The following is a 57,420-nucleotide window of genomic DNA, read 5'->3' as shown; positions in this document are numbered from 1 at the left end:
TCGCGCTGCGCAGCGAGGGCATTCATCAGCGCGAGCAGTTGCTGCTTACCGCCAGCGGCGAACGCATCCTGCATACCCGCGCCACCACCATCGCCGGGCAGGATGCGCGCCAGAACTACATTATGCTGATCGTCGAGGATGTCACCGATCAGCGCGCTGCCGATGCGCGCATCCATCATATGGCGCATCACGATAACCTCACCAGCCTGCCGAACCGCATTCTGTTCCGGCAGCGGCTAAGCGAGGCGCTGCGGCACGATGCGCAGGGCAGCCGACAGACCGCCACGCTCTGTCTGGATCTCGACAATTTCAAGAACGTAAACGATGCGCTTGGCCACCAGATCGGCGACGAGCTGCTGCGCGCGGTTGCCAAACGGCTGCGCGCCGCGCTGCGCGATCGCGATACGCTGGCGCGTATCGGCGGCGACGAGTTCGCTATCGTTCTGCCTTCCGTGAGTAACGCGGAAGAGGCGGCGCTGGTTGCCCAACGCCTGATCGAAGCGATACGTCCGCCGGTTAACGTCGAAGGCCATAACCTGAGCGTCGGCCTTAGCGTCGGCATCGCCATGAGCGCGGCTATTACCAATACGCCGGAGCAGATGCTGCGCTGCGCCGATATGGCGCTCTATGAAGCCAAGCGCAACGGCCGCAACCGCTATGAGCATTTTACGCTGGCGATGGATGACGTGGCGCGTAGCCGTCGGGTGATAGAGAACGATCTGCGCGAGGCGATTGGCGGACGTCAGCTTAAGCTCTACTACCAGCCAATTACCGACGGCGAGGCGGTGCAGTCGATTATCGGCTACGAGGCGTTGATGCGCTGGCACCATCCGGTGAAGGGGCTGATTATGCCGAACGACTTTATTCCCATCGCAGAGGAGAGCGGCCTGATCCATATGCTCGGTGCTTATGCGCTCTACGAAGCCTGCCGCGAGGCGACAAGCTGGGAAGGCAAACAGACGGTATCGGTCAACCTCTCACCGCTGCAGTTTAAAAACAGCTCGCTGGTATCGGTCGTGGAGGCTGCGCTGCGCGATTCCGGCCTGGAGCCAGGCCGGCTGGAAGTGGAAATCACCGAGTCGGTGCTGCTTGACGACTCGCTCGGCAATATCCGCACGCTGGAGAGCCTGAAAAAGCTTGGCGTGCAGATTGCGCTGGATGACTTTGGCACCGGCTATTCGTCTCTCAGCTATCTGCGCTCCTTCCCGTTCGATAAAATCAAAATCGACAAATCCTTTATCAGCGATATGGGCGACAGTCGCGAAGCGCTGGCGATTATCCGCGCCATTACCGGCATGAGTCGCAGCCTCGATATTCAAATCACCGCCGAAGGGGTGGAGAGCAGCGAACAGTTCGCGAAGCTGCGCGAAGAGGGCTGTACGCTGTTCCAGGGCTACTATTTTGGTCGCCCGCAGCCGTCGGAGCTGCGGCTCAAAGCGCTCAACAACCCGGCCTAGTCATAGAGGCCGTGTTGCTGTACCGGCGCGTGGCTGGGGTTGTCGCGAATACGGCGTACCGACTCGCGCACCACCAGTTTGCCGTGTAGCAGCAGCGTGCCGGGCAGCGCCTGTGCGTTCAGGCGCATGCTCTGCACGATGCGCACCGCCTCCGCGCCCAGCTCGTCGCGCGGCACCTGCACAGACGTCAGCGGAATATCGTGGATGGCGGCGAGGTTAAAGCCATCCATGCTCATCACCGAGACATCCTGCGGCACGCGCAGTCCCGCCTGCTGCAACGCCTCCACCGCGCCGGCGGCGATATAGTCGCCGCTCGCCAGAATCGCTGTCGGCCGCTGGGCGAGCGGGCAGTGCTTCAGGTATTCACCCAGCCTTTCCGCCGCCTCAAGACGGCTGAAGCTGGTCAGCGTCAGCAGATGCTGGCGGCTGTCGAAGCGCAGATTCATGGCGTGCCAGGCGTCGCGCACCCCCTGTAAACGCTGCTCCATGGTGTAGCGGCGCAGGCAGTGCAGCGACAAAATCTGGCGGTGTCCCTGTTCAAACAGATAGCGCGCGGCGCTTTCGCCGATCAGCTGATGATGCGGAGAGACCGAAGAGAGCCGCATACGGCGGTCCATCGCATTGATCAACACACACGGCTTGTTTATCTCCGCTGCAAGCTGGTGGATATGATCGTCGTCAATACCCACCAGCAGCGCGGCGTCGGTCTGCTGCATTTTCTCCAGAAACAGCGACGTGTCGCTCTCATTCTCTTCCAGCGCGCAGTAGCGTAAACGCACCTCGTGCGGGGCGATCGCCTGCGCAATCCCCTGAATAACCTTGTAATAAAAGATATCGCTGCGCACGTCGAAGGCGCGCGGCGGCGCAAACACCATCAGATTATTCAGCAGCAGGCGGCCGCTGTGCAGGTTATCCAGCACACCCTGCTGCTGCGCCACCGCCAGCACCTTGTCGCGCGTGCTGGCGCGGGTATTGGCTTTGCCCGCCAGCACGCGCGAAACGGTGCTGATCGACACGCCGCTGAGCGCCGCAATTTCGCTGATTTTCAGCCTTTGTTTCATTTTGTGATCGTCCTCAAATCTGCCAATGAAAAATTTTTCATTGCATGCTGAATCGCGTCAGATAAGGCAAGTAAGGTGGTTTAAACGCGCCGAAAAGTTTGCCATGAAAAAAGTTGCAAAAAAGAGGCTATACCGACGTTTCGCGCTTTTTTAAGGTGCCAGACAGGTTCACGCGGTACGCCAGAGGGCGGTGTGAAGGATCAATCTGGCCGTTAAAAGCCTGCACAGGAGCTGACAAATGAGCCTTGAATCTACAACTAAGCCTATCGGCGCGACGCGTACGATGCGCACCATCAAAAATCTGCGCTGGTGGATGCTGGGACTGTTTTTACTGGGCGTGACCGTTAATTACGTAACGCGCAATTCGCTCGGCATTCTGGCGCCGGAGCTGAAAACCAGCCTGAATATGAGCACCGAGCACTATTCATGGGTCGTCGCGGCGTTTCAGCTCGCCTATACCCTGTTTCAGCCGCTCTGCGGCTGGCTGATTGACCTGATCGGCCTGAAGATGGGCTTCCTGGTCTGCGCGCTTGTCTGGTCGGTAACCTGTCTGCTGCACGCTGGCGCAGGCAGCTGGCTGCATCTGGCGCTGCTGCGCTTTGTGATGGGCGCGTCGGAGGCGGCGGCGACGCCTGCTAACGCCAAGGCGATTGGTGACTGGTTCCCGAAAAAAGAGCGTCCGGTCGCCGCAGGCTGGGCGGGCGTCGGCTTTTCGGTCGGGGCGATGCTGGCACCGCCGATTATCTATGTGGCGCATATCTCTTTTGGCTGGCAGGGCGCCTTTCTGCTGACCGGCGGGCTGGGGCTGCTGTGGGTCGGTCTCTGGTGGTGGGGCTATCAGTCGCCGGAGAAACATGGCCGCCTCTCTGATGAAGAGCGCGCCTGGATCACCCAGGACAACGAAGCCGTGGGCGAGAAGCTGCCGTTCTTTCAGGCGCTGAAAACCATCGGCAAAGAGAAAAAGTTCTACGGCATCGCTATACCGGCGTTTCTCGCCGAACCAGCCTGGGCGGTGCTCAGCTTCTGGGTGCCGCTCTATCTGGCTAACGAGCGCGGCATGGATCTCAAGCAGATTGTGATGTTCGCCTGGCTGCCGTTTCTGGCCGCCGATCTCGGCAGCGTCGCCAGTGGCTATCTGACCAAAATTTACGTGAAGTGGTTCGGCCTGACGCGCGTCAACTCTATCGTCGCCAGTTCGATCACCGGCGCGGTGCTGATGATCTCGCTGGCGCTGATGACGCTCGTTAAAGATCCCTATCTGGCGATCGCCCTGATCTCTATCGGCGGCTTCGGCCATCAGGTGATCTCCTGCATGCTCAGCGCGCTGGTGGTGGAGCGTTTCGATCGCCGCCAGATGGCGACGGTTAACGGCATGCGCGGCTCCTGCGCCTGGATCGCCAGCTTTATCTTCTCTCTGATTATCGGCGTGACTGCCGACACCATTGGTTTTAACCCGCTGTTTATCGCCATGGGCTTTTTCGACCTGGTGGGCGCGATTTTCCTGGTGATGTTTATCGCCGAACGTCGTCAGCGCAGCGCTGAACAATAAGGACACTTTGATGAAAACCCTGAAGAACTGGACGCTGAGTCAGCAAGCGGATCATTTTGTCGAGCTGAAAGTGGATAACCGGCATCTGCTGCGCCTGTACGTGCTGGAACCGGGTCTGATACGCGTGCTGCTGAAGCGCGAAGGCAAGCTGGCGCTAAACCGCACCTGGAGCATCGCGCCGGGTGACGATGTGCCCTGGGAAGGGCGCGATCGAGAATCCCTCGACGGCTTTACGCTGCCCGCGTTTCAGCTGGAGCATGAGGAGAACCAGCTGCGTATCAGCACTGACCGTTTACGCGTGACGGTGCACCATCCGCTTTGTCTGAGCTGGGATCATTTTCATCAGGGGCAGTGGCAGCCGCTGGCGGCCGATCGCCATACCGGCGCCTATCTGCTGAACGCACACGGCGACGGCGTAGAGCACTATCAGCGCCGCCAGCCGCAGGATCGCGTCTACGGCCTCGGCGAAAAAACGGGCGATCTGAACCGCAGCGGTCGTCGCTTTGAGATGCGCAACCTTGACGCCATGGGCTATAACGCCGCCAGCACCGATCCGCTCTATAAGCACATTCCTTTTACCCTGACGCAGCGCGACGGCGTGAGCTTCGGCCTGTTTTACGACAACCTGAGCAGCAGCTGGCTCGATCTCGGCAACGAGCTGGACAATTATCACCTGCCGTATCGACGCTACCGCGCCGAAGCAGGCGATCTCGACTACTACATGATGCTGGGACCGAAGCTGCTGGATGTGACGCAGGCTTTTGTGCGCCTGACCGGCCGCACTATTTTCCAGCCGAAGTGGAGCCTGGGCTACAGCGGTTCGACCATGCACTACACCGACGCGCCCGACGCGCAGCAGCAGCTACAGGGCTTTATCCGTCTCTGTCGCGAACACGAAATTCCCTGCGACTCGTTCCAGCTTTCGTCGGGCTACACCTCCATCAACAACAAGCGCTATGTCTTTAACTGGAACTACGACAAGGTGCCGAATCCCAACGGCATGAGCGAGGCGTTCCACGCCGCGGGCATGAAGCTGGCAGCCAATATCAAACCCTGTCTGCTGCAGGATCATCCGCGCTATCAGGAAGTGGCGTCGCAGGGACTCTTTATTCGTGACTCGGAGCAGGATCGCCCGGAGCGCTCGGTGTTCTGGGATGATGAGGGATCGCACCTCGACTTTACTCATCCGCAGGCGGTGCGCTGGTGGCAGGAGAACGTGACCACGCAGCTGCTGGAGAAGGGCATCGACGCCACCTGGAATGACAATAACGAATATGAAGTCTGGGACGGCGAAGCGCGCTGTCACGGCTTCGGCCAGAGTATCGCCATTAAGCATATTCGTCCGGTGATGCCGCTGCTGATGATGCGCGCCTCGCTGGAGGCGCAGCAGCGCTTCGCGCCGGAGAAGCGTCCCTATCTGATCTCCCGTTCCGGCTGCGCCGGTATGCAGCGCTACGTGCAGACATGGAGCGGTGATAACCGCACCAGCTGGCAGACGCTGCGCTACAACATCCGCATGGGGCTGGGCATGAGCCTGTCCGGGCTGTTCAACGTCGGCCACGATGTGGGCGGCTTCTCTGGCGACAAGCCGGACGCCGAGCTGTTTGTGCGCTGGGTGCAGAACGGCGTGATGCATCCGCGCTTTACCATCCATTCGTGGAACGACGATCACACCGTGAACGAGCCCTGGATGTATCCGGAGGTGACGCCGCTGATCCGCGAGGCGATCCGTCTGCGCTATCGTCTGATGCCCTACCTCTACACGCTGCTGTGGCAGGCGAGTACGCAGGATGAGCCTATGCTGCGTCCAACCTTCCTCGATCACGAAGAGGACAGCGAGACTTACCGGGAAAATGACGACTTTCTGCTGGGTCGCGATCTGCTGGTCGCCAGCGTGGTGGAAGAGGGCAGCCGCGAGCGCGAGGTCTATCTGCCGCGCAACGCCCACGGCTGGTATGACTGGCACAGCGGCCAGTGGCTGGCGGGCGGACAAACCGTCACGCTGGATGCGCCGCTTGACCGCTTGCCGCTGCTGGCGCGCGCCGGTTCCGCCATTCCGCTGGGACGTTGCGAAACCACGACCGATGCGCGGCTCGACAGGGTGCGCGAGCTTCAGCTGTGGCCTGCGCCAGGCGAGGCGCACACGGAGGGCGAATTTTTCGATGACGACGGCGAAAGCCACGGCTGGCAGCAGGGCAATGCGCTCTGGATGCGCTGGACACTGCAGAGCAGTCGCGAACGCCTTGAGCTGACGCTGGAGAAGCGCGGCGATTATCAGCCCGCGTGGCGTGAAATTGAGGTGTTACTGCCCGCTGGCGAGACGCGTGAGCTGTGGATCAACGGCGAGAAAACGGCGCGGTTCAGCCTGTAAGGCGCAGCGCCCCGCAAAGCAAAACGGCCCGCACCAGGGATGGCGCGGGCCGGGTGAGCACAGATGCCTTAAGCGACTTCACGGTCGGGCCGTTCGGCCCGCACAGGCACCTTAGCTGTTAGCGCCGTGGCTTTCCGTATTCATACGTCCCAGATCTTTGTCGACCAGGAACAGGCCTTCACCTTTGTTGCCCACCAGCGCCAGCTTATCCAGTACGGTTTTGAACAGCTTCTCTTCTTCATGCTGCTCAGCAACATACCACTGCAGGAAGTTAAAGGTGGAGTAGTCGAGCGACGTAATAGCCGCATGCGCCAGCTCGTTGATTTTGCGGGTAATCAGCTTTTCATGATCCAGCGCCTGCTCCAGCAGTTCCGGCAGCGAGTTATAGGCGACCGGCGGCGCGGCGATGGTGCCCAGCACCGGCATAGCGCCCGTATCGCTCAGGTATTCAAACAGGCGCTGCATGTGCTCCATCTCTTCACGGGAGTGCTCTTTCAGAAATGCCGCTGCGCCTTCCAGACCTTTATCGCTGCACCACGCGCTCATCTGTAAATAGAGATTAGCGGAGAAAAATTCGAGGTTAAGTTGATCGTTAAGACGCGAAGTCATTTCAGCAGTCAGCATGGTCGATTCCTTTAAAGAGGCAAAATAATTAGCAGGGGAGAAGTGGTGAATTATGCACCATGAGACCGGGAAAAAGATAGCTTTTTACTAAAAAATTACATTTTATCCGATTGATTTAAATAGAATTATTTAGTTATTTGAATACGAGCGATTATCATTCTGCGGTACGTTTCCCGTCGCGCTCGCCTGGCGCGGCGCATCTGCACACTCTCGGTGCAACGCCGCCTGCATTGCCGGTCGGTTACAGAAAAGGAAAGATATTCGCTACCTCATCAGCTCGCTGAGAAATATAAACCGGCGCAGATTTAATCAATTATTTATTCAAAACGCAGGGAGAGAAAAACTTTATTTTCAAAAGAGAGCTTTTACGGCGGTTGGCATAAAACCTGCAACTACCAGAGTTCCATATATTGCAACCAATAAACGACTTCGCGGGAATAATCATGTCTGACGAAAAAATAGCGCTGAGAAGCGAGCGTGTCTCAGCCAGTAAAGGAAGTTATCTGGCGCTGTTTGTCGCGGTGCTCTTTTTTTCAGGATTGCTCTACAAGATCGACGGCTTTCGCTGGCTGGGCGCCTTTGACTTTACCACGCTGGGCGGCAGCTTCGGCACCATGAAAGATCCCGCCAGCAATACCTTCCTCGGCGCGGGCGGGCTGAGCGCCAAAGCGGGCTTTCTGTTCGCGCTCTCGCTGACGCCGACCGTGATGCTGGCACTGGGTGTGCTGGAGATTTTCACCCACTACGGCGCGATGCGCGCGGCGCATAAGCTGCTGACGCCGCTACTGCGGCCGTTGATGGGGCTGCCGGGACGCTGCGGGCTGGCGCTGATCACCGACCTGCAGAGCACTGACGCGGGCGCGGCGCTGACGAAAGAGATGTATGACCGCGGCCAGGTCACTAAAAAAGATATTGTGGTGATGAGCGCCTGGCAATATTCCGGCGCGGGATTAATCAATAACTATTTCGCCATCGGATCGGCATTATTCGCCTCAATGACGCTGCCAATTATTATTCCGCTCACGTTAATGTTCGTTCTTAAATTTGTCGGTGCGGCGTTGACGCGTTGTGTGTTAAACAGTGTTTATAAAAAGGATTTCGACCATGGAAAATAACGGCGCGGTTAAAGTCAGCCAGAATCCCTTTGATATTTTCGTTACCGGCGCGCGCAAGGGTTTCCACATCGCTATCCATAACCTGATGCCTAATGTGGTGATGGCCTATGTGCTGGCGGAAGTGCTCAACCTGCTCGGCATCATGCCGTTTCTCGGCAACGTTTTCGCGCCGGTAATGGGCCTGTTCGGCCTGCCGGGCGAAGCCATTACCGTGTTGCTGACCGCCTGGCTCTCCTCCTCGGCCGGTACGGGAGTAGCGGTGAGCCTGCTGGCTAAAGGGGTGTTGACCGGCGCGGACATTACTATCCTCGCGCCTGCGATTTTCCTGATGGGATCGCAGCTGCAGTACATGGGACGTCTGCTGGGCGTGGCCGATGTACCGAAAAAATACTGGCCGCTGCTGATGCTGGTGAGCGTTATCAATGCGGCGATCGCGATGTTCGTTATGCGTCTTTTTATCTAGGAGAGAAGCGGTGTCAAAGGTCTTAGAGCATTATCACTACCTGCATGAAATTCCGGAGCTGGGCTTTCAGGAATTTAAAACCTCTGCTTATATCGCCGAACAGCTGGAAAAGGCGGGGCTGAAGGTAACGCGTAATATCAACCAGACCACCGGCATCGTGGCGGAGATCGACAGCGGCGTACCTGGGCCGGTGCTGGCGCTGCGCGCCGATATGGATGCGCTCGGCCATATTATCGACGGCGTGGCCTGCGCGCGCCATACCTGCGGTCACGATGGCCACTCCTCCGTGGTGCTGACCGCCGCGCAGGAGCTGCTGGCGGAAGGCGCGGTAAAAAAAGGACGCCTGAAAATTCTGTTTCAGCCAGCCGAAGAGCTGGGTGCCGGCGCGCTGGCGATGGTAGAAGGCGGCGCGCTGGATGACGTGGAGATGATCTTCGGTTTCCATCTGCGTCCGCTGGAGGAGTGCGTGGTCGGCCAGGCGACGCCAGCAGTGCTCTATTCCGCCTGCTCGACGCTGGAGGCCACTATCAAAGGCGCGCCCGCGCACGCCGCGCGCCCGCATCTCGGCATTAACGCGCTGGACGCGGCGGTGCAGGCGGTCAATGCGGTAAACGCGATTCACCTCTCGCCGGGGCTTAACTGGAGCGTGAAGGCGACCCGTTTTCTCTGCGACGCGGGCGTCACCAACTCGGTGCCTGACGAGGCGCGGGTGGTATGGGATCTGCGTTCGCAGGAGAACGCGCCGATGGAGGCGCTGAAAGAGAAGGTAACCCAGGCGATCCAGCACAGCGTCGCGGCGCTGGGCGCCACGGCGAACGTCGTGGTGCTGAAAGAGATGCCTGCGGCGGAAATCGATAATGAGGCGACGGAGGTGATCCGCGCGGCGATTACCGAGGTGTTGGGCGCAGAGGGGCTGCTGGAGGCGAAAACCACGCCGGGCAGCGAGGACTTCTTCTTTTATCCGGTGAAGCGCCCGAATGTGAAGGCGGGCTTCTGGGGACTGGGCACCAACCTGGTGCCGGGCCTGCATCATCCCGATATGCACTTCGATCTTAACGCGCTGGAAAACGGCGTGAATATTTTCAAATCCTGCGTAAAAAGGGTGCTGGGGTAACCAGGCGAATGCCCGCCTGAGGGCGGGCTGTGCTGAAATTTTCCCTGCCTCTGTTCGCCGCCGCGCGCAAAATATTGTATGCTATGCCGCCTTAACGAAGACTGGGTAACCGGAATCGCCGCCAATGTAGAACGCGCATCAACCACCGCCTTCTGACGCTGTTGCGTCACGCCTGGCTCCGTTTACCTGCCGGATTTCCGGCCATCATGATTACTCTGCAGCGTCCTCTCGTGTGACGTTGCCTCGATGAGAAGAACTCACTCATGTCTAATTTCATGCAAGAGGTGGCGCGCCGCCGCACCTTTGCGATCATTTCGCACCCCGATGCCGGTAAAACCACCATCACTGAAAAAGTGCTGCTGTTCGGACAGGCTATTCAGACTGCCGGTACGGTAAAAGGCCGCGGCTCCAGCCAGCACGCTAAATCGGACTGGATGGAGATGGAGAAGCAGCGCGGCATCTCTATCACCACCTCGGTAATGCAGTTCCCCTACCGTGAGAGCCTGGTCAACCTGCTCGACACCCCAGGGCACGAAGACTTCTCGGAAGATACCTACCGCACCCTGACGGCGGTGGACTGCTGCCTGATGGTGATCGACGCGGCGAAAGGCGTCGAGGATCGTACCCGCAAGCTGATGGAAGTTACCCGCCTGCGCGACACGCCGATCCTGACCTTTATGAACAAGCTCGACCGCGATATCCGCGACCCGATGGAGCTGCTGGATGAGGTGGAGAGCGAGCTGAAAATCGCCTGTGCGCCGATCACCTGGCCTATCGGCTGCGGCAAGCTGTTCAAAGGGGTTTACCACCTCTATAACGACGAAACCTATCTCTACCAGACGGGGCAGGGCCACACCATTCAGGAAGTGCGCATTGTCAAAGGGCTGGATAACCCGGAGCTGGATAACGCGGTCGGCGAAGAGCTGGCGGCGCAGCTGCGCGAGGAGCTGGAGCTGGTAAAAGGCGCTTCGCATGAATTCGATCGCGAGCTGTTCCTGAGCGGCGAAATCACGCCGGTCTTCTTCGGCACCGCGCTGGGCAACTTCGGCGTCGATCATATGCTTGACGGCCTGGTCTCCTGGGCGCCTGCGCCGATGCCGCGCGCGACCGACGTGCGTACCGTTACCGCGCAGGAAGAGAAGTTCACCGGCTTCGTGTTTAAAATTCAGGCCAATATGGACCCGAAACACCGCGACCGCGTCGCCTTTATGCGCGTCGTTTCTGGTAAATATGAGAAGGGCATGAAGCTGCGCCAGGTGCGTACCGGCAAAGATGTGGTGATCTCCGACGCGCTGACGTTTATGGCGGGTGACCGCTCGCACGTAGAAGAGGCCTGGCCGGGCGATATCATCGGCCTGCACAACCACGGCACCATCCAGATCGGCGACACCTTTACTCAGGGCGAGAACATGAAGTTCACCGGCATTCCGAACTTTGCCCCTGAGCTGTTCCGTCGTATCCGCCTGCGCGATCCGCTCAAGCAGAAACAGCTGCTGAAAGGGCTGGTACAGCTGTCGGAAGAGGGCGCGGTACAGGTGTTCCGTCCGGTGCACAACAACGACCTGATCGTTGGCGCGGTGGGTGTGCTGCAGTTCGACGTCGTTGTGGCGCGTCTGAAAAGCGAATACAACGTCGAAGCGATCTACGAAGCGATTAACGTTTCCACGGCGCGCTGGGTTGAGTGCAGCGATGCGAAGAAATTCGACGAGTTCCAGCGTAAAAACGAGGTCAACCTCGCGCTGGACGGCGGCGACAACCTGACCTACATCGCGCCGACCATGGTGAACCTGAACATCACGCAGGAACGCTATCCTGACGTAATCTTCCGCAAAACTCGCGAGCATTAATCCGCGCTACAACAGGGCCGCCCAGCTTTGGCTGGCCCTGTTCTTCCCTTCCAGACTCCTCCTAAAAATGCTGTTTTTTCTCTTAACTGGCGTGTGATCAACCAGTTATTCAAGCAGAACGCGAAACACCGACTATGATTATTCTGTCGGACGGCAAAAGAGAAGTTACTTCTTAATGACGTCCAACGATGCAGCAGCGCCGTTTGCTGCTGTTGCGCCCACGGGTGTGGGTGAGCTCACTGACAGAAGGAAGATATCGATGAATAAGACTAAGATTGCCCAAACGCTGATGGCGGTAATGGTTGGTTCCGCCCTGTTAAGCGGCAGCGCCCTGGCTGATGACTCGCTGACGCAAAAAGCGCAGCAAAGCGCGGATAACGCCGGTGCGAAAATCAATAGTTCTATGAAAAAAGTCGATGGATTTATGGATGACAGCGCCGTCACCGCAAAAGCCAAAGCGGCTCTGGTGGATGACGAAGCAATAAAAAGTACGGATATCTCCGTGAAAACGCACGATGGCGTAGTGACCCTGAGCGGTTTTGTCACTTCGCAGGATCAGGCTGAAAAAGCCGTCGCCGCCGTGAAAAAAGTGGAAGGTGTGAAATCCGTCAGCGACAAACTGCACGTTAAAGACAGCAAATCACAAAGTATGAAGGGATATGCCGGCGATGCGGCAACGACTAGCGAAATTAAAGCTAAACTGTTAGCCGATGACATTGTTCCTTCGCGTAACGTCAAGGTAGAAACCACTGACGGCGTCGTCCAGCTCTCAGGAACCGTCGCGACTAAAGCGCAGTCGGATCGCGCTGAAAGCATCGCGAAAGCCATTGAAGGCGTGAAAAGCGTTAAGAATGACCTGACCGTGAAGTCTTAACGTCGTGAGCGCGGCGTCTGCGTGACGCCGTACTGACAAAACAAGACCCAAACTGGGAAGAAACAAGCAGTTCGATTTCACTATGGTAAGGAGAGGCTTATGTTTCGTTGGGGTATTATTTTTCTGGTAATTGCACTGATCGCGGCGGCGTTAGGATTTGGCGGCCTCGCCGGTACGGCAGCATGGGCGGCTAAAGTTGTCTTCGTTGTCGGTATTATCCTGTTCCTCGTGAGCCTGTTTACCGGCCGCAAACGACCCTGACCGGTTGTGTCATTCTGATTTTTGCAACGAGCATGCATAAAGCGGAGGCCAGCCAGCTGCCGCGCGGCGTTAAGGATAACGCACTACGCGCGGCAGCCGTCGCCAGAGAGAGTGGCGGCGGGTCGGGAGAAGAACATGGCTGGTTCTCCGGGATGCCGTTGCGTGAGTGGACTGATGCAACAGTAAACCTCAGAACCCTTCTGAGGAACAGAAGTGGGTATCCGGATCCCTGTAACGCTGGGCGCAACAGAGCCTTTAGCACTATCCCCCTTTAAAGCACAAAAAATCGCCCTGGTCTGCGAAGGCGGCGGTCAACGCGGCATTTTTACCGCAGGCGTGCTGGATGAGTTCCAGCGAGCGAAATTCAATCCCTTCGATCTTTTTATCGGCACCTCGGCGGGCGCGCAGAATCTCTCAGCCTTTGTCTGCGGGCAGCAAGGCTACGCGCGACGCGTTATTACGCGCTATACCACCAGCAAACTCTTTTTCGATCCGCTGCGTTTCGTGCGCGGCGGTAATCTGATCGATCTCGACTGGCTCATTGACGTTACGCAGCGCGAATTTCCGCTGGCGCTGGAGAGCGGCAGACTGTTGTTCGACGGCGGACGCGAGTTTTACATGTGCGCCTGCCGCAGCGACGACTATACGCCCGGCTACTTTGCGCCCACCAGCGCCAACTGGCACGATCTGATTAAAGCCTCAAGCGCTATCCCCGGCTTCTACCGGCTCGGCGTCGATCTGGAAGGCATCAGCTATCTCGACGGCGGCATCAGCGACGCCATTCCGGTGCGGGAAGCCGCCCGACGCGGCGCAGACACCATTGTAGTGATCCGCACCGTACCGTCGCAGATGTTCTACACGCCAAAATGGGTGAAGCGTATGGAGCGCTGGCTTAGCGCCAGCGCGCTGCAGCCGATGATCAATATCCTGCACCATCACGAAGCGAGCTACCGTGAAATTCAGCAGTTTATTGAGCAGCCGCCCGACGACCTGCGTATTATCGAAATCTATCCGCCGCATGTGCTGGCGAGCATGGCGCTGGGCAGCCGCATCTCCTCTTTAAATCAGGACTATCATCTGGGACGACGCTGCGGCCGCTACTTTCTCGCCACGCTGGGCAAGTGGTTAAGCGACGCCGAGCCGTTCACGCGCTATACCACCGTCACGCCGCCCGCGCCTGTGGCTAACGCGCCTGACAACCGGCCAGTTATGACGCCGCCGGTCGCGGGCAACGACGCAGACTATGATGAAGGTTCACTGGCATGAGATTTACCGATACCCACTGCCATTTCGATTTCCCGCCTTTTGTCGGCGATGAAGAGGGAAGCATTGCGCGCGCCGCCGAGGCGGGCGTGGAGCGCATTATCGTACCGGCGGTTGATGCCAGCCGTTTTGCGGGTATCGCCGCGCTGGCGGCCCAGCATCAGGCGCTATATGCGGCGCTCGGCCTGCATCCCATCGCCATCGATCGCCACGAGGATGCGCATCTCGACCAGCTGGAAAGCTGGCTGCAACGCAAACCGGCGAAGCTGGTTGCAATAGGCGAGATCGGCCTCGATCTCTATATGGAAAATCCGGATTTTGCGCGTCAGGAATATTTGCTGGATGCGCAGCTACGGCTGGCGAAGCAGTATGAACTGCCGGTGATCCTGCATTCGCGCCGCACCCACGACAAGCTGGCGCTGCATCTGCGCCGTCACGATCTGCCGCGCCGCGGCGTGGTACACGGTTTCGCCGGCAGCCTGCAGCAGGCGCAGGCCTTTATCAGGCTCGGCTACGCTATCGGCGTCGGCGGCACCCTGACCTATGCGCGCGCCAGCAAAACCCGCAACACCCTGGCGCAGCTGCCTCTGGAAGCGCTGCTGCTGGAGACCGACGCGCCCGATATGCCGCTGTACGGCTTCCAGGGGCAGCCGAACCGGCCAGAGCGCGCGCGGCTGGTGTGGCAAACCCTGTGTGAACTGCGCCCGGAGCCGCCGCAGGCGATCGCCGAGGCGCTGTGGCGCAACACACAACGCCTGTTCAACCTGCCTGATTAATGCTCTCCTGATGTGATAATAGTAACATCACGCTTCTCTGCGTTATAATTAGCCCTAACGCATTCCGTTCATGGCGGCAGTGTGATGAATCCCACATAAAATGCCGCTTTCTGTTGTTAGAATTATCACATTCAACCGGCGCTTTAACGCCAGTTTGTTATCTGGAGAACACCATGACCGACATTACCGCTGCGGCGCAGCGCGCGCTGCAACTGATGGATCTGACCACCCTGAATGAAGACGATACCGACGAGAAAGTGATCGCGCTCTGCCGCCAGGCGAAATCGCCAGCGGGCAATACCGCCGCGATTTGCATCTATCCGCGCTTTATCCCGGTCGCGCGCAAAGCGCTGCGCGAGCAGGGCACGCCCGATATCCGCATCGCCACCGTGACTAACTTCCCACACGGCAACGACGATCTTGATATCGCGCTGGCGGAAACCCGCGCGGCCATCGCCTATGGCGCGGATGAAGTGGACGTGGTCTTCCCTTATCGCGCGCTGATTGCTGGCAACGCCCAGATCGGCTTTGAGCTGGTGAAAGCCTGTAAAGAGGCGTGTGCGCAGGCTGACGTGCTGTTGAAGGTGATTATTGAAAGCGGCGAGCTGAAAGATGAAGCGCTGATCCGTCAGGCTTCTGAAATCGCCATCGACGCAGGTGCGGACTTTATCAAAACCTCTACCGGCAAGGTGCCGGTCAACGCCACGCCGGAAGTGGCGCAGATTATGATGAGCGTGATCCGCGATAAAGGCGTGAAAGAGAAGGTTGGCTTTAAACCGGCGGGCGGCGTGCGCAGCGCGGAAGACGCAGCCATCTACCTCAAGCTGGCGGACGACATCCTGGGCGAAGGCTGGGCCGACGCGCGCCACTTCCGCTTTGGCGCATCCAGCCTGTTAGCCAGCCTGCTGAATGCGCTGGGCCATCAGACCGCTTCCAGCAAAGCGGGCTACTGATTGCGTGACGGCGGCCGCAGGCCGCCATTCTCATCACAACCCTGATTAAGGGGGCGACTTTGTTTCTGCCGCAAGAAATTATTCGTAAAAAACGCGACGGCCAGACGCTGAGTGAAGAGGAGATCCGCTTCTTCATCAACGGCGTGCGCGACAACAGCGTTTCTGAAGGACAGATCGCCGCGCTGGCGATGACCATCTTTTTTCACGATATGTCGCTGCCGGAGCGCGTGGCGCTCACCATGGCGATGCGCGACTCCGGCACCGTATTGAACTGGCAGTCGCTGAATCTCAACGGGCCGGTGGTTGATAAGCATTCTACCGGCGGCGTCGGCGACGTTACCTCGCTGATGCTGGGCCCGATGGTGGCGGCCTGCGGTGGCTATGTGCCGATGATCTCCGGACGCGGCCTCGGCCATACCGGCGGCACGCTGGACAAGCTGGAGGCTATTCCTGGCTTTGATATTTTCCCGGACGACGAGCGCTTCCGCCAGATCATCAAACAGACCGGCGTAGCGATTATCGGCCAGACCAGCTCGCTCGCACCGGCGGATAAGCGCTTCTACGCCACGCGCGATATCACCGCGACCGTGGATTCCATCCCGCTGATCACCGCCTCTATCCTGGCGAAAAAGCTGGCGGAAGGGCTGGATGCGCTGGTGATGGACGTTAAAGTCGGGTCAGGCGCCTTTATGCCGACCTTCGAAGCCTCGCTTGAGCTGGCTCAGGCAATTGTCGGCGTGGCGAACGGCGCGGGCTGCACGACCACCGCGCTGCTGACCGATATGAACCAGGTGCTGGCTTCAAGCGCAGGCAACGCGCTGGAAGTGCGCGAAGCGGTTCGCTTCCTCACCGGTGCGGAGCGCAATCCGCGTCTGCTGGAGGTCACGCTGGCGCTGTGCAGCGAAATGCTCATCTCCGGCAAGCTGGCGGCCAGCGAAGAAGAGGCGCGCCGTAAGCTGTTGCAGGTGCTGGAAAACGGCCAGGCGGCGGACGTGTTCGCGCGGATGGTCGCGGCGCAGGGCGGCCCGGCTGATTTTATCGAGCGCCACGAGGCTTATCTGCCGCAGCCGATGCTCAGCAAGGCGGTCTACGCCGATCGCTCCGGCATCGTCAGCAGCATGGATACGCGCGCGCTGGGGATGGCGGTGGTCGCGATGGGCGGCGGGCGCCAGCGCGCCAGCGACGCTATCGACTACAGCGTGGGGCTCAGCGATATGATTACCCTGGGCGAACGCGCCGATACGCAGCGTCCGCTGGCGATCGTGCATGCCAGCAGCGAGGCGAGCTGGCTGCAGGCGGCCGCGGCGGTGAAGGCGGCGGTCACGCTGAGCGACAGCGCGCCGGAAGCCACGCCCGTGGTCTATCGCCGCGTTAGCGCCAGCACATAACATTATCAGGCCGCAAAAGTGCGGCTTTATGCTGCCTCTGAGCAGGCATTCGGGTATACTGATCTGATCGCTTTTTTTTGACTTGTCACGCGCATATGCGCAGGAGACTTGCATGAAACGTGCTTTTATTATGGTGCTTGATTCCTTCGGAATCGGCTCAAGCAAAGACGCCGATAAATTCGGCGACGCAGGATCGGACACGCTGGGACATATCGCCGAAGCGTGCTTTAACGGCGAAGCAGACAAAGGCCGTAAGGGCCCGCTGCATCTGCCGAACCTGACCGCGCTGGGGCTGGGTAAAGCCGCCGAGCTTTCGACTGGCCGCTTCCCGCTGGGCCTCGATCCCAATGCGGAAATCAAAGGCGCTTACGCCTACGCCAGCGAACTCTCTTCCGGTAAAGATACCCCCTCCGGCCACTGGGAAATTGCGGGCGTGCCGGTGCTGTTCGACTGGGGTTACTTCACCGACAAAGAGAACAGCTTCCCGCAGGAACTGCTCGACAAGCTGGTCGAGCGGGCGAAATTGCCGGGCTATCTGGGCAACTGCCACTCTTCCGGGACGGTGATCCTTGACCAGCTGGGCGAAGAGCATATGAAAACCGGCAAGCCGATTTTCTATACCTCGGCGGACTCGGTGTTCCAGATCGCCTGTCATGAAGAGACTTTCGGTCTCGATCGCCTCTATGAACTGTGCGAGATTGCCCGCGAAGAGCTGACCGAAGGCGGCTACAATATCGGCCGCGTTATCGCGCGTCCGTTTGTCGGCGACAAAGCGGGCAGCTTCGAGCGTACCGGCAATCGCCACGACCTGGCTGTCGAACCGCCTTCGCCGACCATGCTGAAAAAGCTGGTGGACGAGAAGGGCGGCGAAGTGATCTCGGTAGGTAAAATTGCCGATATCTACGCTCATCAGGGCATTACGCAAAAGGTCAAAGCCACCGGTCTGGACGCGCTGTTTGACGCCACTATCGAGCAGATGAAAAACGCGCCTGACCAGTCGATCGTCTTTACCAACTTCGTCGATTTCGACTCAACCTGGGGACACCGCCGCGACGTCGCCGGCTACGCGGGTGGACTGGAGCTGTTCGACCGTCGTTTGCCGGAGCTGATGGCGCTGGTAAAAGAGGATGACATTCTGATCCTGACGGCCGACCACGGCTGCGATCCAACCTGGCAGGGCACCGAGCATACGCGCGAGCATATTCCGATTCTGATCTACGGACCGAAAGTTAAACCCGGCTCGCTGGGCTATCGCGAGACGTTCGCCGATATCGGTCAGACGATTGCGCACTATTTTGGCCTGTCCGATATGGACTACGGCAAGAGCATGCTGTAAACAGAGCCGCTGAATTTAAAAAGGATAAACAACAATGGCAACTCCTCACATTAATGCAGAAATGGGCGATTTCGCTGACGTCGTGCTGATGCCTGGCGACCCGCTGCGCGCGAAGCACATCGCGGAAACCTTTCTGGAAAATCCGGTTGAAGTAAACAACGTGCGCGGCATGCTGGGCTATACCGGCACCTATAAAGGCCGCAAAATCTCCGTTATGGGCCACGGCATGGGCATCCCGTCCTGCTCGATCTACACCAAAGAGCTGATTACCGACTTTGGCGTGAAAAAGATCATCCGCGTCGGCTCGTGCGGCGCGGTACGCGCGGACGTTAAGCTGCGCGATATCGTTATCGGCATGGGCGCCTGCACCGACTCTAAAGTCAACCGCATGCGTTTCAAGGATCACGACTTCGCGGCGATTGCTGACTTCGACATGGTGCGCAACGCGGTTGACGCGGCTAAGGCGCTGGGCGTAGACGCGCGCGTCGGCAACATCTTCTCTGCCGACCTGTTCTATACGCCAGATCCGCAGATGTTCGACGTGATGGAAAAGTACGGCATTCTGGGCGTAGAGATGGAAGCGGCGGGTATCTACGGCGTGGCGGCAGAATTCGGCGCGAAAGCGCTGACCATCTGCACCGTTTCCGACCATATCCGCACCCATGAGCAGACTACCTCTGCCGAGCGTCAGACCACCTTCAACGATATGATTAAGATCGCGCTGGAGTCGGTGCTGCTGGGCGACTAAGCCTGCGCTTGCCTCTCCCCGTCTCGCCCGTATAAAACGCGAGACGGGGAATATCAGGCGATTTTCGTAACATTCTCACCAAATGACACACTTTTCACCACTCCTGTGCATCTTCCTGCTGGTGCTCACCTCTTAGCTGCCTATCATTAGCGCGACAACAAAAAATAACCTGTCCGCCAATGCCGCCTAATGAATTTTCGTAATTTCGAAGCTGAAGAAAAGCTCTTCGCGCGTCGCGCGCTGGTCGCCTTTGCGCTGGTCGTTATCTGTTTCACTATTCTCGGCGTTAACCTCTATCGACTGCAGGTGCGCGATCACAGCTACTATCAGACGCGATCTAACCAGAACGATATCAAAATGATCCCAGTCGCGCCGACGCGCGGGCTGATCTACGACCGCAACGGTATTCCGCTGGTGCATAACGTCACCTGGTATGACATTACGCTGACGCCGTACAAAATCGACGATATGCAGGCGACGCTGAAAGCGCTGACGCCGATCGTTGACCTGAAGCCGGACGAGATCGACGCCTTTACCCGCGCGCTGAAGCAGAGCAGCCGCTACAAACCCGTGATGCTGAAAGAGGAGCTGACCGACGAAGAGGTGGCGCGCTTCTCGGTGAATCAGTATCGCTTCACCGGCGTCAGCATCGATACCTATCAGGATCGTGAATATCCTTACGGCGCGGACTTAGCGCACGTTGTCGGCTACGTCTCCAAGATTAATGACAACGACTATAAGCGTCTGAACGCCGCGGGCATCGCGGAGAACTACGCCGCCGACCATAATATCGGCAAGCAGGGCATCGAGGGCTATTACGAATCGCTGCTTCACGGCAAGCCCGGCTATCAGGAAGTGGAAGTAGATAACCACGGCCGCATCGTGCGCGTGCTGAAAGAGGTGCCGCCGGTCGCGGGTAAAAATATTACCCTGACCATCGATCTGCATTTGCAGCAGTATATAGAGAGCCTGCTGGCCGGGCAGCGTGCGGCGGTGCTGGTGGAGGATCCGCACGACGGCTCGGTGCTGGCGATGGTCTCCAGCCCCAGCTACGATCCTAACCCCTTTGTAAAAGGCATCAGCTATCAGTCCTACAAGACGCTGTTGCAGGACAAGAATCTGCCGCTGATTAACCGCGTCACTCAGGGACTCTATCCGCCCGCTTCAACGGTGAAGCCCTATATGGCGATGTCGGCGCTGCTGACCGGCGTCATCACGCCGCAGACCACTTTCTTCGGCGCGCCGACCTGGACGCTGCCAGGCACCGACCGCCGCTACCGCGACTGGAAAAAGAGCGGCCACGGCATGCTGGACGTCACTAAAGCGATTGAGGAGTCTGCCGACACCTTCTTCTATCAGGTGGCGTTTATGATGGGCATCGACCGTATTCACAGCATGCTCAGCCAGTTCGGCTACGGTAAATCCACCGGCATCGATCTAAACGAAGAGTACAACGGCCTGCTGCCGAGCCGCGACTGGAAGCTCAAGGTGCATAAAAAAGGGTGGTATCAGGGCGACACGGTCTCGGTGGGCATTGGGCAGGGCTACTGGATCGCCACGCCGATTCAGATGGTGAAGGCGATGGTGGCGCTGATCAATAACGGTAAAGTGATTGCGCCGCATCTGCTGGCGAAAGCGGAGCGCGGCAAATCGGTGGAGCTTTATCAGCCTGCGCTGCCTCAGCCGCAGATCGGCGACGCGCGCTCGCCTTACTGGGCGCTGGTGCGCCGCGCGATGTTCGGCATGGCTAACGCGCCGAACGGCACCGGCTATAAGTATTTCCATACCGCGCCTTACGGCATTGCGGCGAAGAGCGGCACCTCGCAGGTGTTCAGCCTGAAGCAGAACCAGACCTATAACGCGAAGATGATCCCGGTGCGCCTGCGCGACCATATCTTCTATACCGCGTTCGCGCCTTTTAACAATCCAAAGGTTGCGGTGGCGCTGATTCTGGAGAACGGCGGCAATGAAGGCGTGACCGCCGCGCCGGTTATGCGCGAGATCCTCGACCATATCTTCCTGCCGCCGCCGACCCCGGCGCCGGTCGAGACGGCGCATCAGCCATAAAGCAGAGGCTTATCTGCCGTGGCAGAACGTTCCCGAAGTCCTCTTATTTACGCCCGAACTGACGCAAACGCTGCTTATCTGTTAACCCGCCACCAGCCAGACGAAGCATCTGGCTGGCGGCGCGATCAGCGGAAAAACACCCGATTGCGACCATGCTTTTTCGCGTCGTAAAGCGCGGCGTCGGCGTTGTAGTAGAGGGTTTCAAAATCGCTGCCGGGCGCGCAATAGCTGACGCCCAGGCTGGCGGTCACCAGACGCTCCGGCAGCGCGTTAAGCGGCGAAGCGTTGAGCGAGGCGAGAATCGCGCCCGCTACGATCACCGCATCGGCCAGCCAGGTATTGGGCAGCAGCACCGTAAACTCTTCGCCGCCGATCCGACCGATACTGGCAAGCGGCGGGAGGTTGCGCTGAATACGCGCCACCATCTCACAGATGACTCTGTCGCCAACCGGATGACCATGCTCGTCGTTGATGCGCTTGAAGAAATCGATATCCAGAATAATCAGCGCCGCCGACGAGCGGGCCAGCGTCTGCGTAATGCGCTGAATAATGGCGCTGCGGTTCCAGACATCGGTCAGCGGATCGTGCGTCGCCTTATACTCCAGCTCGCGCGCCAGCTGCGCCAGGCGTTCATTGGCGCGGTTAAGCTCGCGTTCGGCGCGGTCGCTGCGCGAAATCATGCGCCAGGTTTCGCGCATCAGCCGCTGATAGTGCTGGTTTAACTGCTGCAGCGCGGTGCGGTAATCCTCCGCCTTCAGGCTGGGCTGCGCCGCCACGTCGCTGGCGCGGTTGAGCGCCTGGGTCTCTTCACTGAACAGCTCTTTCAGCTCCATCATTGCGGCGTTTCCGCATGCAGCTGCACCGTCAGCGCGTCGAAATCGAGCTGCAGCTCCTGACCAAACTCTTCCGAAACGTCATCTTCCTCGTCGTAATGCCAGTTCAGCTGAATGGTATTGCCGCGCTGCGCCAGCTGGTTGAACTGGTCAAACAGCCCGAACAGCATCTTGGTGCTGGAGCTGTTGAAGTAGCTCAGCGCGATCTCCACGACGACCGGCTCGTCCTGGCGCGGCTGCCAGCTCTCCAGCGCGCTCTGTAACGGGCGATAAAACGCGGCGGCGTTTTCCGGCCAGGATTCCCCTTTCAGGGTAAAACGCTGCGCGTCGAAGTCGAAATCGACGTGGGGCGTGCAGTCGGTGGCGGCAAGTTGAATGGTTTGCATAGAGGGATCTTTAATCATGACAGATGGTGGCCTTAAGCCAGAAAGCGGAGAATTCGCCAGCTTCCAGCGGACGCAGGTCATACTCCAGCGGTTCGCTGACGTCGCGCGCCAGGGTTAACAGACCGATATTGGCGCCTTTGCTCCAGGCGGGGCTTTCCGCGCGCAGACCATGGCGATAGGCCTGTTTAATCTCCTCGCTGCTCATTACGCGCAGCGATTCCAGATTGTCGCGCAGCCGATCGCAGGCGTCGTGATCGACCAGATTAGTGCTTTCCAGCGTATATTTTCCCGCGTCATAGCGTAGACAGACCGAACCGAAGCGGTAAAGCTGCTCCTCATGGGGCAAGGCGCGGCTGTCCTGCGAATAGCGCAGGATATTCTGTGCGATTTCGACAAAGCTGGAGAAGAGACGGCGGCGTACTTTGGCGGACCCTTCGTGATTCTCCAGAAACAGCCTGACGACTTCGCCCATTGCCGTAATATTCTGCGGCGAGAAAAAACCTGTGTATTGAAGCGCGACCAGACTCTGCGATCCGGCGACACAGGGCGCTTCCCTCAACGACCCGTTGTTCATACTTTTCCCGGTGCGGTTAATAACGCAGGCCGAACCAGGTCACATCGTCGCGACGCGCCTGATTGCCCTGCCACTGTAAATAGTCCTGCTGAAATGCCTGCGACAAAGCGGGCATCGGCAGATGCTGATACTGGGTAAGCAGCCGCTGAATGCGCTTTTTACCGAACATGATGTTGCGTTCGCCGCCCAGCTGATCGCTTACGCCGTCCGTAAAGATAAACAGCATGTCGCCGGGATGCAGCGGCAGCACATGTTCGCGCCACACATAGGCTTCCGGCGTATCGGTATAGCCGACGCCGACGCGATCGCTGTTGAGCGAGATGGCACCGTCGCTGACCTGTCCCAGCAGAAAGGCCTGGGTGCGTGCGCTGGCCCAGCGTAGCTGATGCTGTTCGGTATCCACCGACAGCACCATTGCGTCGCAGCCGTCGTTCGACAGCGAGGTTTGCTGCGACGCGCTCAGTTGGCCGAGGGTGCGTTTTATATGGTGGTTCAGCGCCTGCAAAATAGCGGCGGGCGAGGCGAGATCGCCTTGCTTCATCGCATTCTCCAGCGCCGACTGCAAGATAACCGTCATAAACGCGCCCGGAATACCGTGGCCGGTGCAGTCGGCGATCACCGCCATCCAGCCGGTCTCGTGGCGGTGAAAGGCGTAATAGTCGCCGCCGACGCCGTCGCGCGGTTGCCAGTGCAGACACCAGTCGCTCAGCATGCGATCCATCAGGCGAGTGGAACGATCCAGCATGGCGTCCTGGATCACGCGGGCGTAGTCGATGCTTTGCAGGATCTGCTGATGCTGCTGCGCCTGTAGATCCGACACGCGGCGGATCAGATCGACGCCTAATCCAATGCCGACGTAGCGCTCCTGCTCGGTAAGAATAAAACCGTCCGCAACCGATTTGTCGCCGTTCTCTACTACCTGCTGCGCGACGCTCTCCAGAGAACTGTCGATATCGATCACCAGCGGGAACTTGTCCATAAAAGCGATGCAGCTTTTTCTGTCATACAGTTCGCGGAAAAAGGGACGCGCCATCTGCGACAGGAAAATATGGCGGTTGATCATGCCGAAGGGCTTGCTCGCTTCGACCACCGGCAGGCCAATCAGATCCTTATGCTCCGTAAACAGCGCCATCACTGCGGCGTTGTCGGTATCGGGCGTGACGAAAGGAACGCTGATGCAAAGCACGCGGGCGCTGTAGCGGCTGGAGGCGGACGTCATCGCCGAAAGGCTGTCGGGCAGCTGCATGATGACCAGAACAGGTTGGTTAAGATTAATCCTAGATTAAAGGTGCTTGATGACGCTTTTATGTCAAAAAAGAAGGCGGATAAAAAGAGGGGGTTTATCGTGTGCTAAGGCAAATTCCCGCGGAAAAGCCGGCAAATGCCGGCTTCACTGACTACTACTGGCTCAGGGTTTCGGTGACGTGGCTGATGGCGCGCACCACTTCCGACGAGCTGTCGCGCAGCTCGCTGATGACGTCGCCAGCCTGCTGGGCCAGTACCACGCCCTCATCGGCGCGCTTCATATTGGACGCAATGCCCTGCAATGCTTTGGTCGCCAGCAGCTGATTTTGCTGCATCCGGCTTTCGATCTCGCTGGTGGCCTGATTGATATTAGCCGCCAGCGTGCGCACCTCATTCGCCACCACGGCGAAGCTGCGGCCGTGTGTGCCCGCGCGCGCCGCCTCTACAGCAGCGTTAAGTGCGATCAGGTTGGTTTGATCGGCGATGCGGCGAATGCTGGCAACAATCTCACCGATACGATCTGAGGAGTCGCTGAGATCGGAGATATCGTCTGAGATGCCATGCAGCTCGCCCGCCAGCGCGTTAATCGTCTGCACGCTATTTTCAATCACGCTGGCGCCGTGACGGGTGCTCTCGCGGGTCTGCAATGCCGTCTTATAAGCCTGCTGCGCGGCGTCGCGCTCCTGCTGGTTTTTCTCGACCTGGGCCGTCACGTCGGTGGCGAACTTCACCACCTTATAAAGGATGCCTTCAGCATCAAAAACCGGGTTATAGGTGGCGCGTAGCCAGACGGTGCGGCCCTGTTTATTCACGCGCTGGAACTGGCCGGAGATAAACTCGCCGCGATTGAGCTTTTCCCAGAACGCTTTGTATTCGGCGCTCTGGCGCAGCTCCTCGGAGCAGAAGCGGCTATGCGGCAGGCCGATTACCTCATCGGCGCGATAGCCCATGGTGTTGAGAAAGTTAGCGTTCGCCTTCAGCACTTCACCCTTGAGGTTGAAGGTGATAACCGCCATCGAGCGATCGATGGCGGTAGTCATGGCGCGCTGCTCCTGAGCGTCGGTAATGCGCGCGGTAATATCGGTGGCGAGCTTAACGATTTTTACCACGCGACCGGCGCGGTCCCGTACCGGCACATAGTTCGCCTCCAGCCAGACCGGACGGCTGTTTTTCGCCAGGCGTAAGTACTTGTCGCTAAAGCTTTCGCCGCGCTTCAGGCGCAGCCAGAAGTCACGGTATTGAGAGGACTGCACAAAGTCGGCGGTACAGAACAGGCTGTGATGCTGACCGATAACCTCGTTCAGCGCGTAGCCCATCCGGTCGAGAAACAGCGAGTTAGCGTTAAGAATGATACCTTCCGGCGTGAACTCGATCATAGCGATAGCGTTGTTAAGCGAGTTAAGCGTCGCCGAAGGGCGCGTTTGTTTTTGCCACGCAAGGCGTGACAGAAGACCTGATGGAATAGTGGAAAACATGGTGCACCTTATTATGAGTATGAAGTGTCGCTATCGTTATCGGCAAAACTGGTGAAAAAGTCAGCGCAGCGGCGCGCGAGTGCGCGTTTTTTTATCAGCTGTTTGGCGGGTTGCTATAAAACTCAGCAGTCAGTGACAATTTGATGAAAAGCGTTTGACGCTGCGAGGGCATTAAGGTTTAATGCGCCCCGTTGCCCGAATAGCTCAGTCGGTAGAGCAGGGGATTGAAAATCCCCGTGTCCCTGGTTCGATTCCGGGTTCGGGCACCACAAATTAAAGAACCCAGCCTTATGGCTGGGTTTTTGCTTTTGTGCGGAACCCATTATCGAACAGGTTCGATATCCTCGCTGCCTCCCTGCGGCTCGCCCTTGCGGGTTTGCCGCGCGGGCGCGACAAAGCAAAAATGCCCTCGGCATTTTGTCCGGATTCGGACACCACAAATTTGAAACCCTCGCTTCGGCGGGGGTTTTTGCTTTTGTGCGGAACCCACCGCAGCTAACGCGCGCGTATGCCCGGCAGCACTACCACCATCCCCAGCGCCAGTGCGGCAAAGGCCAGTAACGCCGCGCTCGCGCCCAGTCCGGCAGAGGCTAAGCCAAACAGTGCCGAGCCTGCGACCTGTCCGGCCGCCAGCATAAAGAAGGCGACGCCAACGCCCGATGCCGTCGAGGCGGGCGTGGCGGCCGCGCCATAGACCAGCAGCACGCCGGAAAGCGTCACGTAGCCCGCGCCGCCCAGCGCCACAGCGGGAAACAGCCACCATGAAAAGCCATCCAGGCTCGCCAGCAGCAACAGCGGCAGCGCCATACAAATTTGTGACAGACGATAGATTTGCACCAGGCTGAGCGCGCGTCGCGCCACGCCGGTCAGCGCGCCCGCAATCCCCGCGCCGCCGCTTATCAGCCAGAGCAGGCTGCTGGCGCGCGCATCCAGGTGAAGGTGATTACGCAGCATATCCGGGCCAAAGCTCCACCAGGCCGCGCTGGCGGATCCGCTAATAAAAGCCACGATCGCCAGACGTATCAGCGATCCTTGCCGCGCAAGATCGCGCCAGCCAGCACGATCTTGCACTCTGGCGCGACGATCGTTGGGCAGATAGCGCCGCGCCGGAACTAAACAGATCAAGGCGAGCAGCGCAAAGGCGACGCAGGCCGCGCGCCAGCCGCCGGGCAGCATCAGCAGCACCGGCACAGACAGCATAATGCCCGCGCTGGTGCCGGCATTAATCGCCGTATTGGCGGACTCCTGCTGCGCAGGCGGTAGCGTGTCGCCGACTGCGCTGGCGATGGCTGGTGAGGCGACGCCCGCGCTCAGCCCGGCGATAAAGAGTCCGGCGGCGAGCATCAGCGGCGAAAAAGCGCAGGCGAGCAGCAGCAGGCCGCCAGCGGCGCAAAGCGCGGCGAGATAAGCCGAGGCTCTGGCACCAAAGCGTGCCACCAGCCAGGGCGCGGCGGCGGTGGAGAGACAGTAGGATATATAGCTACAGGCGGTGACGATCCCGGCGAGATGGATGCTGAACGGAATTTCCTGCATTACCGCAGGCATCATCAGGCCCCATGAAAAGCGCGCCATACCGTAGGTGACGGCAATCAGGGAAAAGCCGGTGACGCCCAGCGCCACGGAGGATCTCACGACGGCTCCTCGCGCGGCAGCAGCAGCCGCTCGGCGGCATCGCCCGCGTGTTTCGCCGCGTCCGGCCCCAGCATCAGCGCCGAGATCACCGCTCCTTCAAACAACATCCAGACCGCATTCGCCATGCGTTCATCCGGCACGCAGTCGCCGATATAGCGGCGCAGCGCATAGCGATAGTCGAGCGCATGCGCCGCCAGCATCGGCTCTTTCTCCACATATTCGCCCCAGGCTTTGATGAAAAAGCAGCCCTGAGCCCCATACTGTTCCGTCCATTCTCCAAGGGTCTCAAACAGCCGTCGCAGCGCCTGCGGATGCTGCGCAGGCAGGAGATCGCCGAAAAAGCGCGCCCGGCGCGCCGCCATCACGCTGAGGGTCAGCGCTTCGCGCGAGGCAAAGTGATGATAAAGCGTGCGCGTCGAGACGCCCGCTTCCCGGCACAGCTGGTCGGTGCTGGTGGCGTGAAAACCGTTGGTGTAGAACAGCCTTTCAGCCGCCTGCAAAATATCGTCGCGTTTGTTCATACTATTAAAAGTAAACCGATCGTTTTACTTTTGCGTAGTGGCACAGACGATTTATTTTTTGGGCGGCGCGGAATTCAGCCCAGGCAGCGCAGATAGCGCGCCCCGGAGCGCATAACGACCTCCTTCGCCGCCTGCGTCACATCCTGCCCTTCAAACGCGCCGTAAAGCCTCGAAAACGCCAGCGCGTCGCAGCGGCGCAGCATCTCGCTCACCGTCGCGGCGGAAAGCGGCAGCATATTGGGGTAGCTCCACATAAACGAGACCGCATCTTTCCCCGGTGCGACCTGAATAATATCGCCCGCCAGCACTACGCCGCCGTTGGCTTTCCAGTGCAGCACGCTGCCGCCGGCGAAATGGCCCCCAAGCCGCACGATATCAACCTCCTCGTTTAACGGCAGCGTTTCGCCCTGCCAGAACTGAATGGCGGGGCTGCTGCGCATCACCCATTCAGCATCATCAGCGTGCAGATAGATCGGCGCATTAAATTCCGCCGCCCAGTCCTGCATGGTGGTGTAGTAGTGCGGATGCGAGATAGCGATGGCGGAGATACCGCCGAGGGCATGAATGAGCGCGATGGTGGCGGGATCCAGGCTGGCGATGCAGTCCCAGAGAATATTGCCGCCGCCGCTGCGCAGCAAAAGGGCGCGCTGGCCAATGGCGAAGTTCGGTACGGTTTTAATGCTGAGCAGACCCGCCTCAAGCTGCTGCCATTTGTTCTGATGACTGCGGGTTAGCGTGGCGAAATCGGTCCACTGCTGTCCGGCGGCGGGCACCCACTGCCGTTCGTCCTCGCAGATTTTGCAGCGCTGCGGCGAGACCTCGGCATATGACGTGCCGCATGTGGCGCAAAGTTTCATTAGTACCTCCTCCTGGGTTAACCATGCTCTGACTATAGCCGCTGGCCGCGTAGAGGAATGATTGTCCTGCAAAGAGGGGAAATATGACGCGCTGCCGCTGAGTATGCGGAAAGCTCGATTTAAACCGGATAAAATATTGTGGTTGAGCGGATAAAGCGCGGCTCATCACGTTTCCAGCGCTTCTCTTTACAGAAATATCCGCACAGGCAAAATACATCTTATTTCTCAACGTCCGCGTGCCATGTCTGACGAAGCGTTACGCCAGCAGATACAGATTTTGAAAAAGCATAATGCGCGGCTTAAGCGTATAGCGCATGACGCCCGCAGCAAGCTCGACGCAGCGCTGGACGGCACCGGGCTCTGCCTGTGGCAGCTCGATATTCCCAGCGGCAAGCTGGTGATCTTCAACCGGCGCTGGGGCGCGATGCTGGGCTATCAGCCAAAAGAGAGCAAAGCGCTCTTTTCCGAGTGGAAAGAGAGCCTGCATCCTGACGATGCCACAGAGGTGCTGAAAGCCTTCTACGACCATATCAACGGCAAAGCGCCTTACTATGAGGCGCTGCACCGGATGATCGCCAAAAACGGCAGCGTCACCTGGGTGCTGGATCGCGGCCGCATCAGCGAATGGGATGAGCAGGGCAGGCCGCTGAAGGTAACCGGCACCCATATTGATATGACCAAAGAGAAACAGTACGAATCGCAGCTGGCGATGCTGGCGAATCACGATCCGCTGACGCAGCTCGCCAACCGCCATGCTCTGCGTAACGCCTACAGCCAGATGCGCAAGGAGAATGCGCTCTGCGTTGCCTTTATCGATCTCGACGATTTCAAACATGTGAATGATACCTTCGGCCATCGCAGCGGCGACCGTTTGCTGATCCAGCTCAGCCAGCGTCTGTGTGACGCCTGCCCGGAGCCGGTACTGGCTGGCCGACTGGGCGGCGATGAGTTTGTGCTGCTGATGCCGTTCGGTCAGGATGATCCTCGGGTGGCGCAGGTTGGTCGCGCCTGTCTGGAGGCAGCGCTCACGCCTTTTGAGCTAGAGAACGGGACGGCGACCATCGGCGCCTCTATCGGGATTGTGCAGGTACAGCCGAATGAGGGATTCAACGCGGCGCTGAGCCGCGCCGATGAGGCGATGTACCGTATTAAGCGCAACGGAAAAAACGGCGTCGGGCTGGGATAACCCGCCTGGTTAGTCGGTCAAAACGCGAAGCAGGTGCCGCCTGACGTCACTTCCGCCCTTTTATTTCTTTTCTTCAAAGCCTTTTGTCACGCGGTATTAATCCGTTTTTCAGTAAGCGCGTCAGCCGCACTATTCACAGCCAGACCAGCTACAGCGTGCCGTAGCTGGCAGGCAACAGGGTGCTTCGCAGCGTTATTTAGTGGCGATGGCTGGAACATTACGAAGGCTCTGCCAGGCTTGATAGCGGGATATCTTCGGCAAGCTGCCCAGGATTTTCTCACAACTTCCGATCGCTAAAATGCCTTAACGTCTTATCAAAATTTCTGCTTTAGGTTTCACCTCGCGTCCAGGTTAGCTTGATTAACAAGACACAACCTCACTGATAACGGAGACCAGATATGAGCACCTTTACGACAAAAGATGGCGTAAGCATTTACTTCAAAGATTATGGTAAGGGAGAGCCGGTGCTGTTCAGCCATGGCTGGCCGCTGGATGCTGATATGTGGGAGAGCCAGCTGGTTCACCTGGCCGAGAACGGCTACCGGGCGATCGCGTTCGACCGTCGTGGTTTTGGTCGTTCCGATCAGCCGTGGGAAGGGTATAACTACGACACCTTCGCCGACGATATCCACGGCCTGATTGAGCATCTGGGGCTGAGCGATATCACGCTGGTAGGTTTCTCTATGGGCGGCGGCGACGTAACGCGCTATATCGGCCGCTACGGCACAGAAAAAGTAAAAAGTCTGGTGCTGCTTGGCGCGGTCACGCCGATCTTCGGCCAAACCGCCGACCATCCTGAAGGGCCGGAAAAAGCAGTCTTCGACGGCATTATTGCCGGGCTGCGTAAAGATCGCGCGCAGTTCATTAAAGAGTTCGCCACGCCGTTCTATGGCCTTAACGCCGGTCAGACCGTTTCCGACGGCGTACTGACGCAGACGCTGAACATTGCGCTGCTCGCTTCGCTGAAAGGCACTATCGACTGCGTTACCGCCTTCTCGGAAACCGACTTCCGCGCCGATGTGGCGAAAGTGGACGTGCCGACGCTAATCATTCACGGCAGCAACGACCAGGTTGTGCCGTTTGAGGCGACTGGCAAGCTGGCGCACGAGCTGATCGCCGGTTCAGAGCTAAAAGTTTACGATAACGGCCCGCACGGTTTCGCCGTCACGCATCAGGAGCGGCTCAACCAGGATCTTCTGGCATTTTTACAACAGCATTAATGCTGTTTTCTGTAAATCTCACTGCCAAACGCCCTTAAGGGCGTTTTTTATTTTTACGCCAACGCCTTTATAGCGGGGGATATAAAACAGGGAGTAAGGTTTTCCTGGAATCCACCTTCTGATTATTTATTAGTCATATCTGACAGCTTCAGCAATAAAATAAGTTTTTTAGCCGCTTCGTTTTATTAACTATTCACGGTTCGCTTATTTATTGAGGAATTATCTTATTTTGCAGCGAAAAGTGATCGTTTTATGATCAGCGGCTTCGCTTATAAAAATTTTCACTCCTTTTTTACCGCTCCGCTTAAATGATCCCATTCGTCCAGAATATCGGTTAAATAGACTCGTTTTCCGGTGTTATAAGGATAAATAAGGCATTGCCCTTGAGGTTTTTTACACGCTGATAACGCGAACGCATGATTTCCTCCAGAAACAGTTGGCTTGTTGATTTGTTTGCTGCTGTGGGCGCTTTTGTTAAACACAAAGACACGGAATACTTGATTCATTATTTTTAAAAGCTACATTTAACGCTGCGCTATCAAACTTGATGAAGCGTAGGCTGTGATATTTTTATTATTAATCCTTAAGAGGAACACAGTATGTCTCAATATCGTGGTGGAGCTGGAAACTTTGCGGTTGATCGTGAACGAGCAGCGGAGGCGGGTAGAAAAGGCGGCCAGAAGAGCGGCGGCAATTTCAAAAACAACCCAGAACGCGCTATCGAAGCCGGGAGAAAAGGAGGCAAGATTAGCCGTCGTGGCTGAAATATCAGTAAGTTAGATGGATAAGCTGTCAACATTTGACCGCGGGTGAGTCATATTTTTTCTCTTTTAGTTCTCCTTGCGAAACTTCCCTGACAATAGCATGTTCCTGTCTTTTTTTAAGAACCAGGATCGCCCTAATTAAACCGGACCAGGCCTGTTCCTTGTCCGGTTTTTTTAAACTCTGTTTATAAAAATGTGAAATTCACAAGCTTTAGTTTCAGATTTACATCTCCTGACATTGAAGACTAAAGCAATTCAAGCCTGTCTTAATTTATACAACAACATGGTAAGTTGTACAATTATTCCGAGGGAAATAACAATTAAGTTGTACAACAACTATGAATAAACTCTTGGCTAACTCTTTGGTATAAATAGAAAAATGCATTTTGCATGCCACTTTTGCATAAGAGGCGATTAATTTTTTTAGATATTCACGCAAAAGCTGGACAGACTTTATTGGTAATGAAGGAAAGAAATTGCCAGAGATGGAGACCATCTCTTTTCTGCATCTGAAGAAAGGAAAGGTCTCGTACAGCGGTCAGCAGTTTGTAGCAGGAAGGAGAGCAGGCGGTCTCCATGGCGTTTTAGCCACAAGGAGGCAGCATTACACTTGCTGCACACGGCTGGCAGGGCGTCACGGCTGGTTATTACCTGTTCCTTTAAATAAAGGTGGTCTCAGAAGCGTGCGATGTGAATAAGAAAGAAGCAAAGAGCATAGGTAATCTAAAAGATAAATTCAGATATCACGCCAATTACCGCGAAAGTATGTACTTACTATGCTTTAGAGATGAAAGGTAAGGCGCTGGCCCTGATGAGCCAGCGGCATCATTAAGGCGTGGCGGGCTGCCAGGTATTGAGCGCTTTAGCATCAATGCGCTTCGGCAGGAGTTTCGCATCATAGAAAGCGTCCGCGATAGTTTGCTGCTCCGAGAGATCGCTTTTCTTCACCGATACGACCTGATAGCTGCGCTGCGCGTTGGCTTTCTCAATGGTGGCTACCGGCAGCTTGCCCCATAACGGCGAAAGCAGCGCGGCCGCATCAGCAGGATGCGCTTTTAGCCAGGCAGCTTCCTGCGTCAGTGCCTGGTAAACGCTATTCAGCACCTGCGGATGCGCGCTGGCATAAGAGGTAGAGGAGAGGTAGTAGCGCTGATAGCTCGCCAGTCCTTCGCCGCTCGTCAGCACGCGTGCATGCTGCTCTACCTGCGCGCTGGTAACGTAAGGCTCCCAGGTGACCCATGCCGCTACGCTGCCATTCTCCAGCGCCGCGCGTCCGTCAGCAGGCGTCAGCCAGGCCGGGGAAATGTCGCTGAACGTCAGCCCCGCCTTTCTGAGCGCAGCGATCAGCAGATAATGGCTGCCCGCCGCTTTAGTGACGGCTATTTTTTTCCCTTTAAGATCCTGTAGCGTTTTTACCGGCGAGTTGGCGGGCACCAGAATCGCCTGCGCCTGCGGCGATGGGGTTTCACGCGCATAGTAAGTGAGGTTCGCCCCCGCCGCCTGGGCAAACAGCGGTACGGTATCCGCTACGTCGGCCGAGAGATCGATGTTATTGAGATTAAGCGCTTCCAGCAGCGGCAGCCCGCTGGAGAATTCATGCCAGCTCACTTTTACCCCCTGCGCCGCCAGGGATTTGTCGAGATCGCCGCGCTGTTTGATTAGCGTAAGCAGCGTCGAGGATTTCTGGTAACCGATACGGAGCGTTTCATCTGCGTGCGTAGAGAAAGAGAAAAGGGCAGTGAGCAAAAGCGCACTGCCCGACAACAAGCGGAAAGGTTTCATGGGCGTTTCCTGGGAAGGTTAATCATCAGATGATGATAAGAGCGCGTCAGGGACGCGCTAAACGCCTTTTTTGCATAAGCTTTGCGGCAGAGCGGGAAAGGGCTAGTTCGCCATCAGGTGGCCATACATCGCCATCAGACGACGCGTCACGCCGTTGGTCCAGCCGAAGCCGTCCTGCAACGGGTATTCGCCGCCGCCGCCGGGACGCGCGCGATCGCCGCTGATGTCATATTTCTCCACCAGCTTATGGTGCAGCTGATAGAAATTGTTGACCGTCGTTAGCCAGTTCACCGCGATTTCCGTCGCCAGCGTCTCTTCGCCATACTGATTGAGACCGATTACCGCCATCCACTGGAGCGGCGCCCAGCCGTTGGGTTTGTCCCACTGCTCGCCGCTTTCAACCATAGAGGCGACCAGTCCGCCGCTGGTCAGCAGCAGCTGGCGCAGCGCGATAGCCTGAAGATGCGCCTGCTTCGGCGTTGCGAGGCCGACAAACAGCGGCACAACGGCAGCGGCGGTAAACGCGCCGAAGCGCTCGCGTCGCCAGTCGTAATCGCGATACACGCCCGCCGTACTGTCCCACAGATAGCGGTTAATGGCGCGCTTACGCGCTTCGGCTTTTTTCTGCCACGCCAGCGCGGTCAGCTCCTCTCCCTTGGCATGAGAAAGCGTAGCGATCATCAGCTCCAGCTTGTAGAGAAACGCGTTCAGGTCGATCGGGATAAACTGCGTCGTACGGATGCTCGCCAGACGCTTAGGGTCGCGCAGCCAGCGAGAGGAGTAATCCCAGCCGGATGCCGCGCCCGCACGCAGATCGCGATAAACTTCGCTCGCCGGACGGCGGGATTGACGCGCCGTCTCGACATCCTCAATCCAGGATTCATCGCGCGGCGTATCGCGATCGTCCCAGTAGCGGTTCAGCAGCGAGCCGTCGGCCATACGTACAACGTGGCGATACGCCTGACGCGGCATCAGCGCGCCCGCACCATCCATCCAGAACTGATACTCTTTCATCAGCTGGTCGAGATAGCGTTTTGCACCGCGCACGCCATCTTCTTCAAACAGCTCTACCATCAGCGCGAAGACCGGCGGCTGCGAACGGCTCAGATAGTAAGTACGGTTGCCGTTGGGAATGTGACCGTAGTTATCGATCAGCCATGCGAAGTTATCCGCCATATGACGCAGCAGATCGTCGCGCCCGCTCTCCGCCAGGCCGAGCATGGTGAAGTAGGAGTCCCAGTAATAGGTCTCACCGAAGCGGCCACCAGGCACCACGTAGGGTTTCGGCAGCGGCAGCAGTGATGAATGCGGCAGATGCTGCTGCGGCATTTTAGTTAATACTGGCCACAAGGCATCAATATGTTCGTTGAGCGTTTTATCCGGGTTTGAAACGTAAAAACTTTCATTTATCGCCGGTAAATAAAAATGGTCCGCCACAAAGCGCGCCAGATCGAAATCACGGCTGCGTTTCTGACGACGATAACGCATCAGCACATCCAGCGGATCGTATTTTGGCGAGCAGTCTGGAAAGGTTTTGCTGTCTTCGAAGATGCGTGACATCTGCACATGCTCGAACAGTTCCATGTAGCGATCGGCAGGCGTGAGCGCATCTGGTGCCGGTAAGCCTTCAATCAGCTCCGGTTCCGGCTCGTGATCCTGCATACGATCTAGCTTGAGCTCGTGGGGATCGTATTGATACTCAACTTCCGCCCCTTTGCGAACCTCATCGAATGCGTTGAGTTGCTGGCGATAAGTATTAATAGCGGCCTCCTGGAGTCTGAGGGTTTCATAAAAGAAAAATTATAGACTTATGGCTGGCCCAAACAACAATGCAGAATATCTATGAACGTAATAAAAATTGTCTATCAATAGGTTATTTAGCGGAATTGCTCTGGTTATCAAGCAAATAACGCGCGCTCCTGAAACATTTATTTAGGAGTAATCTTTGAAGAAAGAAAATAACTAACGAAGAGTTGAAAGAAAGCGGCAAAAATTGACAAAAACCGACGTTGCCGCTGCGCTGTGGAATGAGCTATTTGTGGCATTTTTTACGGAGCTGTAAAAAACGCCCGGTAAAAAGGGCGTTTGAACAGCGGCTGGCAATGTGTCAGCGCGGCCGGCAGGGGCCAATCGTCAAGACGTCCGGCGCGTCCGGCCCCGCCAGCCGCTTGCGGCCTTATTCGCTGACGCGGTAGCGCTCCAGCCAGTGCGCGTAAGGGGCAGGCAGCACCCATGACGGCTGCGGCTTGTCGAGCGCCAGCGCGGCCTGGTAAGGCCAGTGTGGGTTTTTCAGGTGAGCGCGGCCTACCATCACCAGATCAAGCTGACCCTTTTCAACGGTGGCGCTGGCAATAGCTGGCGCATCAATGCCCCATGCGGAAGCGACCGCAATATCAGCCTCGCGGCGTACGCGTTCGGCAATCGGTGCCAGGAACGCGGGGGTGCCCCACGGAATGTTTGCGTCCGGCGTAGAGAAGCCGATGCTGACGCTCAGCAGATCCAGACCGTTGGTGCGCCAGTAGCGCGTCAGGTCGATCGCCTCCGCCAGCGTCTCTTCATCGCGGCCGTCATACTCCAGCACGCCGAAACGGGCGGTCAGCGGCAGATTTTCCGGCCAGACTTCACGTACGGCGTCAAAGGTTTCGCGCAGGAAGCGGCTGCGGCCTGCGGCGTCGCCGCCATACTGGTCGGTACGCTGGTTGGCGTGCACCGAGAAAAAGCTCTGCGCCAGATAGCCGTGAGCGAAGTGCAACTCCAGCCACTCATAGCCCGCATCGCGCGCGCGGATAGCCGCCTGCACGAAGTCATTGCGGACGCGCGCGATATCGTCGAGCGTCATGGCGCGCGGTACCTGCGGCAGGTTGTTACCGAAGGCGACTGCAGAAGGAGAGAGGGTCTCCCAGCCGCGTCCGTCGTCCACCGCGATATGGTCGTCGCCTTCCCAGGGTTTGTTAGCGCTCGCTTTACGACCGGCGTGGCCGATCTGGATGCCCGGTACGGCGCCTGCCGCTTTGATCGCCTGCGCGACCTGCGCCAGGCCTTCAGCCTGAGCGTCATTCCATAAGCCAAGGCAGCCGGGAGTGATGCGGCCTTCCGGTGAAACGGCGGTCGCTTCGACGATCACCAGGCCTGCGCCGCCGCGCGCCAGCGCAGCGTAGTGGACGCGATGCCAGTCATTGACCAGGCCCTGTTCAGCGCTGTACTGACACATAGGCGGCACCGCGATGCGGTTGCGCAGCGTAACGTCTTTCAGACGGAATTCAGAAAACAGAGACATAGCACCCTCTTAATCATTGATCAGTTCGATCGCCTGCTTGCCCGCAACGTTACGGCGCAGTTGCGTCGTGAAGGAGCAGCAAGGAACGATTCGCTGTGCAATGTACCCTGAGAGCTTTCGCGCAGCCTACGCTCCCTGTGCTGCCGGACGGACAGTGAGGGAGCGCGACAGGCGGGAAAAGGCAGAAAAGCGCCCGCCCGCCTCTGCTTATTTCGCCAGCGTCGCCTTAATCACGTCCTGCCAGGGCGTGGTGGCGCGGCCGATCAGTTTGCTCAGGCTGCGTGAGTCATCAAACAGCCCGCCCTGCGACGCGCCTTTGTCGGAATCCGCCAGCATCTCCGCCAGGCCATCCGGCAAACCGGCGCCTTTCAGCGCGGCAGCGAACTCGGCGGGGGAAAGATTGACATAGTCCACCTGCTCGCCAGACTGACGCGCAATTTCAGCAGCGAACCCCGCCAGGGTGTAGCTGTCGTCACCCGCCAGCTCATAGATTTTGCCTGCCTGATCGTCGCGGCTAATCACCTCTGCCGCGGCTTCGGCGTAGTCCCGACGCGCCGCCGAGGCGATACGTCCCTCGCCAGCCGACCCGATAAACGCGTGGTGCGTCAGAGCAGGGGCGATGCTGGCCGCATAGTTTTCGGTATACCAGCCGTTGCGCAGCAGCGCGAAGGGAATGCCAGACGCCTGTAACAGCGCCTCGGTGGCGCGGTGTTCGACGCCTAGCCCCAGCGGCGAGCTGCCCGCATGCAGCAGGCTGGTATAGGCGATAAATTTTACGCTGGCCGATTTGGCCGCGTTAATCACCGCCCGGTGCTGCGCTTCGCGCTGGCCTACCTCGCTGCCGGAGATGAGCAGCAGCTTGTCTACGCCGGAAAAGGCTGACATCAGGGTATCGGGCTGGCTGTAATCCGCTTTACGCACCGTTACCCCTTTCGCCGCCAGGTCTGCGGCTTTTTCCGGCGACCGTACGGCAGCGACAATCTGCTCCGCCGGCACTTTTTTCAGTAATGCCTCAATGACCAGACGGCCTAGCTGGCCGGTTGCGCCTGTGACTGCAATCATTTTTCGCTCCTTAGTATTTGTCGTTGTCGAAAGCCAGAGTAGGATAAAGGCTAACTTTTAGTAAGTACTTACAGCTTTGTTAGTTTGAGAGAAGTGAGTTAAATGTCTGAAAAAATAAGTGAAAAATTTAGCCGCGGTGAACTGCTGAACGTTAACTGCCCGTCGCGCGAGGTGCTTAAACGCGTTACCAGCCGCTGGAGCGTGCTGATTTTCCTCGCATTGCGTAACGACAGGCTGCGCTTCAGCGAACTGCGCCGCGCCGTTGGCGGCATCAGCGAGCGTATGCTGGCGCAGACGCTGCGCCATATGGAGGAGGACGGGTTTGTCGAGCGCATCGCCTACAATGTCGTGCCGCCGCATGTGGAATATTGTCTGACGCCGCTTGGCCGCGAGCTGGAAGGGCAGGTGGTCGGCCTCGCGGACTGGCTGGAACTTAATCTGAACCGGATTCTGGCGCAGCGCGAAAAAGCCTGACGGCGCGCCGTTACGCTGCAGCACGCATTCTGAATCGGCCTCATCCCCTGCAGCCTGCTTTCGCGGCGGGCTTTATCGCTTCGCTTTCGCGGCGCGGCTTTACCTCGTTATCAATACAGCGAGCCGCGTGAGGAGGTTTGCTGACGTTCTGTTCTCCCGTTTCTCTTTCCGCGTCGTACCCGCAGTCGCTGAACAAAAAAGCGAAAACCAAACGGCTAAAACGAGGCGCGCCAATATCCGCCTGAATAAAAGCGTCGCTGCATCGGTTATTACCGCTGCGTAATGTTAGTTTTTTATTAACAACTTTATCTCATCTTTTTGTGACGGATTAATTAAGCGTGGCGGAATAGTGAATAATGGCTGAGTGTCATAAATCACACTTTTTAAACGTAACGCCTTAAAAGCGATTCTTAAGCTTCTAAATGCTTAATTTGCATTAATTAAGGCCTGTACTAAACTGAAGGATTGCCCGTTTTCCTGATGTGGGTATAGAGAAAATAACACGCCAAAACAGGGCGTTGCGTATGTAAAGAATTGCTATGTGACTTTCGTCACTCCCCTCACATAATCACGCAACAATAAATAACAAAGATGTCACATTAAAGCCTGTGAATTAACCTAAAACCTTGCGTTAAAATAGGTAATTACGGACAAAAACAATGACCAAAATCAAAAAACGCTGTTATAGTTTTCGCATCCCAGACTGTTTCTGTTTGTCAGGCGCGAGTTCCTATAAATTCGCGCCAGCAATAGGCTTAAGCACAGCGTAAATATTAACGCTGTGCTTTGGTTGTTAACTATAAGTAAATATATGGTGTTATATGTGGCAACGAGGTAAGCAATGTTCGGATTAGACGCCTTTCACCTGGCCAGGATACAGTTCGCGTTTACTGTCTCCTTTCATATCCTTTTTCCCGCCATTACCATCGGCCTCGCCAGCTTTCTGGCAGTGCTCGAAGGCATGTGGCTGAAAAGCCGTAACGAAACCTACCGCGATCTCTATCACTTCTGGTCCAAAGTCTTTGCCGTTAACTTTGGTATGGGTGTGGTATCAGGTCTGGTGATGGCCTATCAGTTCGGCACCAACTGGAGCGGCTTCTCGCAGTTCGCGGGCAGTATTACCGGTCCGCTGCTCACTTATGAAGTCCTGACCGCATTCTTCCTGGAAGCGGGCTTCCTCGGCGTGATGCTGTTCGGCTGGAACCGCGTCGGCCCAGGGCTGCACTTCTTCGCGACCTGTATGGTGGCGCTGGGCACCCTGATCTCTACGTTCTGGATCCTCGCCTCTAACAGCTGGATGCATACCCCGCAGGGCTATCTGATCCAGAACGGGATTGTGGTGCCGGAGGACTGGCTGAAAATTATCTTCAACCCGTCGTTCCCCTACCGTCTGTTCCATATGTCGGTCGCCGCCTTCCTTGCCAGCGCCTTCTTTGTCGGCGCGTCCGGCGCATGGCATTTGCTGCGCGGCAACGATAATCCGGCTATCCGCAAGATGTTCTCTATGGCGCTGTGGATGGCGCTGATCGTCGCGCCGATTCAGGCGATGATTGGCGATGCACACGGCCTGAACACCCTTGAGCATCAGCCAGCGAAGATCGCCGCGATTGAGGGACACTGGGAAAACCCGCCGGGCGAAGCGACGCCGCTGATCCTGTTCGGTATCCCGGATATGGATGAGGAGCGCACCAAATATGCGGTGGAGATCCCTTACCTCGGCAGCCTGATTCTGACGCACAGCCTGGATAAGCAGGTGCCAGCGCTGAAGACGTTCCCGAAAGAGGATCGTCCTAACTCGCTGATCATCTTCTGGTCATTCCGCGTGATGGTGGCGATGGGGCTGCTGATGATTACACTTGGCGTGGTCAGCCTGTGGCTGCGTTATAAAGGGCGTCTTTACCAGTCGCGTCCGTTCCTGTGGTTTGCCTTGCTGATGGGGCCGTCTGGCTTGATCGCGCTGCTGGCGGGCTGGTTCACGACGGAGATTGGCCGTCAGCCCTGGGTGGTTTACGGCGTGCAGCGCACCATTGATGCGGTGTCTGGTCATGGCGATCTGCATATGAGCATCAGCCTGCTGGCCTTTATCCTGGTTTACTCTGCGGTATTTGGCGTGGGTTATATCTATATGATCCGTCTGATTAAGAAAGGCCCGCTCACCGGCGAAGGCAAGGATGTGCGTCACGGCGGTCCAGGCCATGGCAAAACTCCGGCTCGTCCGCTCTCTGCGGCACATGAAAGTCTGAACGATCCGCAGGAGGGAAAATAAGATGATCGATTTTTCCATTATCTGGTTCGCGATTATTGTTTTCGCCACCCTGATGTATATCGTCATGGACGGTTTCGATCTCGGTATCGGGCTGCTGTTCCCCTTTAATAAGGATGCGGTCGAGCGCGACATGATGGTTAACACCGTCGCGCCGGTATGGGATGGCAACGAGACCTGGCTGGTGCTGGGTGGCGCGGGTCTCTATGGCGCTTTCCCGCTGGCTTATTCCGTGATCGCCGATGCGCTCTCTATTCCGCTGACGGCGATGCTGATTGGCCTGATTTTCCGCGGCGTTGCCTTTGAGTTCCGCTTTAAGGCGACCGAAACGCACCGCGCGTTTTGGGACAAGTCTTTCGTGGCGGGCTCTATCCTGGCGACCTTTAGCCAGGGCGTGGCGGTTGGCGCGATGCTTGACGGCATTCAGGTGACGGGCCGTCATTTCAGCGGCTCCGCAATGGACTGGCTGGCGCCGTTCCCGCTGTTCTGCGGCGTGGGTCTGGTTATCGCCTATGCGCTGCTGGGCTGTACCTGGCTGATTATGAAAACCGAGCATGAGCTGCATCGTAAGATGTCTGCGCTGGCGACGCCGCTGGTGATCGCGCTGCTGGTAGTGGTCGGCATTATCAGCCTGTGGACGCCGTTCAGTCATGATGCTATCGCGCAGCGCTGGTTTACCCGTCCGAACCTTTACTGGTTCCTGCCGGTTCCGGTGCTGGTGCTGCTCTGCTCGTGGGGCATTATTCGCGCCATTAAGCGCGAGGCGCACTATTCGCCGTTCCTGCTGACGCTGGCGCTGGTTTTCCTCGGCTTTTCGGGCCTTGGCATTAGCGTATGGCCGAATATTATTCCGCCTTCCGTTACTATCTGGCAGGCAGCGTCTCCGGCGATTAGCCAGGCCTTTATGCTGGTAGGCAGTTTGTTGATTATTCCGATGATTCTTGGCTACACCTTCTGGAGCTATTACGTGTTCCGCGGGAAAGTCAAAGCAGACGAAGGATACCATTGATATGCGAACCGAAGTCGACAGCATGAAAAACCACAATGAAGCCAAAGCCCCGTTGTGGAAACGCATTCTGTGGCTGGTGGTGATCTATGGAGCAAGCGTGCTGGCGCTCGGTGTCGTGGCCATGCTGTTCCGGATGATGATGACCGCAGCAGGTATGCGAAGTCACTAACAGTTTTGGTTGATGTAAAGGCTGGCGTTGCCAGCCTTTTTTTATGCCTTTATTTGGGCTGGGGTTAGGCCAGTGCTGGGGCAGGGCTGGTGCTGACGCCAATGGCATGGGCCGATCGCAAAGTCGCTCAAGGCATCCATGCTCGCTCGGCCCGCGACATCCCTGTCGCGGGACGCTTTGCTCTTCTGCCCATGCCATTAGCGTTTCAGGCATGGGTGCGATTGTCTTTTGTTTAAGGCAGTTCCTTCGCGAGGGCTTTGCTTTTTTGCCTGTGCCATTAGCGTTTCAGGCATGGGTGCGATTGTCATTTGTTTAAGGCAGTTCTGCCGCGGGGGCTTTGCTTTTCTGCCCATGCCATTAGCGTTTCAGGCATGGGTGCGATTGTCATTTGTTTAAGGCAGTTCTTCCGCGGGGGCTTTGCTTTTTTGCCCATGCTACCCCCCATCGTCACCTGTAACCTGAAGGCTAGCTCCGCTAGCCTTTTTGCTTACCAGGCTAAGCATTAAATGCCTTTTACAGCCGCTTTGCTTGCGCTTTCTTTACCCTTTCTTACATGCGTAAGACGTTTTTGTTATGATTATGTGACTAATCTCGCAATACTTTCTACGATCCTCACAGAAATGCTCAGCCTGAACGTAAAAAAACAGTACATCAGCGATCTGGTTGACTGGATAGAGGCGAATCTGACCGACGATCTTAATATCGATCTGATTACCCTGAAATCCGGCTACTCCAAATGGCACATGCAGCGCATGTTTAAAGAGATGACCGGCCAGACGCTGGCGGCCTATACGCGCAAGCGTCGGCTGACAATGTCCGCTATGGCGCTACGTCTGACCCGCATGCCGCTGATCGATATCGCGGTGCGTTTTGGTTTTGATAACCAGCAAAACTTTACCCGCGTGTTCAAGAATCATTTCTCCCTCACGCCGGGCGCTTTCCGCCGCATACCTGACCTGCAGCTGAAAAGTTTTCACGGGCCTATCTCTATTCATGGCGAAATGATGCAGGCGCAGCTGGTAGAGCGCGATGAGCTACAGCTGCGCGGCGAATTGATTGAGTGGGAGTGTAAATTCGGTGACTACGTGCGTGACCATGCGCAGACCGTTGCGCAGCAGGCGCGCAACTTTGTTCGTCTGGCTGGTCAGAAGGTCGATCGCGGCTGGCTCGGCTTTCAGTATGGCCCCGGCAACTCAGCGGAACAGCAGCATATCAGCCTGTTCCAGGCGCTGGAGAGTCAGCACGCCGATATTCTGGGGCCGAATATCGTCAACTGGACGTCGGCGCGCGGCCTTTACGCCACTCTCTCCTGGCAAGGCTCGCCGGAACAGCTGACGCGCTTTATCGCCGATCTTTACTATGTGCATCTGCCCGCGCTGGGCGTCGCGCGCCGTCAGGGAAAAGATCTGCTGCGTCTGGATATGAAAGCCTCAACGCCTGATGCGCTGGTGGGTCTCTTCTCTGTGCCTGTCACCCCGAGCTGACAGCAGCCTTTCGTGCGGTGAAACGTGATAAACCGCACGATTTTATAAAACAGAAGCGCTTTCTGGCGTAAAATTCCTGCCTTAACCCGGAAGCCATGCGTATATCGTGCATAAGGCTGGCCGGACTGGATATTCATCTGCCTTTCAGGTTCTTTCCGAACCAGATATAAAACGACGACAATCATGAAACTTTCTTCGCTGTTACTTACTACGGCGCTTGCTGCTTTGCCGCTCTTTGCCAGCGCTCAGATGGCTGAACCCTTTACGCCGCCTGCTGGACTGCATCCGCACGCCCAGCCGACCCAGCACGAAATCCAGGGCGATAACGCGCTGCCGCAGCATTCGCAGAAGCACTTCAGCTCAGACGCCTTCAACGACAACGTCTGATCGCTGCGCGCGCCGGTTCAGCGCGCCTTCGCTTTACCCTTTCTCCTTTACTTTTCGCATGCAGGCGCTGGCCTGCGTGCCCGTTCGGCTGCGCGGAAATAGCACAATCGATCCTTGCGCGTAAGATATATCATGAGTAATCTGAGCGTCTCAAATGAGAATCATTTCTGACTTTCTTACGCATTGACGTCCGCAGCCGGCGACGCTAACCGGCTTCGTAAAAGGAGAAACTATGCATTCCGACAACAGAGCGTCCAGAAGCCGCGCGCCGCAGCGCGTGCGCAACGAGCTGCGTTTTCGCCATATAACCGTCGCCAGCAAAACGCTGGTTGCGGGTGAATTCTGGCGCGTCACCTTTCACGGCAGCGATCTGGCAGGCTTTAATTCGCCGGGCTTTGACGACCATATCAAGCTCTTTTTCCCGCAGAACAGCGACGACGCTCAGCAGCTGCCGCAGATGACTGATGACGGCATCGTCTGGCCGAATGGCGCGCGTCCGCCAGCGCGCGACTATACGCCGCTCGCCTTCGACGGCGAAGCGTCGTTAACGCTCGACTTTTACATCCACAACGGCGGCGTCGCCAGCAACTGGGCGCAGCAGGCGAAAGAGGGCGATCGGCTCATTATGGGCGGCCCGCGCGGCTCGCTGGTGGTGCCGATCGACTACCGGTTTCAGCTCTATGTCTGCGACGAAACCGGCCTGCCTGCCTTTAAGCGCCGTCAGGCGGCTATCGAGGCGCAGGATCTGCATCTGTTCGCCTGCGTAGATGAAGCGACCGGGCGCGACTATCTGCCCGATTTAACCGGAGTGAATGCCCACTGGCTCGGGAGCGGCGCGGCAGAGGCGAATAAACTCGACGCGCTTATTGCCGCGCTGGATAACATCGCCGTTCCGTCGTCAGATTACTTTATCTGGCTGACCGGCGAAGGCGACTTCGCGAAAGCGCTCGGCGACTACTTTGTCGAGCGTCGCGGCCTGGATGCCACCTTTGTGCGCGCCGTCGCTTACTGGCACGCAAAATAAGCCGCCGCCGCCGCCCGTGTTGAATTTTGCCAGGCGGCGGACTACTATCTCCCTCCCGACCATACTCCTCCTTCAGGCAGGCAATGAAACAGGATCCGGCTTTCTCGTGTCATCAGGATTCCCCCGCGCGCGGTGGCTGCGGCGGTCGCCGTAAACGTCGTGAGAAGATGCTGGATGCCAGCGATATTCGCCTGTTAATGCTGCACTTTCTGGCGCAAAACGATGCGCATGGCTACGAGCTAATCAAATCAATCGAAGAGCTTTCCAAAGGGGAATACTCTCCCAGCCCCGGCATTATTTATCCTAACCTGACGCTGCTGGAGGAGATGGACGCTATCCGCGTAGTGGATTCGCAGGCCTCGCGCAAAGCCTATACGCTGAACGCGGCGGGACGTGCGCTGCTGGCAGAACAGCAGGCAGCTGTCGAACATATTATCGAGCGTCTCTCCTCGCTGGCTATCCTGGTCAATAACCGCAGCATTCCTGATGTAGAGCAAGCCATCCATCGGATTCGTTCCGTGTTGAATAACCGCCTGTCGCAGGAAGCTATTACGCCGGAAGCGCTGGAGAATATCGTCGACGCGCTGAATGCGGCGGCGGATAAGATCGCCGCCAGCTAAAGCCTCTTTCTCAGCTTTTCTTCTTATCCACATGTCCCAGTGAACGCTCCGGGAAGCAGACGTCGCGCACGCGCTGCTTTAGCGCCGCCGCGTCTGGAAAGCCACCGTCGCGCTTACGCTCCCAGAGAATTTCATCATTAATGGTAATCACGAAAATCCCGCCGGTGCCGGGCCGGAGCGTGACTGCCGCCAGATCGTCTGCGAAGGTATGTAAAAGTTCCTGCGCCATCCAGGCGGAGCGCAGCAGCCAGTTACACTGCGTGCAGTAGTGGATAGTGATGGTGGGTTTCTCAGTCATGGCGATTTTCCAGAGTGGCAGTAGTCAATGACGTAACGCGCAGATTAGCAAATTGTGCGGTATAAGATACATCTTAATCTGCGCCTAGTTGATAATGATTCCCACTTGCATTACAGTCCTTGCGTAATTAATCATAATAAAAACGGTGTTTCTTTTTACGGTTTTTATGTGCGAAACCGTAGTCTGACTACTGATAGCAAGTAAGTGAGCGAATACTAACATTTATAAAGGTATTTGCGCTTATGTCTTTAATGTTTCAGGGATTGACCCAACAGCGGCTTTGCAAAATTGCGCTGCTGGCCTCTTCAGTTCACGTAGCCTGCGGCTATGCCGACAGCGACACACTTGCCGCTGAAAAAAACAGCAGCGAGCCTGTGATGACCGTTACCGCACCGAAACCTGACGCGGGAAATAAAACCACTCTTACCGCCGATGACCTTCAGAAACGCGGGGCGAACGATTTCGGCTCTATTATGCGTTACGAGCCGTTAATCAGCGCCAACGGAGCGGCAGGCGGCTCTTCAGTAGGTAAAAGCGGCTTCGACCGCGCAGGCTACACTGGCTACAACATTCGCGGTCTGGAGAGCAATCGCGTCGGACTCGACGTTGACGGCATTCCGCTACCGACCGCCACAGGCCGACCCTATGTCAGCCGCGTCGGCAATAACACTTTTGGTATTGGTCGCGGCGACTATATCGATCCCTATATGTTCGGCAGCATAGATATTGAAAAGGGTGCAACGGCGGTCAGCCAGCCTAACACCGCTATCGGCGGTAACGTCTCTTTCCATAACAAAAGCGCCGATGACTACCTGAGCAGCAGCAAACACACCTATTTCGGCTATCAGAGCGACTACGACTCCTCTAACCGTAGCTGGCACAACGGCATCACGGCGGCAGCGGGCGACGACGAGCTGCGCGGGGTGTTCGTCTACAGCCGCCGTGACGGTCAGGAAACCAGAAACAACAGCGGCGTGAAAGCATCTTATCCGGCCAACTGGCACTCTGATGCCTTTATGACCTCAGGCATCTGGCAGCCGAACGATCGGCATAAGCTGAGCGCCACTTTTGACTACTACCAGAAAACTAACCATACCCACTACGATGGCTGGAACAGTGCCGGCACTGCCGTCTGGGGTACCACGCAGCAGCAGAGCGATACGCGCCGCTTCGGCGTCAGCCTCGGGGATGAGTGGACGCCTTACAATGACCTGCTTGATACGCTGACCACGCGTCTCTACTGGCAGAAAACCGAGTCGCACGACAACACCTGGATGCCGAGCAGCGCCACCGCGTATAAAAGGGTCTGGTCGGACTACAATACCGATAGCCTGGGCTTTGACACGCGCGCCACTAAAACCCTGGGCCGTCATGAAATGAGCGCCGGTATTAACGCCCGTACGGAAAAAAACGAGCGTCCGTTCCGCTCTACCTCAACCTCGTCGTATGGTAACGCTGGCGCGATTATGCAGCCGCAGGCCGACAGTCGCAGCTATACCGTAGCGGGCTACGTCCAGGACAAAATCAATTTCGACCTCGCCAGCCATAACTTCGCGGTGCTCCCCGGCGTGCGCGTAATGTACCAGAACACCAAACCGCGCGACCTCTCCGATCTCGCCTCCGGCAGCAGCATGCTGACTGCAGAACAGCTGGAAGCGCTTTACGGCTCCGACAACAGCGATACTAAGGTATTGCCGTCGCTCACCTTCCAGTACGATCTGACGCCTGCACTGATCACTTACCTGCAGTACAAGCGCGGCGTGCAGTTCCCGACCGCCAGCCAGCTTTACGGCTCATGGAATATGGGCGCCAGCTATGCAGGCACCGCCCAGTATGCCTTGATCGGCAACACGGATCTGAAAACGGAAACCAGCAATAATATTGAATGGGGTCTGAAAGGCCAGGTGACAGAAGGCGTCACGGTGAATACCTCGCTGTTCTACAACCAGTACAAAAACTTTATCGCCTACACGCGCTACACCCGCTCTGGCAACCCTGAAAAATTTGTTAACGTGCCGAGCAATATCTACACCTCTTACCAGGCGGAAAACCGCGATAAAGCCTATATCTACGGCGCCGAACTGACCACCAAAGTTAACTTTGGCACCTGGTTCCAGCCGGTCGACGGGCTGAGCGCCACCTTTGCGCTGGGCTATAACGAAGGGAAGTCAAAATCGAACTACACGGGCGACAAATATGTCGATCTCGACAGCGTCGCGCCGCTGAAGGCGATCGTCGGCCTGGCGTGGGACGATGCGCAGCGCGGCTATGGCGCCGCCGTTACCGCGACCTTTGTTAAAGGCAAGCGCGCCACCGAGACCAACCGCGAAAGCTACAGCAATACAGGTTCGGCGATTACCGACTCCACCAGCGAATATATGCGCGTGCCGGGCTATGGCATGGTGGATGCTACCGCTTACTGGCAGGTTGCGAAAAATGTCCGGCTAAGCGGCGGCGTCTATAACCTGACCGACCGCAAATACTGGGATTACACCAGCAGCCGCCAGCTGACCACCGACACGGCGCAGGATCGCAATGATGTGGCGCTGGCGGTAATGCCGGGCCGTACGTATCAACTGGGCGTTAACGTCGAATTTTAATCACTCGTCCGCCCTGCGCAGGCGCAGGGCGCTTTCTGAAGGGAGCAACGCGCAATGAACCCACTTTGGCAGCAGTACCAGCTAGTGAAAAGCGAACATCCGAAAAAATATGCCCGCGACCTCGCGGCCCTGATGGGCATCAGCGAAGCCGAGCTGTGCCACGCCCGCGTCGGCCATGAGGCGCAGCCGCTGAAGCCGCAGTTTCGCGAGCTGATGCTGGCGCTGGAAGCGGTCGGCGAAACGAAAAATATCACCCGCAATGCTTATGCGGTGCATGAGCACCTCGGCCATTACCAGAACGTCAGGCTGGGCGACCACGCCGGGCTGGTGCTTAATCCACGCGCGCTCGACCTGCGGTTTTTCCCTGACCAGTGGCGCAGCGCTTTCTTTCTGCGCGAGCAGAGCGCGCGCGGCGAGCGGCAGAGTATCCAGATCTTTGACCATTACGGCGAGGCGGTGCTGAAAATCTACGCCACCGACCATACCGATATGAACACCTGGCAGGTGCTGATTGCGCGCTTTGTTGATAACGCGCCCGCCGAGCTGAGAGTCGAGGCGGCGGAAGCGGCTAATTTCGCCTGCGATTTCGACGCCGCCGCCCTCGACAGCGAGTGGCGCGCCATGACTGACGTGCACCAGTTTTTCCGGTTGCTGAAACGTCATAACGTTTCACGGCTGCAGGCGTTCTGCGCGGCGGGAGACGATCTGGCGTGGCGCGTAGATAACAACTCGCTGGCGCGTCTGCTGGCGCAGGTGCAGGAGGAGGGGAATGAAATTATGATTTTCGTCGGCAATCGGGGCTGCACGCAAATCTTCACCGGCGCGCTGGAAAAGGTCGTACCGACAGGAAACTGGCTCAACGTATTCAATTCAAACTTTACGCTGCATCTGATGGCGGATCGCATCCATGAGAGCTGGGTGACGCGCAAACCGAGCGGCGACGGCTTCGTCACCAGCCTGGAGCTGTTCGCCGCCGATGGCACGCAGATCGCGCAGCTCTACGGCCAGCGCAGCGAAGGCACGCCGGAGCAGACGCGCTGGCGCGAGCAGGTAACTTCGCTGAGCGCGGCGGGAGAGGCAGCATGAAACGGCTGATCCCCTGGCTGCTGTTGCTGGCGCTGCCGACGTTCGCAGCGGAGCGCATTATCTCTATCGGCGGCGACGTCACGCAGATCGTCTATGCACTGGGGGGCCAGCAGGCGCTGGTGGCGCGCGACAGCACCAGTCAGCATCCGGCGCTGGCGAAGCGGCTGCCGAATATCGGCTATATGCGTCAGCTCAACGCCGAAGGCATTCTGGCGCTAGAGCCGACGCTGGTGCTGAGCAGCGCGCAGGCGAAACCCTCGCTGGCGCTGCAGCAGATCGCCCAGGCGGGCGTAAAGGTGGTGGAGGTAACCGGCGAGAATAGCCTCAAGGCTATCCCGCAAAAGATCGCCACCATCGGCAAGGCGCTGCATCGTGATGAGGAGGCGCAGGCGCTGGCGGAGCAGGTTAACCGGACGCTGGCGACGCTGCCGAGTCAGCCGCTGCCGGTGAGGGTGCTGTTTATTATGACGCACAGCGGCATGAAGTCGCTGGCGGCGGGCGGGGATACCGCCGCCGACAGCGCTATCCGCAGCGCAGGCTTAATCAATGCGATGGGAACGATGCCGCATTATCAGACGCTGTCGCAGGAGGGCATTATCGCCGCCGCGCCGGATCTGGTGGTTATCGGCAGCGACGGGCTAAAAACCTTAGGCGATGAAGAGAAGGTGTGGCGACTGCCCGGCCTGGCGCTGACGCCCGCAGGCCAGCATAAAAACCTGTTGGTGATCGATGAGATGGCGCTGCTCGGCTTTGGTCTGGATACGCCGGGCGCGATCGTTAAGCTGCGCAAAGCGGCGGAAGCGGCGCGCCATGGCTAATCCAACCGCGCTGCGCTGGCTGGCGCTGATGCTGATTAGCATGCTGGCGGCGATGGCGATAGCGGCGAACCTGGGCGCGATGACGCTCTCGCTGCGCGCGCTGTGGCAGGCGCCGCTCAGCGATATGGTCTGGCAGATATGGCTGAATATTCGCCTGCCGCGCGTGCTGCTGGCGGTGCTGATCGGCATGACGCTGGCGGTTTCCGGCGCGGTGATGCAGGGACTGTTTCGCAACCCGCTCGCCGATCCCGGCCTGCTCGGCATCAGCAGCGGCGCGGGGCTGGCAGTAGCCATCGCTATTAGCCTGCCGCTGGCGCTACCGCCGCTGCTGGCGCTCTGGCTACCGTCTCTGGCGGCCTTTCTCGGTAGCCTGGCGGTGATGGCGGTGATTTTTAGCCTCAGTCGGCTGGCGCTGGGGAATCTGGCGCGTCTGCTGCTGGTGGGCATCGCGATTAACGCGCTGTGCAGCTCGGTGGTGGGGGTGCTCTCCTGGCTGAGCAACGACCAGCAGCTGCGCCAGCTGTCGCTGTGGGGAATGGGCAGCATGAGCCAGGCGCAGTGGCCAATGCTGGCAGTGTGCGCCGCCTTTATCCTTCCGTCGCTGCTGCTGACCCTGCTTCGCGCGCGCCATCTTAATCTGCTACAGCTGGGCGAAGAAGATGCCCACTATATGGGGATTGATGTCAGACGCACGCAGCGGCAGCTGCTGGTGCTGAGCGCGCTGCTGGTGGGCGCGGCGGTTTCGGTAAGCGGCATTATCGGCTTCGTCGGCTTAGTGGTGCCGCACATGATGCGCTTCTGTCTCGGCAGCGATCATCGCTGGATGCTGCCAGGTTCGGCGCTGGCGGGCGCCATCCTGCTGCTGCTGGCGGATACGCTGGCGCGCATCATAGTGGCGCCAGCCGAAATGCCGGTGGGCCTGTTGACCAGCCTGCTGGGTGGCCCCTGGTTTCTCTGGCTGATCCTGCGCCAGCAGCGAGGAGTGGAATAGTGGAACAGTTAGAGGCGCGCAACCTGCGCTATTCACGGGGCGGCAGGCTGCTGATCGATTCGCTGGATCTGTCGCTGGTGCCGGGCGAACTGGTGGCGCTGATTGGCCCGAACGGCGCAGGCAAATCGACGCTGCTGCGTATGCTGACTGGCTTTCTGACGCCAGATTACGGCGAGTGTCGGCTGGGCGACAGGCCTTTAGCCGAGTGGCCACGCGTGAGGCTGGCGCAGCGGCGCGCGGTAATGCGTCAGCAGAATCCGGTCGCCTTCTCTTTGCCCGCCGCCGCGGTGGTGGCGATGGGCCGCGCGCCCTGGCCAGGCGGGGATACGCAAGCCGTGGTCGAAGAGGTGATGGCATTGACCGACTGCGGAAAACTGGCCGAACGCGACTATCGACAGCTCTCCGGCGGCGAGCAGCAGCGGGTGCAGCTGGCGCGCGTGCTGGCGCAGCTCTGGCAGAACGGCGCGCCGCGCGGCTGGCTGTTTCTGGATGAGCCGACCTCGGCGCTCGATCTCTTCTGGCAGCAGCAGGCGCTGCGCCTGCTGCATCGGCTTTCACGCCAGAAAGATTTTAGCGTGTGCATTGTGCTGCACGATCTTAACCTCGCCGCGCTCTGGGCCGATCGCATTTTGCTGCTGCATCAGGGCAGGCTGGTGGCGCAAGGCCCGGCGCAGGCGGTGATGACCGAAGAGACGCTGAGGCGCTGGTATCGGGCAGACCTGCGCGTTTCTCCTGACCCTGAGAGCGGCAGACCAGGCATCCGGCTGCGCGCCTGAAGCCGTTTGGCTTACTATTCATAGCGTTAGCCTTTAACGGCGCGCCGATTTTCGACCATACTTTCTATTCTGAATCCACAAACAGGGAAGCAAAGTATGAACGATGCATTAGATCAGGCCGCCGAACAGCTTGGCGAGCGGCTTCTCTCCTCTGAGTGGCGGTTAGCGACCGCCGAATCCTGCACCGCCGGCTTGATCAGCATGACGCTGGCGAAGGTAGCAAACAGCGGCAACTTCTATACCAGCGGCTTTGTCACCTACAGCGATAATGCGAAAAGCCAGCTGCTGGGCGTGCGGCCGGAGACCCTTGAAGAGCATACCGCCGTCAGTGAACAGACCGCGCGCGAGATGGCGATCGGCGCGCGCGAACGTTCCGGCGAGCCGGTCAGCCTGTCGATTACCGGCTATGCCGGGCCAGACGGCGGCGAAGACGGCACGCCAGCGGGTACTATCTGGTTTGGCTGGGCACTGCCTGACGGCAGCGTGGTGGCTGAGATGCGACGCTTCGAGGGCGAGCCGAAATCGGTGATGGAGCAGGGCGCGCAGTTCGCGCTGGAGCGCCTTGCGGTGCTGCTGCGCGACGCCGCCCTGCATCAGAACGCTTAACGACAGTCAACGATCAGGCGGCCGCGCACCTTGCCGTCCAGCAGATCCTGCGCGCCCTGTTTCGCTTCGCTGAGCGGTATTAGCGTAGTGAGCTGCGTCAGAATATCGTCACTCAGCAGTTCCCCGAGCCGCTGCCACGCCTGCTGGCGCAGCGGTTTCGGGCACATTACGCTGTCGACGCCGGTCAGCGTCACGCCGCGCAGAATAAAGGGCGCGACGCTGGCGGGCAGATCCAGGCCCTGCGCCATGCCGCAGGCGGCAACCACGCCGTCCCGCTGGGTTGACGCCAGCACGTTGCTCAGCGTATGGCTGCCGACGCTGTCGATGGCGGCCGCCCAGCGCTCTTTCGCCAGCGGTTTCCCTGGCTGCGACAGCTCGCTGCGCTCGATAACCGAACGCGCGCCGAGCGTATCGATCAGATAGCCCTCATCGCTTGCGCGTCCGCTGGCGGCAATCACCTCAAATCCCAGGCGTGCCAGCAGGTTAACGCTGAAGCTGCCGACGCCGCCGCTGGCGCCGGTGACCAGTACCGGGCCGCGGTCAGGCGTGACGCCCTGTTTCTCCAGCGCCATCACGCACAGCATCGCGGTCAAACCCGCGGTACCAATCGCCATGGTCTGCAGCGGACTCAGAGTGGCAGGCACTTCCACCAGCCAGTCGCCAGGAACGCTCGCCTTCTGCGCCAGGCCGCCCCACTGTTTCTCGCCGACGCCCCAGCCGGTCAGCAGCGCCACATCGTCTAGCTGCCACTCCGCATGGCGGCTGGCGGTAACGCGACCGACGAAATCGATGCCCGGCACCATAGGGAACTGCCGCACAATCGGCCCCTTATTACAGATGGCCAGCGCGTCTTTATAGTTCAGCGTGGACCAGGCGACATCGAGGGTGACGTCATGGTCGGGCAGCTGGGATTCGTTGAGATCTTTCAGGTTAGTGCGGTAGCCTTGCTCATCATTTTCAATGACTAATGCTTTAAACATGCAGCCTCCGGCAATAGGAAATATGCCGGTCAGTCTACTCCTCTGCGGCGGGAAGAGGTAGAGAAGGGGCACATGATGCCTGGACGCGCCGGCTGTTGCATAACATTTCATAAAGTTAAGATAATTAAGCAATTATCTGTAGGGCTTTTTATTTAACTCTTTAATTATCATATGTTTAAGTTGTGTTGGTTGGCAAGGTTATTTACTTTTGCCGGGTTGTCCTCGCGCGAGAAAAATGACATTATTGCGCCCTCTTTTCCGCTTACTCGTGAGGATGTCGTTATGGTCGGAACAATGCGCAACCGCACTTGCCTCCGCTCGCGTTACCCTGCGCGTAAGGCGATCTCCTCTGCTATCTTCGCTCAGCATTTCCCGCTCACCATGCGGTGAGGCCAGCTAAACGTTCGCTGTTGGGCATGCGTAAAGACAGACGCGCTCTGGCTTTACTGATGTCTATCGGGTGCGGCTTTACCTTTTGCTCCGCCTCCGCCTGACGTTATTCGCCGGGGAATCTTCCCCATTGCTGTGCCTCTGGCACCCACTCATCCTTCACCGTTGGGGATTTGTGTTATGACACTACTGAAAATTGCCGCCAGCGCTGCTCTGGCTCCCAGCCTTACCCTGAATACCGGGCGTGACGTAGTGACGCTGGACAATACCGACTTTACCGACGTGGCGGCAGTGGTCGTCTCGCTGGCCGATACGCGCAGCGGCGTGCTGGCGCTGTTGCGCCATACCGGCTTCAACCTGCCGGTATTTGTCGCCAACGCCTGGGAAGAGGAGGTGCTGCACCTGCCGGGCGTGACCGGCGAGCTGGACGGCTCTGCGGAAGCCTGGGCGGCGCTGGAAACGGCCGCGGCGGAGTATGAGGCGAACCTGCTGCCGCCGTTTTTCGACACGCTGATGCGCTACGTCGATATGCAGAACAGCACCTTCGCCTGTCCGGGACACCAGGGCGGGGCGTTTTTCAAAAAGCATCCGGCGGGGCGGCAGTTTTTCGACTTTTACGGGGAGAATCTCTTTCGTTCCGATATGTGCAACGCCGACGTCAAGCTGGGGGATCTGCTTATCCACGAAGGCTCGGCGAAAGATGCGCAGAAGTTTGCGGCGAAAGTGTTTAATGCGGATAAAACCTACTTTGTGCTTAACGGCACCTCCAGCGCTAATAAAGTGGTAACCAACGCGCTGCTGACGCGCGGCGATCTGGTGCTGTTCGACCGCAATAACCATAAATCGAACCATCACGGCGCGCTGATTCAGGCGGGCGCGACGCCGGTCTATCTGGAGGCGGCGCGTAATCCCTTCGGTTTTATCGGCGGCATCGACGCGCACTGCTTCGACGAGGCCTGGCTGCGCGAGCAGATCAAACAGGTCGCGCCGCAGCGCGCCGGGGAAGCGCGTCCGTTCCGTCTGGCGATTATTCAGCTCGGCACCTACGACGGTACGGTCTATAACGCGCGGCAGGTGGTGGATCGCATCGGACACCTCTGCGACTACATCCTCTTCGACTCGGCGTGGCTCGGCTATGAGCAGTTTATTCCGGTGATGGCGGGCACTTCGCCGCTGACGCTGGAGCTGACCGAGAACGATCCGGGCATTTTCGTCACCCAGTCGGTGCATAAGCAGCTGGCAGGCTTTTCGCAGACCTCGCAGATCCATAAAAAAGATAACCATATTCGCGGCCAGAAGCGCTTTTGCCCGCATAAGCGGCTGAATAACGCCTTTATGCTGCACGCTTCTACCAGCCCGTTTTATCCGCTGTTCGCCGCGCTGGACGTAAACGCCAAAATGCATCAGGGCGATGCGGGCCGTCTGCTGTGGCAGTCGTGCGTGACGCTCGGCATCGAGGCGCGCAAGGCTATCCTTGAACGCTGCGAAATGATCCTGCCGTTTGTGCCGGAGCAGGTAAACGGCGAACGCTGGCAGGATGCGCCGACGGAAAGCATCGCCAGCGACAGCCGCTACTTCAGCTTTGAGCCGGAGGCGCAATGGCACGGCTTTGCCGGTTACGCGCAGGATCAGTATCTGGTCGATCCCTGCAAGCTGCTGTTGACGACGCCGGGCATCGACGCGGCGAGCGGGGAGTACGCCGACTTTGGCATTCCCGCCACCATTCTGGCGAACTATCTGCGCGAGAACGGCATCGTGCCGGAGAAGTGCGATCTTAACTCTATCCTGTTTCTGCTGACGCCAGCGGAGAGCCCGGAGAAGATGGCGCATCTGGTGGCGATGCTGGCGCAGTTTGAACAGCATGTCCGAGAGGATGCGCCGCTGGCGGAGGTGCTGCCGACGATTTATCGCAAGAATCAGGTGCGCTACAAGGGCTATACCCTGCGTCAGCTCTGCCAGGAGATGCACGATCTCTATGTCAGCTTCGGCGTAAAAGATCTGCAAAAGGCGATGTTCCGCCAGAAAAATTTCCCGGCGGTGAAGGTGAATCCGCAGGATGCGCATCAGGCCTATATTCGCGGCGACGTCGAGCTGGTGCCGATCGCGAAAGCCGAAGGGCGTATCGCCGCCGAAGGGGCGCTGCCTTATCCTCCTGGCGTGCTCTGCGTGGTGCCGGGCGAAGTCTGGGGCGGCGCGGTGCAGCGCTATTTCCTGGCACTGGAGGAGGGCATCAACCAGCTGCCGGGCTTCTCGCCGGAGCTGCAGGGCGTTTATACCGAGGATGACGGGCAGGGGCGCAAGCAGCTGGTAGCGAATATGATGGTGGGATAGTGTCCGGGAGTTTCGCTCGCACGACAGGCGGGGGGCTTTAGCGCGGGTTTCGTTCGCTTAACAGCGGGGGAGGCTCAGTGCAGGTTTCGTTCGCCCGACAGCCGGGCAGTTCCATTCCGCCCTCTGCGGGCGACCGAGCAGGGCCGCAAGGCGTCGGCCCTGCACCCGCGCCCTGGGCCAGCTCCGCCGCCCGCTGCGCGGGTTCCTTCGCTTCGTCAGGATTTCTGACGGACCGGCTGGATTCGCCATCCCTGGCTCATGCCAGCCTCTTCGCGGCATCCCTGCCGCTCGTCCTGAAATCCCTCCTCCGCTCAGCGGCTGCGATGGCCCCCACAACCCTCGCTGCAAGTTCTGTTTTTTTACCAACGGCCTTATGGCTGTATGCGCGAACCCTGCATTCAGACAGCACAGCCTTTTATAAAAATGAGAAATCACAGGCGAGGGTGTGCCAGAGGCATCCGACACGCTGAGGCGCGCGCGGCGGCCAGAACGGCGAATCCTGATTCCAGAAGACACAACCTTATCGCTGCAAGCGTCAGACAACGCAGCCGTTTATAAAAAATAAGAACTCACAGGCGAGGGTGTGCCAGATGCATCCGACCCGCTGAGGCGCACACAGCGGCCAGAACGGCGAATCCTGATTCCAGAAGACACAACCTTATCGCTGCAAGCGCAGACAACGCAGCCGTGTATAAAAAAATAAGAACTCACAGGCGAGGGTGTGACAGAGGCATCCGACCCGCTGAGGCACACATAGCGGCCAGAACGGCGAATCCTGATTCCAGAAGACACAACCTTATCGCTGCAAGCGTCAGACAACGCAGCCGTTTATAAAAAGATAGGAACTCACAGGCGAGGGTGTGCCAGAGGCATCCGACACGCTGAGGCGCGCGCGGCGGCCAGGACGAGCCGACAGGACGTCGGCGAGAGCGCGGCATGAGCCAGGACGGCGAATCCGCGCGGTCCGTAAGGCTGACGTAAGTAACGAAGGGACCGCGCGGAGCGCGGCGTGGAGGCTGCCGGAAGCCGGGAT

General features: G+C 58.1%; 50 protein-coding genes and 1 tRNA gene (1 of these 51 only partly in view). 35 read left to right on the top strand and 16 right to left on the bottom strand.

The genetic code is table 11. From position 1 onward, the window contains the following. A protein-coding gene (locus B3797_RS01480) for an EAL domain-containing protein (RefSeq protein WP_311790193.1) crosses the window boundary here: on the top strand, positions 1-1,457 show its 3' portion. The gene continues 1,405 nt to the left of window position 1, outside the view; the window shows 1,457 of its 2,862 coding nt (coding positions 1,406-2,862); the start codon falls outside the window, past its left edge; its stop codon occupies positions 1,455-1,457. On the opposite strand, the gene B3797_RS01475 is transcribed toward B3797_RS01480, so the two are convergent. Continuing rightward, positions 1,454-2,518 (bottom strand): LacI family DNA-binding transcriptional regulator, encoded by a 1,065-nt coding sequence (locus B3797_RS01475; RefSeq protein ID WP_120454721.1) that lies wholly within the window; start codon positions 2,516-2,518, stop codon positions 1,454-1,456. The genes B3797_RS01480 and B3797_RS01475 overlap by 4 nt on opposite strands. A gap of 238 nt (positions 2,519-2,756) precedes the next feature. On the opposite strand from B3797_RS01475, the gene B3797_RS01470 reads away from it, so the two are divergent. Next, positions 2,757-4,067: an MFS transporter gene (locus B3797_RS01470; protein WP_311783815.1), complete on the top strand. Its 1,311-nt coding sequence runs from the start codon at positions 2,757-2,759 to the stop codon at positions 4,065-4,067. 10 nt (positions 4,068-4,077) lie between these two features. Continuing rightward, on the top strand, positions 4,078-6,438 hold the full coding sequence (locus B3797_RS01465) for a glycoside hydrolase family 31 protein (protein WP_311790192.1): 2,361 nt from the start codon (positions 4,078-4,080) through the stop codon (positions 6,436-6,438). Between the two features lie 111 nt (positions 6,439-6,549). Here B3797_RS01465 and ftnA read toward each other — a convergent pair whose 3' ends face one another. Continuing rightward, on the bottom strand, positions 6,550-7,062 hold the full coding sequence (gene ftnA, locus B3797_RS01460; RefSeq protein WP_311783817.1) for a non-heme ferritin: 513 nt from the start codon (positions 7,060-7,062) through the stop codon (positions 6,550-6,552). 443 nt (positions 7,063-7,505) lie between these two features. On the opposite strand from ftnA, the gene B3797_RS01455 reads away from it, so the two are divergent. The 13 genes from B3797_RS01455 to mrdA all read left to right on the top strand — a co-directional run bounded on the left by B3797_RS01455 (position 7,506) and on the right by mrdA (position 21,267). Continuing rightward, complete coding sequence (locus tag B3797_RS01455; RefSeq protein ID WP_311790191.1) at positions 7,506-8,177, top strand: nucleoside recognition domain-containing protein; 672 nt, start codon at positions 7,506-7,508, stop codon at positions 8,175-8,177. Beyond that, entirely contained in the window at positions 8,167-8,640 is a 474-nt protein-coding gene (locus tag B3797_RS01450; protein ID WP_311783819.1) for a YjiG family protein, read from the top strand. The genes B3797_RS01455 and B3797_RS01450 overlap by 11 nt, the downstream gene beginning before the upstream one ends. 10 nt (positions 8,641-8,650) lie before the next feature. Further along, positions 8,651-9,754, top strand: a complete 1,104-nt coding sequence (locus B3797_RS01445; RefSeq protein WP_311790190.1) for a M20 peptidase aminoacylase family protein — start codon at positions 8,651-8,653, stop codon at positions 9,752-9,754. A gap of 263 nt (positions 9,755-10,017) precedes the next feature. Next, a complete protein-coding gene (prfC, locus tag B3797_RS01440) occupies positions 10,018-11,601 on the top strand; it encodes a peptide chain release factor 3 (protein WP_120454707.1) in 1,584 nt (527 codons plus the stop codon). Between the two features lie 259 nt (positions 11,602-11,860). Beyond that, a complete protein-coding gene (gene osmY / locus B3797_RS01435; RefSeq protein WP_269950307.1) occupies positions 11,861-12,475 on the top strand; it encodes a molecular chaperone OsmY in 615 nt (204 codons plus the stop codon). A gap of 99 nt (positions 12,476-12,574) precedes the next feature. Then, positions 12,575-12,736 (top strand): DUF1328 domain-containing protein, encoded by a 162-nt coding sequence (locus B3797_RS01430; RefSeq protein ID WP_065426276.1) that lies wholly within the window; start codon positions 12,575-12,577, stop codon positions 12,734-12,736. Positions 12,737-12,949: 213 nt separating this feature from the next. Next, positions 12,950-14,002 carry a patatin family protein gene (locus tag B3797_RS01425; protein WP_311790189.1) on the top strand — a complete coding sequence of 351 codons (1,053 nt, stop codon included), beginning with the start codon at positions 12,950-12,952 and terminating at the stop codon, positions 14,000-14,002. After that, positions 13,999-14,775, top strand: a complete 777-nt coding sequence (locus B3797_RS01420) for a TatD family hydrolase (protein WP_311783822.1) — start codon at positions 13,999-14,001, stop codon at positions 14,773-14,775. Before B3797_RS01425 ends, B3797_RS01420 begins: the two co-directional genes overlap by 4 nt. A gap of 173 nt (positions 14,776-14,948) precedes the next feature. Continuing rightward, positions 14,949-15,728: a deoxyribose-phosphate aldolase gene (gene deoC, locus B3797_RS01415; RefSeq protein WP_311790188.1), complete on the top strand. Its 780-nt coding sequence runs from the start codon at positions 14,949-14,951 to the stop codon at positions 15,726-15,728. A gap of 59 nt (positions 15,729-15,787) precedes the next feature. Further along, positions 15,788-17,116 (top strand): thymidine phosphorylase, encoded by a 1,329-nt coding sequence (gene deoA, locus B3797_RS01410; RefSeq protein ID WP_311790187.1) that lies wholly within the window; start codon positions 15,788-15,790, stop codon positions 17,114-17,116. Between the two features lie 112 nt (positions 17,117-17,228). Beyond that, the gene (gene deoB, locus B3797_RS01405; RefSeq protein WP_311790186.1) at positions 17,229-18,452 is read left to right on the top strand and encodes a phosphopentomutase; all 1,224 of its coding nucleotides are present in this window, start codon (positions 17,229-17,231) and stop codon (positions 18,450-18,452) included. Positions 18,453-18,486: 34 nt separating this feature from the next. Continuing rightward, on the top strand, positions 18,487-19,200 hold the full coding sequence (gene deoD / locus B3797_RS01400) for a purine-nucleoside phosphorylase (protein ID WP_033752378.1): 714 nt from the start codon (positions 18,487-18,489) through the stop codon (positions 19,198-19,200). Positions 19,201-19,389: 189 nt separating this feature from the next. Continuing rightward, complete coding sequence (gene mrdA, locus B3797_RS01395; protein WP_311783825.1) at positions 19,390-21,267, top strand: penicillin-binding protein 2; 1,878 nt, start codon at positions 19,390-19,392, stop codon at positions 21,265-21,267. Positions 21,268-21,392: 125 nt separating this feature from the next. On the opposite strand, the gene B3797_RS01390 is transcribed toward mrdA, so the two are convergent. From B3797_RS01390 to B3797_RS01370, 5 genes are all read right to left on the bottom strand, one after another. Next, on the bottom strand, positions 21,393-22,103 hold the full coding sequence (locus tag B3797_RS01390; protein WP_311790185.1) for a GGDEF domain-containing protein: 711 nt from the start codon (positions 22,101-22,103) through the stop codon (positions 21,393-21,395). After that, positions 22,100-22,486, bottom strand: a complete 387-nt coding sequence (locus B3797_RS01385) for a DUF1987 domain-containing protein (protein WP_311783826.1) — start codon at positions 22,484-22,486, stop codon at positions 22,100-22,102. Before B3797_RS01385 ends, B3797_RS01390 begins: the two co-directional genes overlap by 4 nt. Positions 22,487-22,496: 10 nt before the next feature. Next, entirely contained in the window at positions 22,497-23,060 is a 564-nt protein-coding gene (locus B3797_RS01380) for a SiaB family protein kinase (RefSeq protein ID WP_311783827.1), read from the bottom strand. A 16-nt stretch (positions 23,061-23,076) separates the two neighbouring features. Further along, complete coding sequence (locus B3797_RS01375; protein WP_311783828.1) at positions 23,077-24,306, bottom strand: SpoIIE family protein phosphatase; 1,230 nt, start codon at positions 24,304-24,306, stop codon at positions 23,077-23,079. A gap of 154 nt (positions 24,307-24,460) precedes the next feature. Continuing rightward, positions 24,461-25,780 (bottom strand): PAS domain-containing methyl-accepting chemotaxis protein, encoded by a 1,320-nt coding sequence (locus tag B3797_RS01370; RefSeq protein WP_311790184.1) that lies wholly within the window; start codon positions 25,778-25,780, stop codon positions 24,461-24,463. 193 nt (positions 25,781-25,973) lie between these two features. Between B3797_RS01370 and B3797_RS01365 the strand changes: the two genes are divergently transcribed. Next, a tRNA-Phe gene (locus B3797_RS01365) sits at positions 25,974-26,049 on the top strand. A gap of 226 nt (positions 26,050-26,275) precedes the next feature. Here the strand turns inward: B3797_RS01365 and B3797_RS01360 are convergent. From B3797_RS01360 to B3797_RS01350, 3 genes are all read right to left on the bottom strand, one after another. Further along, on the bottom strand, positions 26,276-27,412 hold the full coding sequence (locus tag B3797_RS01360; RefSeq protein ID WP_311790183.1) for an MFS transporter: 1,137 nt from the start codon (positions 27,410-27,412) through the stop codon (positions 26,276-26,278). Beyond that, positions 27,409-27,933, bottom strand: coding sequence for a helix-turn-helix domain-containing protein (locus B3797_RS01355; RefSeq protein ID WP_311790182.1), 525 nt, complete (start codon positions 27,931-27,933; stop codon positions 27,409-27,411). The genes B3797_RS01360 and B3797_RS01355 overlap by 4 nt, the downstream gene beginning before the upstream one ends. 74 nt (positions 27,934-28,007) lie before the next feature. Continuing rightward, entirely contained in the window at positions 28,008-28,790 is a 783-nt protein-coding gene (locus B3797_RS01350; protein WP_311790181.1) for an MBL fold metallo-hydrolase, read from the bottom strand. A 241-nt stretch (positions 28,791-29,031) separates the two neighbouring features. Here B3797_RS01350 and B3797_RS01345 point away from each other — a divergent pair, with 241 nt between their 5' ends. From B3797_RS01345 to B3797_RS01335, 3 genes are all read left to right on the top strand, one after another. Further along, the gene (locus B3797_RS01345; protein WP_311783833.1) at positions 29,032-29,976 is read left to right on the top strand and encodes a sensor domain-containing diguanylate cyclase; all 945 of its coding nucleotides are present in this window, start codon (positions 29,032-29,034) and stop codon (positions 29,974-29,976) included. A 398-nt stretch (positions 29,977-30,374) separates the two neighbouring features. Next, positions 30,375-31,196: an alpha/beta hydrolase gene (locus B3797_RS01340; RefSeq protein ID WP_311783834.1), complete on the top strand. Its 822-nt coding sequence runs from the start codon at positions 30,375-30,377 to the stop codon at positions 31,194-31,196. 599 nt (positions 31,197-31,795) lie between these two features. Beyond that, positions 31,796-31,960: a general stress protein gene (locus tag B3797_RS01335; RefSeq protein WP_311783835.1), complete on the top strand. Its 165-nt coding sequence runs from the start codon at positions 31,796-31,798 to the stop codon at positions 31,958-31,960. A gap of 828 nt (positions 31,961-32,788) precedes the next feature. Here B3797_RS01335 and B3797_RS01330 read toward each other — a convergent pair. The 4 genes from B3797_RS01330 to B3797_RS01315 all read right to left on the bottom strand — a co-directional run bounded on the left by B3797_RS01330 (position 32,789) and on the right by B3797_RS01315 (position 38,081). Then, positions 32,789-33,742 carry an aliphatic sulfonate ABC transporter substrate-binding protein gene (locus tag B3797_RS01330; RefSeq protein ID WP_311790180.1) on the bottom strand — a complete coding sequence of 318 codons (954 nt, stop codon included), beginning with the start codon at positions 33,740-33,742 and terminating at the stop codon, positions 32,789-32,791. 102 nt (positions 33,743-33,844) lie between these two features. Continuing rightward, entirely contained in the window at positions 33,845-35,503 is a 1,659-nt protein-coding gene (locus tag B3797_RS01325) for an alpha,alpha-trehalase (protein WP_311783961.1), read from the bottom strand. 415 nt (positions 35,504-35,918) lie between these two features. Beyond that, complete coding sequence (locus B3797_RS01320; RefSeq protein WP_311790179.1) at positions 35,919-37,019, bottom strand: NADH:flavin oxidoreductase/NADH oxidase; 1,101 nt, start codon at positions 37,017-37,019, stop codon at positions 35,919-35,921. 207 nt (positions 37,020-37,226) lie between these two features. Next, complete coding sequence (locus B3797_RS01315) at positions 37,227-38,081, bottom strand: SDR family oxidoreductase (protein WP_311790178.1); 855 nt, start codon at positions 38,079-38,081, stop codon at positions 37,227-37,229. A gap of 102 nt (positions 38,082-38,183) precedes the next feature. On the opposite strand from B3797_RS01315, the gene B3797_RS01310 reads away from it, so the two are divergent. The 8 genes from B3797_RS01310 to B3797_RS01275 all read left to right on the top strand — a co-directional run bounded on the left by B3797_RS01310 (position 38,184) and on the right by B3797_RS01275 (position 45,511). Continuing rightward, the gene (locus tag B3797_RS01310) at positions 38,184-38,555 is read left to right on the top strand and encodes a helix-turn-helix domain-containing protein (protein WP_311783839.1); all 372 of its coding nucleotides are present in this window, start codon (positions 38,184-38,186) and stop codon (positions 38,553-38,555) included. 841 nt (positions 38,556-39,396) lie between these two features. Further along, positions 39,397-40,821, top strand: a complete 1,425-nt coding sequence (locus B3797_RS01305; protein WP_126690292.1) for a cytochrome ubiquinol oxidase subunit I — start codon at positions 39,397-39,399, stop codon at positions 40,819-40,821. Position 40,822: 1 nt separating this feature from the next. After that, positions 40,823-41,827: a cytochrome d ubiquinol oxidase subunit II gene (cydB, locus tag B3797_RS01300; protein ID WP_311790177.1), complete on the top strand. Its 1,005-nt coding sequence runs from the start codon at positions 40,823-40,825 to the stop codon at positions 41,825-41,827. Between the two features lies 1 nt (position 41,828). Continuing rightward, positions 41,829-41,996, top strand: coding sequence for a DUF2474 domain-containing protein (locus B3797_RS01295; protein ID WP_120454651.1), 168 nt, complete (start codon positions 41,829-41,831; stop codon positions 41,994-41,996). 620 nt (positions 41,997-42,616) lie between these two features. Next, the gene (locus tag B3797_RS01290; RefSeq protein ID WP_311790176.1) at positions 42,617-43,480 is read left to right on the top strand and encodes a helix-turn-helix domain-containing protein; all 864 of its coding nucleotides are present in this window, start codon (positions 42,617-42,619) and stop codon (positions 43,478-43,480) included. Between the two features lie 183 nt (positions 43,481-43,663). Next, positions 43,664-43,867: a hypothetical protein gene (locus tag B3797_RS01285; protein ID WP_311790175.1), complete on the top strand. Its 204-nt coding sequence runs from the start codon at positions 43,664-43,666 to the stop codon at positions 43,865-43,867. Between the two features lie 232 nt (positions 43,868-44,099). After that, positions 44,100-44,891, top strand: a complete 792-nt coding sequence (locus tag B3797_RS01280) for a siderophore-interacting protein (RefSeq protein WP_311790174.1) — start codon at positions 44,100-44,102, stop codon at positions 44,889-44,891. Between the two features lie 83 nt (positions 44,892-44,974). Next, entirely contained in the window at positions 44,975-45,511 is a 537-nt protein-coding gene (locus B3797_RS01275) for a PadR family transcriptional regulator (protein WP_311790173.1), read from the top strand. A gap of 10 nt (positions 45,512-45,521) precedes the next feature. Here the strand turns inward: B3797_RS01275 and B3797_RS01270 are convergent, their stop codons facing one another. Beyond that, the gene (locus tag B3797_RS01270) at positions 45,522-45,809 is read right to left on the bottom strand and encodes a SelT/SelW/SelH family protein (RefSeq protein WP_126690289.1); all 288 of its coding nucleotides are present in this window, start codon (positions 45,807-45,809) and stop codon (positions 45,522-45,524) included. A gap of 242 nt (positions 45,810-46,051) precedes the next feature. Between B3797_RS01270 and B3797_RS01265 the strand changes: the two genes are divergently transcribed. The 6 genes from B3797_RS01265 (at position 46,052) to B3797_RS01240 (ending at position 52,686) form a co-directional block, all read left to right on the top strand. Then, on the top strand, positions 46,052-48,409 hold the full coding sequence (locus B3797_RS01265; RefSeq protein ID WP_311790172.1) for a TonB-dependent receptor domain-containing protein: 2,358 nt from the start codon (positions 46,052-46,054) through the stop codon (positions 48,407-48,409). 54 nt (positions 48,410-48,463) lie between these two features. Then, positions 48,464-49,495, top strand: coding sequence for a hemin-degrading factor (locus B3797_RS01260; protein ID WP_311790171.1), 1,032 nt, complete (start codon positions 48,464-48,466; stop codon positions 49,493-49,495). Continuing rightward, complete coding sequence (locus B3797_RS01255) at positions 49,492-50,313, top strand: hemin ABC transporter substrate-binding protein (RefSeq protein WP_311790170.1); 822 nt, start codon at positions 49,492-49,494, stop codon at positions 50,311-50,313. The genes B3797_RS01260 and B3797_RS01255 overlap by 4 nt, the downstream gene beginning before the upstream one ends. Continuing rightward, complete coding sequence (locus B3797_RS01250; protein ID WP_311790169.1) at positions 50,306-51,304, top strand: iron ABC transporter permease; 999 nt, start codon at positions 50,306-50,308, stop codon at positions 51,302-51,304. The genes B3797_RS01255 and B3797_RS01250 overlap by 8 nt, the downstream gene beginning before the upstream one ends. Beyond that, on the top strand, positions 51,304-52,080 hold the full coding sequence (locus B3797_RS01245; protein ID WP_414693021.1) for a heme ABC transporter ATP-binding protein: 777 nt from the start codon (positions 51,304-51,306) through the stop codon (positions 52,078-52,080). Before B3797_RS01250 ends, B3797_RS01245 begins: the two co-directional genes overlap by 1 nt. Before the next feature lie 96 nt (positions 52,081-52,176). Further along, positions 52,177-52,686 carry a CinA family protein gene (locus B3797_RS01240; RefSeq protein ID WP_311783850.1) on the top strand — a complete coding sequence of 170 codons (510 nt, stop codon included), beginning with the start codon at positions 52,177-52,179 and terminating at the stop codon, positions 52,684-52,686. On the opposite strand, the gene B3797_RS01235 is transcribed toward B3797_RS01240, so the two are convergent. Beyond that, a complete protein-coding gene (locus tag B3797_RS01235) occupies positions 52,683-53,666 on the bottom strand; it encodes an MDR family oxidoreductase (protein WP_311783851.1) in 984 nt (327 codons plus the stop codon). The two genes, B3797_RS01240 and B3797_RS01235, sit on opposite strands and share 4 nt — an antisense overlap. 570 nt (positions 53,667-54,236) lie before the next feature. Between B3797_RS01235 and B3797_RS01230 the strand changes: the two genes are divergently transcribed. Then, positions 54,237-56,387, top strand: a complete 2,151-nt coding sequence (locus B3797_RS01230) for an ornithine decarboxylase (RefSeq protein WP_311790168.1) — start codon at positions 54,237-54,239, stop codon at positions 56,385-56,387. Positions 56,388-57,420: the final 1,033 nt, after the last annotated feature.

Origin of the sequence: Pantoea sp. UBA5923, assembly GCF_002431095.1 — a bacterium.
Lineage (GTDB): Bacteria > Pseudomonadota > Gammaproteobacteria > Enterobacterales > Enterobacteriaceae > Pantoea > Pantoea piersonii.
This window is presented reverse-complemented; position numbering and strand designations above follow the sequence as displayed.

What these genes read in the sequence shown, in the direction of transcription:
- B3797_RS01475 (WP_120454721.1), bottom strand. Translation starts at nt 2,518, where the DNA reads ATGAAACAAAGGCTGAAAATCAGCGAAATTGCGGCGCTCAGCGGCGTG.
- B3797_RS01470 (WP_311783815.1), top strand. Translation starts at nt 2,757, where the DNA reads ATGAGCCTTGAATCTACAACTAAGCCTATCGGCGCGACGCGTACGATG.
- B3797_RS01465 (WP_311790192.1), top strand. Translation starts at nt 4,078, where the DNA reads ATGAAAACCCTGAAGAACTGGACGCTGAGTCAGCAAGCGGATCATTTT.
- ftnA (WP_311783817.1), bottom strand. Translation starts at nt 7,062, where the DNA reads ATGCTGACTGCTGAAATGACTTCGCGTCTTAACGATCAACTTAACCTC.
- B3797_RS01455 (WP_311790191.1), top strand. Translation starts at nt 7,506, where the DNA reads ATGTCTGACGAAAAAATAGCGCTGAGAAGCGAGCGTGTCTCAGCCAGT.
- B3797_RS01450 (WP_311783819.1), top strand. Translation starts at nt 8,167, where the DNA reads ATGGAAAATAACGGCGCGGTTAAAGTCAGCCAGAATCCCTTTGATATT.
- prfC (WP_120454707.1), top strand. Translation starts at nt 10,018, where the DNA reads ATGTCTAATTTCATGCAAGAGGTGGCGCGCCGCCGCACCTTTGCGATC.
- osmY (WP_269950307.1), top strand. Translation starts at nt 11,861, where the DNA reads ATGAATAAGACTAAGATTGCCCAAACGCTGATGGCGGTAATGGTTGGT.
- B3797_RS01430 (WP_065426276.1), top strand. Translation starts at nt 12,575, where the DNA reads ATGTTTCGTTGGGGTATTATTTTTCTGGTAATTGCACTGATCGCGGCG.
- B3797_RS01420 (WP_311783822.1), top strand. Translation starts at nt 13,999, where the DNA reads ATGAGATTTACCGATACCCACTGCCATTTCGATTTCCCGCCTTTTGTC.
- deoC (WP_311790188.1), top strand. Translation starts at nt 14,949, where the DNA reads ATGACCGACATTACCGCTGCGGCGCAGCGCGCGCTGCAACTGATGGAT.
- deoB (WP_311790186.1), top strand. Translation starts at nt 17,229, where the DNA reads ATGAAACGTGCTTTTATTATGGTGCTTGATTCCTTCGGAATCGGCTCA.
- deoD (WP_033752378.1), top strand. Translation starts at nt 18,487, where the DNA reads ATGGCAACTCCTCACATTAATGCAGAAATGGGCGATTTCGCTGACGTC.
- mrdA (WP_311783825.1), top strand. Translation starts at nt 19,390, where the DNA reads ATGAATTTTCGTAATTTCGAAGCTGAAGAAAAGCTCTTCGCGCGTCGC.
- B3797_RS01390 (WP_311790185.1), bottom strand. Translation starts at nt 22,103, where the DNA reads ATGATGGAGCTGAAAGAGCTGTTCAGTGAAGAGACCCAGGCGCTCAAC.
- B3797_RS01385 (WP_311783826.1), bottom strand. Translation starts at nt 22,486, where the DNA reads ATGCAAACCATTCAACTTGCCGCCACCGACTGCACGCCCCACGTCGAT.
- B3797_RS01380 (WP_311783827.1), bottom strand. Translation starts at nt 23,060, where the DNA reads ATGAACAACGGGTCGTTGAGGGAAGCGCCCTGTGTCGCCGGATCGCAG.
- B3797_RS01375 (WP_311783828.1), bottom strand. Translation starts at nt 24,306, where the DNA reads ATGCAGCTGCCCGACAGCCTTTCGGCGATGACGTCCGCCTCCAGCCGC.
- B3797_RS01370 (WP_311790184.1), bottom strand. Translation starts at nt 25,780, where the DNA reads ATGTTTTCCACTATTCCATCAGGTCTTCTGTCACGCCTTGCGTGGCAA.
- B3797_RS01355 (WP_311790182.1), bottom strand. Translation starts at nt 27,933, where the DNA reads ATGAACAAACGCGACGATATTTTGCAGGCGGCTGAAAGGCTGTTCTAC.
- B3797_RS01350 (WP_311790181.1), bottom strand. Translation starts at nt 28,790, where the DNA reads ATGAAACTTTGCGCCACATGCGGCACGTCATATGCCGAGGTCTCGCCG.
- B3797_RS01345 (WP_311783833.1), top strand. Translation starts at nt 29,032, where the DNA reads ATGTCTGACGAAGCGTTACGCCAGCAGATACAGATTTTGAAAAAGCAT.
- B3797_RS01340 (WP_311783834.1), top strand. Translation starts at nt 30,375, where the DNA reads ATGAGCACCTTTACGACAAAAGATGGCGTAAGCATTTACTTCAAAGAT.
- B3797_RS01335 (WP_311783835.1), top strand. Translation starts at nt 31,796, where the DNA reads ATGTCTCAATATCGTGGTGGAGCTGGAAACTTTGCGGTTGATCGTGAA.
- B3797_RS01330 (WP_311790180.1), bottom strand. Translation starts at nt 33,742, where the DNA reads ATGAAACCTTTCCGCTTGTTGTCGGGCAGTGCGCTTTTGCTCACTGCC.
- B3797_RS01320 (WP_311790179.1), bottom strand. Translation starts at nt 37,019, where the DNA reads ATGTCTCTGTTTTCTGAATTCCGTCTGAAAGACGTTACGCTGCGCAAC.
- B3797_RS01315 (WP_311790178.1), bottom strand. Translation starts at nt 38,081, where the DNA reads ATGATTGCAGTCACAGGCGCAACCGGCCAGCTAGGCCGTCTGGTCATT.
- B3797_RS01310 (WP_311783839.1), top strand. Translation starts at nt 38,184, where the DNA reads ATGTCTGAAAAAATAAGTGAAAAATTTAGCCGCGGTGAACTGCTGAAC.
- B3797_RS01305 (WP_126690292.1), top strand. Translation starts at nt 39,397, where the DNA reads ATGTTCGGATTAGACGCCTTTCACCTGGCCAGGATACAGTTCGCGTTT.
- cydB (WP_311790177.1), top strand. Translation starts at nt 40,823, where the DNA reads ATGATCGATTTTTCCATTATCTGGTTCGCGATTATTGTTTTCGCCACC.
- B3797_RS01295 (WP_120454651.1), top strand. Translation starts at nt 41,829, where the DNA reads ATGCGAACCGAAGTCGACAGCATGAAAAACCACAATGAAGCCAAAGCC.
- B3797_RS01290 (WP_311790176.1), top strand. Translation starts at nt 42,617, where the DNA reads ATGCTCAGCCTGAACGTAAAAAAACAGTACATCAGCGATCTGGTTGAC.
- B3797_RS01285 (WP_311790175.1), top strand. Translation starts at nt 43,664, where the DNA reads ATGAAACTTTCTTCGCTGTTACTTACTACGGCGCTTGCTGCTTTGCCG.
- B3797_RS01280 (WP_311790174.1), top strand. Translation starts at nt 44,100, where the DNA reads ATGCATTCCGACAACAGAGCGTCCAGAAGCCGCGCGCCGCAGCGCGTG.
- B3797_RS01275 (WP_311790173.1), top strand. Translation starts at nt 44,975, where the DNA reads ATGAAACAGGATCCGGCTTTCTCGTGTCATCAGGATTCCCCCGCGCGC.
- B3797_RS01270 (WP_126690289.1), bottom strand. Translation starts at nt 45,809, where the DNA reads ATGACTGAGAAACCCACCATCACTATCCACTACTGCACGCAGTGTAAC.
- B3797_RS01265 (WP_311790172.1), top strand. Translation starts at nt 46,052, where the DNA reads ATGTCTTTAATGTTTCAGGGATTGACCCAACAGCGGCTTTGCAAAATT.
- B3797_RS01260 (WP_311790171.1), top strand. Translation starts at nt 48,464, where the DNA reads ATGAACCCACTTTGGCAGCAGTACCAGCTAGTGAAAAGCGAACATCCG.
- B3797_RS01255 (WP_311790170.1), top strand. Translation starts at nt 49,492, where the DNA reads ATGAAACGGCTGATCCCCTGGCTGCTGTTGCTGGCGCTGCCGACGTTC.
- B3797_RS01250 (WP_311790169.1), top strand. Translation starts at nt 50,306, where the DNA reads ATGGCTAATCCAACCGCGCTGCGCTGGCTGGCGCTGATGCTGATTAGC.
- B3797_RS01240 (WP_311783850.1), top strand. Translation starts at nt 52,177, where the DNA reads ATGAACGATGCATTAGATCAGGCCGCCGAACAGCTTGGCGAGCGGCTT.
- B3797_RS01235 (WP_311783851.1), bottom strand. Translation starts at nt 53,666, where the DNA reads ATGTTTAAAGCATTAGTCATTGAAAATGATGAGCAAGGCTACCGCACT.
- B3797_RS01230 (WP_311790168.1), top strand. Translation starts at nt 54,237, where the DNA reads ATGACACTACTGAAAATTGCCGCCAGCGCTGCTCTGGCTCCCAGCCTT.